The sequence below is a fragment of the Psychroserpens sp. S379A genome, assembly GCF_049800755.1.
Classification (GTDB): Bacteria; Bacteroidota; Bacteroidia; order Flavobacteriales; family Flavobacteriaceae; genus Psychroserpens.
This window is the reverse complement of record NZ_JBNAFQ010000002.1, coordinates 403,700-461,370: the sequence shown is the minus strand read 5'-3', so window position 1 is coordinate 461,370 and position 57,671 is coordinate 403,700. Positions and strand designations below refer to the sequence as shown.

57 protein-coding genes (2 of these 57 running past the window's edge) are annotated in these 57,671 nt (G+C 31.0%); 10 read left to right on the top strand and 47 right to left on the bottom strand.

The window, feature by feature from the left end:
- The 5 genes from ACP15M_RS06850 to ACP15M_RS06830 form a co-directional block, all read right to left on the bottom strand.
- A protein-coding gene (locus ACP15M_RS06850) for a tetratricopeptide repeat protein (protein WP_425076444.1) crosses the window boundary here: on the bottom strand, positions 1-1,133 show its beginning. Its footprint begins 1,417 nt before the window's first position; the window shows 1,133 of its 2,550 coding nt (coding positions 1-1,133); the start codon lies at positions 1,131-1,133; its stop codon lies beyond the left edge, outside the window.
- Positions 1,134-1,255: 122 nt separating this feature from the next.
- A complete protein-coding gene (locus tag ACP15M_RS06845) occupies positions 1,256-1,963 on the bottom strand; it encodes an ABC transporter ATP-binding protein (RefSeq protein ID WP_425076443.1) in 708 nt (235 codons plus the stop codon).
- Positions 1,964-1,988: 25 nt separating this feature from the next.
- A complete protein-coding gene (locus ACP15M_RS06840) occupies positions 1,989-3,461 on the bottom strand; it encodes a DUF5687 family protein (RefSeq protein WP_425076442.1) in 1,473 nt (490 codons plus the stop codon).
- Positions 3,462-3,534: 73 nt separating this feature from the next.
- A complete protein-coding gene (locus tag ACP15M_RS06835; RefSeq protein ID WP_425076441.1) occupies positions 3,535-4,191 on the bottom strand; it encodes a hypothetical protein in 657 nt (218 codons plus the stop codon).
- Positions 4,191-4,529: a PadR family transcriptional regulator gene (locus ACP15M_RS06830; RefSeq protein ID WP_425076440.1), complete on the bottom strand. Its 339-nt coding sequence runs from the start codon at positions 4,527-4,529 to the stop codon at positions 4,191-4,193. The genes ACP15M_RS06835 and ACP15M_RS06830 overlap by 1 nt, the downstream gene beginning before the upstream one ends.
- A 152-nt stretch (positions 4,530-4,681) precedes the next feature.
- On the opposite strand from ACP15M_RS06830, the gene ACP15M_RS06825 reads away from it, so the two are divergent.
- Positions 4,682-5,737 (top strand): 2Fe-2S iron-sulfur cluster-binding protein, encoded by a 1,056-nt coding sequence (locus tag ACP15M_RS06825; protein WP_425076439.1) that lies wholly within the window; start codon positions 4,682-4,684, stop codon positions 5,735-5,737.
- Positions 5,738-5,940: 203 nt separating this feature from the next.
- On the opposite strand, the gene ACP15M_RS06820 is transcribed toward ACP15M_RS06825, so the two are convergent.
- The gene (locus ACP15M_RS06820; protein ID WP_425076438.1) at positions 5,941-6,963 is read right to left on the bottom strand and encodes a glycosyltransferase family 9 protein; all 1,023 of its coding nucleotides are present in this window, start codon (positions 6,961-6,963) and stop codon (positions 5,941-5,943) included.
- 99 nt (positions 6,964-7,062) lie between these two features.
- Entirely contained in the window at positions 7,063-7,671 is a 609-nt protein-coding gene (locus ACP15M_RS06815; protein ID WP_425076437.1) for a DUF4254 domain-containing protein, read from the bottom strand.
- A gap of 69 nt (positions 7,672-7,740) precedes the next feature.
- On the opposite strand from ACP15M_RS06815, the gene upp reads away from it, so the two are divergent.
- Positions 7,741-8,400: a uracil phosphoribosyltransferase gene (gene upp / locus ACP15M_RS06810; RefSeq protein ID WP_425076436.1), complete on the top strand. Its 660-nt coding sequence runs from the start codon at positions 7,741-7,743 to the stop codon at positions 8,398-8,400.
- On the opposite strand, the gene ACP15M_RS06805 is transcribed toward upp, so the two are convergent.
- Positions 8,389-9,312, bottom strand: coding sequence for a DUF6427 family protein (locus ACP15M_RS06805; protein ID WP_425076435.1), 924 nt, complete (start codon positions 9,310-9,312; stop codon positions 8,389-8,391). The two genes, upp and ACP15M_RS06805, sit on opposite strands and share 12 nt — an antisense overlap.
- Before the next feature lie 125 nt (positions 9,313-9,437).
- Here ACP15M_RS06805 and ACP15M_RS06800 point away from each other — a divergent pair, with 125 nt between their 5' ends.
- Positions 9,438-9,665 (top strand): DUF6341 family protein, encoded by a 228-nt coding sequence (locus ACP15M_RS06800; protein ID WP_425076434.1) that lies wholly within the window; start codon positions 9,438-9,440, stop codon positions 9,663-9,665.
- Here the strand turns inward: ACP15M_RS06800 and purD are convergent.
- On the bottom strand, positions 9,660-10,931 hold the full coding sequence (gene purD, locus ACP15M_RS06795) for a phosphoribosylamine--glycine ligase (RefSeq protein ID WP_425076433.1): 1,272 nt from the start codon (positions 10,929-10,931) through the stop codon (positions 9,660-9,662). The two genes, ACP15M_RS06800 and purD, sit on opposite strands and share 6 nt — an antisense overlap.
- A gap of 111 nt (positions 10,932-11,042) precedes the next feature.
- Between purD and ACP15M_RS06790 the strand changes: the two genes are divergently transcribed.
- Positions 11,043-12,335, top strand: a complete 1,293-nt coding sequence (locus tag ACP15M_RS06790; protein WP_425076432.1) for a phenylacetate--CoA ligase family protein — start codon at positions 11,043-11,045, stop codon at positions 12,333-12,335.
- Positions 12,335-13,495: a glycosyltransferase family 4 protein gene (locus ACP15M_RS06785; protein ID WP_425076431.1), complete on the top strand. Its 1,161-nt coding sequence runs from the start codon at positions 12,335-12,337 to the stop codon at positions 13,493-13,495. The genes ACP15M_RS06790 and ACP15M_RS06785 overlap by 1 nt, the downstream gene beginning before the upstream one ends.
- On the opposite strand, the gene ACP15M_RS06780 is transcribed toward ACP15M_RS06785, so the two are convergent.
- From ACP15M_RS06780 to ACP15M_RS06750, 7 genes are read right to left on the bottom strand one after another with little or no spacing between them, the layout of a single operon-like run.
- Positions 13,492-14,850, bottom strand: coding sequence for an undecaprenyl-phosphate glucose phosphotransferase (locus ACP15M_RS06780; protein ID WP_425076430.1), 1,359 nt, complete (start codon positions 14,848-14,850; stop codon positions 13,492-13,494). The genes ACP15M_RS06785 and ACP15M_RS06780 overlap by 4 nt on opposite strands.
- A 1-nt stretch (position 14,851) precedes the next feature.
- A complete protein-coding gene (locus ACP15M_RS06775; protein ID WP_425076429.1) occupies positions 14,852-15,841 on the bottom strand; it encodes a UDP-glucuronic acid decarboxylase family protein in 990 nt (329 codons plus the stop codon).
- 2 nt (positions 15,842-15,843) lie between these two features.
- On the bottom strand, positions 15,844-17,151 hold the full coding sequence (locus ACP15M_RS06770) for a UDP-glucose dehydrogenase family protein (RefSeq protein WP_425076428.1): 1,308 nt from the start codon (positions 17,149-17,151) through the stop codon (positions 15,844-15,846).
- 20 nt (positions 17,152-17,171) lie between these two features.
- Positions 17,172-18,419: an O-antigen ligase family protein gene (locus ACP15M_RS06765; RefSeq protein WP_425076427.1), complete on the bottom strand. Its 1,248-nt coding sequence runs from the start codon at positions 18,417-18,419 to the stop codon at positions 17,172-17,174.
- A complete protein-coding gene (locus ACP15M_RS06760; RefSeq protein WP_425076426.1) occupies positions 18,403-19,509 on the bottom strand; it encodes a DUF1972 domain-containing protein in 1,107 nt (368 codons plus the stop codon). The genes ACP15M_RS06765 and ACP15M_RS06760 overlap by 17 nt, the downstream gene beginning before the upstream one ends.
- Positions 19,496-20,623: a glycosyltransferase family 4 protein gene (locus tag ACP15M_RS06755; protein WP_425076425.1), complete on the bottom strand. Its 1,128-nt coding sequence runs from the start codon at positions 20,621-20,623 to the stop codon at positions 19,496-19,498. The genes ACP15M_RS06760 and ACP15M_RS06755 overlap by 14 nt, the downstream gene beginning before the upstream one ends.
- Before the next feature lie 15 nt (positions 20,624-20,638).
- On the bottom strand, positions 20,639-21,883 hold the full coding sequence (locus ACP15M_RS06750; RefSeq protein ID WP_425076424.1) for a hypothetical protein: 1,245 nt from the start codon (positions 21,881-21,883) through the stop codon (positions 20,639-20,641).
- A 57-nt stretch (positions 21,884-21,940) separates the two neighbouring features.
- Between ACP15M_RS06750 and ACP15M_RS06745 the strand changes: the two genes are divergently transcribed.
- Entirely contained in the window at positions 21,941-22,582 is a 642-nt protein-coding gene (locus tag ACP15M_RS06745; RefSeq protein ID WP_425076423.1) for a sulfotransferase family 2 domain-containing protein, read from the top strand.
- A gap of 4 nt (positions 22,583-22,586) precedes the next feature.
- Here the strand turns inward: ACP15M_RS06745 and ACP15M_RS06740 are convergent, their stop codons facing one another.
- Genes ACP15M_RS06740 through ACP15M_RS06650 form a run of 19 tightly spaced genes read right to left on the bottom strand, consistent with a single transcriptional unit; the run spans position 22,587 to position 41,340 of the window.
- A complete protein-coding gene (locus ACP15M_RS06740; RefSeq protein ID WP_425076422.1) occupies positions 22,587-23,504 on the bottom strand; it encodes a sulfotransferase domain-containing protein in 918 nt (305 codons plus the stop codon).
- Between the two features lie 11 nt (positions 23,505-23,515).
- Positions 23,516-24,829 (bottom strand): flippase, encoded by a 1,314-nt coding sequence (locus tag ACP15M_RS06735; RefSeq protein ID WP_425076421.1) that lies wholly within the window; start codon positions 24,827-24,829, stop codon positions 23,516-23,518.
- 51 nt (positions 24,830-24,880) lie between these two features.
- Entirely contained in the window at positions 24,881-25,411 is a 531-nt protein-coding gene (locus tag ACP15M_RS06730) for a hypothetical protein (protein WP_425076420.1), read from the bottom strand.
- 11 nt (positions 25,412-25,422) lie between these two features.
- Positions 25,423-26,676 (bottom strand): sulfate adenylyltransferase subunit CysN, encoded by a 1,254-nt coding sequence (gene cysN / locus ACP15M_RS06725; RefSeq protein WP_425076419.1) that lies wholly within the window; start codon positions 26,674-26,676, stop codon positions 25,423-25,425.
- Positions 26,677-26,719: 43 nt separating this feature from the next.
- Positions 26,720-27,280 (bottom strand): hypothetical protein, encoded by a 561-nt coding sequence (locus ACP15M_RS06720; RefSeq protein ID WP_425076418.1) that lies wholly within the window; start codon positions 27,278-27,280, stop codon positions 26,720-26,722.
- The gene (locus ACP15M_RS06715) at positions 27,277-29,118 is read right to left on the bottom strand and encodes a glycosyltransferase family 39 protein (RefSeq protein ID WP_425076417.1); all 1,842 of its coding nucleotides are present in this window, start codon (positions 29,116-29,118) and stop codon (positions 27,277-27,279) included. Before ACP15M_RS06715 ends, ACP15M_RS06720 begins: the two co-directional genes overlap by 4 nt.
- Positions 29,111-30,055, bottom strand: a complete 945-nt coding sequence (locus ACP15M_RS06710; protein WP_425076416.1) for a glycosyltransferase — start codon at positions 30,053-30,055, stop codon at positions 29,111-29,113. Before ACP15M_RS06710 ends, ACP15M_RS06715 begins: the two co-directional genes overlap by 8 nt.
- Positions 30,056-30,068: 13 nt before the next feature.
- Positions 30,069-30,974: a sulfate adenylyltransferase subunit CysD gene (gene cysD / locus ACP15M_RS06705; protein ID WP_425076415.1), complete on the bottom strand. Its 906-nt coding sequence runs from the start codon at positions 30,972-30,974 to the stop codon at positions 30,069-30,071.
- A complete protein-coding gene (cysC, locus tag ACP15M_RS06700) occupies positions 30,974-31,570 on the bottom strand; it encodes an adenylyl-sulfate kinase (RefSeq protein ID WP_425076414.1) in 597 nt (198 codons plus the stop codon). The genes cysD and cysC overlap by 1 nt, the downstream gene beginning before the upstream one ends.
- Position 31,571: 1 nt before the next feature.
- Positions 31,572-32,027 (bottom strand): DUF2061 domain-containing protein, encoded by a 456-nt coding sequence (locus ACP15M_RS06695; RefSeq protein ID WP_425076413.1) that lies wholly within the window; start codon positions 32,025-32,027, stop codon positions 31,572-31,574.
- Positions 32,027-32,842 carry a 3'(2'),5'-bisphosphate nucleotidase CysQ gene (cysQ, locus tag ACP15M_RS06690; RefSeq protein ID WP_425076412.1) on the bottom strand — a complete coding sequence of 272 codons (816 nt, stop codon included), beginning with the start codon at positions 32,840-32,842 and terminating at the stop codon, positions 32,027-32,029. Before cysQ ends, ACP15M_RS06695 begins: the two co-directional genes overlap by 1 nt.
- A gap of 37 nt (positions 32,843-32,879) precedes the next feature.
- Positions 32,880-33,728: a dTDP-4-dehydrorhamnose reductase gene (gene rfbD / locus ACP15M_RS06685; RefSeq protein WP_425076411.1), complete on the bottom strand. Its 849-nt coding sequence runs from the start codon at positions 33,726-33,728 to the stop codon at positions 32,880-32,882.
- On the bottom strand, positions 33,725-34,270 hold the full coding sequence (rfbC, locus tag ACP15M_RS06680) for a dTDP-4-dehydrorhamnose 3,5-epimerase (RefSeq protein ID WP_425076410.1): 546 nt from the start codon (positions 34,268-34,270) through the stop codon (positions 33,725-33,727). Before rfbC ends, rfbD begins: the two co-directional genes overlap by 4 nt.
- Positions 34,267-35,136 carry a glucose-1-phosphate thymidylyltransferase RfbA gene (gene rfbA, locus ACP15M_RS06675; protein WP_425076409.1) on the bottom strand — a complete coding sequence of 290 codons (870 nt, stop codon included), beginning with the start codon at positions 35,134-35,136 and terminating at the stop codon, positions 34,267-34,269. Before rfbA ends, rfbC begins: the two co-directional genes overlap by 4 nt.
- Before the next feature lie 2 nt (positions 35,137-35,138).
- On the bottom strand, positions 35,139-36,194 hold the full coding sequence (rfbB, locus tag ACP15M_RS06670; RefSeq protein ID WP_425076408.1) for a dTDP-glucose 4,6-dehydratase: 1,056 nt from the start codon (positions 36,192-36,194) through the stop codon (positions 35,139-35,141).
- Positions 36,184-37,239 carry a hypothetical protein gene (locus ACP15M_RS06665; protein WP_425076407.1) on the bottom strand — a complete coding sequence of 352 codons (1,056 nt, stop codon included), beginning with the start codon at positions 37,237-37,239 and terminating at the stop codon, positions 36,184-36,186. The genes rfbB and ACP15M_RS06665 overlap by 11 nt, the downstream gene beginning before the upstream one ends.
- A 15-nt stretch (positions 37,240-37,254) precedes the next feature.
- Positions 37,255-38,943: a DUF6909 family protein gene (locus tag ACP15M_RS06660; protein WP_425076406.1), complete on the bottom strand. Its 1,689-nt coding sequence runs from the start codon at positions 38,941-38,943 to the stop codon at positions 37,255-37,257.
- A gap of 28 nt (positions 38,944-38,971) precedes the next feature.
- The gene (locus ACP15M_RS06655) at positions 38,972-40,474 is read right to left on the bottom strand and encodes a GH3 auxin-responsive promoter family protein (RefSeq protein ID WP_425076405.1); all 1,503 of its coding nucleotides are present in this window, start codon (positions 40,472-40,474) and stop codon (positions 38,972-38,974) included.
- Complete coding sequence (locus ACP15M_RS06650; RefSeq protein ID WP_425076404.1) at positions 40,474-41,340, bottom strand: M23 family metallopeptidase; 867 nt, start codon at positions 41,338-41,340, stop codon at positions 40,474-40,476. The genes ACP15M_RS06655 and ACP15M_RS06650 overlap by 1 nt, the downstream gene beginning before the upstream one ends.
- Positions 41,341-41,457: 117 nt before the next feature.
- On the opposite strand from ACP15M_RS06650, the gene ACP15M_RS06645 reads away from it, so the two are divergent.
- Positions 41,458-41,652, top strand: coding sequence for a twin-arginine translocase TatA/TatE family subunit (locus tag ACP15M_RS06645; RefSeq protein ID WP_425076403.1), 195 nt, complete (start codon positions 41,458-41,460; stop codon positions 41,650-41,652).
- Positions 41,653-41,704: 52 nt separating this feature from the next.
- Here ACP15M_RS06645 and ACP15M_RS06640 read toward each other — a convergent pair whose 3' ends face one another.
- The 3 genes from ACP15M_RS06640 to ACP15M_RS06630 form a co-directional block, all read right to left on the bottom strand.
- Positions 41,705-42,682: a DUF4837 family protein gene (locus ACP15M_RS06640; protein WP_425076402.1), complete on the bottom strand. Its 978-nt coding sequence runs from the start codon at positions 42,680-42,682 to the stop codon at positions 41,705-41,707.
- A gap of 19 nt (positions 42,683-42,701) precedes the next feature.
- The gene (locus ACP15M_RS06635; RefSeq protein ID WP_425076401.1) at positions 42,702-44,291 is read right to left on the bottom strand and encodes a LysM peptidoglycan-binding domain-containing protein; all 1,590 of its coding nucleotides are present in this window, start codon (positions 44,289-44,291) and stop codon (positions 42,702-42,704) included.
- Positions 44,292-44,412: 121 nt separating this feature from the next.
- On the bottom strand, positions 44,413-45,600 hold the full coding sequence (locus ACP15M_RS06630; protein WP_425076400.1) for a phosphoglycerate kinase: 1,188 nt from the start codon (positions 45,598-45,600) through the stop codon (positions 44,413-44,415).
- A 117-nt stretch (positions 45,601-45,717) separates the two neighbouring features.
- On the opposite strand from ACP15M_RS06630, the gene ACP15M_RS06625 reads away from it, so the two are divergent.
- The 3 genes from ACP15M_RS06625 (at position 45,718) to ACP15M_RS06615 (ending at position 48,634) form a co-directional block, all read left to right on the top strand.
- Positions 45,718-46,866 (top strand): ATP-binding protein, encoded by a 1,149-nt coding sequence (locus tag ACP15M_RS06625; protein ID WP_425076399.1) that lies wholly within the window; start codon positions 45,718-45,720, stop codon positions 46,864-46,866.
- Positions 46,867-46,916: 50 nt separating this feature from the next.
- Positions 46,917-47,606 (top strand): helix-turn-helix transcriptional regulator, encoded by a 690-nt coding sequence (locus ACP15M_RS06620; protein ID WP_425076398.1) that lies wholly within the window; start codon positions 46,917-46,919, stop codon positions 47,604-47,606.
- Between the two features lie 86 nt (positions 47,607-47,692).
- Positions 47,693-48,634, top strand: coding sequence for an alpha/beta fold hydrolase (locus ACP15M_RS06615; protein WP_425076397.1), 942 nt, complete (start codon positions 47,693-47,695; stop codon positions 48,632-48,634).
- 58 nt (positions 48,635-48,692) lie between these two features.
- Here the strand turns inward: ACP15M_RS06615 and ACP15M_RS06610 are convergent, their stop codons facing one another.
- The 9 genes from ACP15M_RS06610 to mnmG form a co-directional block, all read right to left on the bottom strand.
- Positions 48,693-49,364, bottom strand: coding sequence for a hypothetical protein (locus ACP15M_RS06610; RefSeq protein ID WP_425076396.1), 672 nt, complete (start codon positions 49,362-49,364; stop codon positions 48,693-48,695).
- Between the two features lie 14 nt (positions 49,365-49,378).
- Entirely contained in the window at positions 49,379-50,470 is a 1,092-nt protein-coding gene (locus ACP15M_RS06605) for a hypothetical protein (RefSeq protein WP_425076395.1), read from the bottom strand.
- Complete coding sequence (locus tag ACP15M_RS06600) at positions 50,448-50,996, bottom strand: hypothetical protein (protein ID WP_425076394.1); 549 nt, start codon at positions 50,994-50,996, stop codon at positions 50,448-50,450. The genes ACP15M_RS06605 and ACP15M_RS06600 overlap by 23 nt, the downstream gene beginning before the upstream one ends.
- 2 nt (positions 50,997-50,998) lie before the next feature.
- Positions 50,999-51,532: an RNA polymerase sigma factor gene (locus ACP15M_RS06595; RefSeq protein ID WP_425076393.1), complete on the bottom strand. Its 534-nt coding sequence runs from the start codon at positions 51,530-51,532 to the stop codon at positions 50,999-51,001.
- Between the two features lie 206 nt (positions 51,533-51,738).
- Positions 51,739-52,590 (bottom strand): DUF4249 domain-containing protein, encoded by an 852-nt coding sequence (locus tag ACP15M_RS06590; RefSeq protein WP_425076392.1) that lies wholly within the window; start codon positions 52,588-52,590, stop codon positions 51,739-51,741.
- A 4-nt stretch (positions 52,591-52,594) separates the two neighbouring features.
- Positions 52,595-54,970 (bottom strand): TonB-dependent receptor, encoded by a 2,376-nt coding sequence (locus tag ACP15M_RS06585; protein WP_425076391.1) that lies wholly within the window; start codon positions 54,968-54,970, stop codon positions 52,595-52,597.
- Between the two features lie 179 nt (positions 54,971-55,149).
- A complete protein-coding gene (locus ACP15M_RS06580) occupies positions 55,150-55,659 on the bottom strand; it encodes an OmpH family outer membrane protein (RefSeq protein ID WP_425076390.1) in 510 nt (169 codons plus the stop codon).
- A 216-nt stretch (positions 55,660-55,875) separates the two neighbouring features.
- On the bottom strand, positions 55,876-56,727 hold the full coding sequence (locus ACP15M_RS06575; protein ID WP_425076389.1) for a class I SAM-dependent methyltransferase: 852 nt from the start codon (positions 56,725-56,727) through the stop codon (positions 55,876-55,878).
- 93 nt (positions 56,728-56,820) lie between these two features.
- On the bottom strand, positions 56,821-57,671 hold the 3' portion of the coding sequence (gene mnmG / locus ACP15M_RS06570; protein ID WP_425076388.1) for a tRNA uridine-5-carboxymethylaminomethyl(34) synthesis enzyme MnmG. Its footprint extends 1,021 nt past the window's final position; the window shows 851 of its 1,872 coding nt (coding positions 1,022-1,872); its start codon lies beyond the right edge, outside the window; the stop codon is at positions 56,821-56,823.

Here is a 57,671-nt window from a genome sequence, read left to right as displayed (position 1 = left end):
AATTTTTGATTGGTCATTGTACTATCATAATAAGCACCTGCAATCCTATAATTAGCATTGTCAAAATTCATATCACCAAGTGTTGCGTAATCAAGCGCTCTTAATTGCTTGTCTCCTGTATTGGTTCGCAATGACTTGTTGTAGTAGGCCATTGCTAATGAATCTGAAGTATTAGCTCTGTGATATTCTGCAATACGATAGTAAATTTTATCAAGGTATGGACGATTTTCACGATTCTCTTCAAGGTCTGTTAAATACTCCTCAAACTCAAGTTTATCGCCATTTTCCATATCAAAATTTGCGGCTTTCGCAAGATGTGCATTCACATAAAATGGTCTTGGAATTTTGCGATGCATGTCGATAATTTTATCGAACACTAAGTTGGCACTATCTTTATGCCCAAACTCATTATATAACTGACCAATAATAAAATTATATCGTGCTTCTTCTCGTTTTCTTTTTGTGAATTCGGCTGCTACTTTTAATTGTGTCAAAGCACTGTCTTTTGCTTTAATGTTGATATAAGCTTGTGCCATCATAGCTGTTGCATCAGCTAAATCTTGGTCTTCTAATTCTTCTTGGTCTAAAAGACGTTTTAAGTTTTTAAGTGCTAGTTCGTTGTTTTCTAAGCGAATGTTTGTTTTCTCTCTCCAAACTTTAGCCGTATTAATTTTATCGCTTGCAGGATATTTGTATAAAATATAATTGAAGGCTTCTAAAGCTGGAATAAATCGTTGATCAAAATAACGTGCTTCTCCTAAAAGTAAATACGCTTCATCAATTTGCGGATTATACTCTTTGCCCTTAATATTCATACCATGCTTTTGAACAGCTTTGATTGCTTTTTCTTCAGCACGTTCAAAATCTTGGTTTCTAGCTTGGCCTGGAAAAAAAACATCTTCAGAGACTTGCATACGTTCTACAGGAAGTAGTTCCCAAAAATTATCGGTTGCAGCATTATCTACTGTTTCTCGACCTTTTTCGAGTGCGATATAACCGTTGTAAAGAATGTTGTATTTAGTTCCTAAAGCGTGGAAATTTCTATTTATAATAGTGTTGTTTTTTCGCGAACAACTCGTTACGAAAAGCACTGCAAAACAGATAGATATTATAATTTTAAACGATGTATTCAACGTGGTTGTATTTGGTTAAGTATAACTAAAAACGACTACAAATATTATGTAATGCTGTAAAAATAAGCATCTTTTTGAATTATCGTCTAAAAATACATGCTTTTTAGATGATGCGTTTTGGCTTAAACTAGCTCAGAACCTGCAAAATGTGCTTCTAATTCTTTTAAAGTAGCTGCACTTGTTGCCAAATCTTTTACTACTTGTCCTTTTTCTAAAACCACAATACGTTCGCAAACATCTGTAACATGAAGCAAATCATGACTAGAAATCAATATTGTAACACCTTGCTTTTCGGCTAAGTTCTTTATAATAGCTTTAAGTCTAATTTGAGTTGTTGGATCTAAGTTAGCAAAGGGTTCGTCTAAAATAATAACTTCAGGATTACCAATAAGTGCAGCTACAATTCCTGCCTTTTTTTGATTTCCTTTACTTAAATCGCGTAAGTACTTTTTCTGATTTAAAATTTCACCATGGAAAAAATCTGAAAACTGAGCGACTAAGGCATCAACATCTGCTTTATTTTGTCCGCGAAGTTCACCAATAAAATAAAAATATTCTTCAGCAGTAAGGTAACCTATTAAAAAACTCTCATCAATAAAAGACGAGGTAAATGGCTTCCAATCTTCACTTTCATGAACCAAAACATTATTGTTTTTAATATGTCCTGTTGTTGGTTGGATTAGATCTAATAATAAACTAAAATATGTCGTTTTTCCTGCGCCATTATTACCTACTAAACCGAAGCTTTGACCTTTGGGAATATCTAGGTTTTCTATATTTAGTACAGTAATGTCGTTATATGCTTTTGAAAGGTTAGATGTTGTGATCATGATGATTGTAATGGTTAAATTTTAATTAAGGTTTTTCGGCAAAAGCTGCAATGGTTTTGTACTTCCCTTTTTGGTAGATGCTTTCGATATAGCTGAAAATTTGATTTTTAAATACGATTCCTAAAACACCACTTAAAGCAATGGCAATTAAACCTGCTTCAAAATTAATGAGCTTATAAGGAACATAAAATAATAGCATTGGCAACAAAATTTTAGGCATTGCAATTAGCATTTGTGTTGGATTAAATCCGTTGGTATTACTAAAGGCTTTTGCTTTTACGTTCAATTCAATTGGAACGCGATTTAGTGCACCTCCAAACAAGGTGATAAATGAATTTAGTCCAACATTAAATAAAGCTCCAGCAGCAATCATTCCGAAGATATCCCAACCAAAATACAAATATGGAATACTTAATATAAATGAAAGTATAACTGCAAATACCATAAGATACCATTTAGATTCTAAATATTGTCTGTAAGGAATGTTTTGACTCATTAGTAATTTATAATATTCGCTATCCCAAGATGGCACTAATTGACCAAAACTCATTAAAAAACCACCTGTTACAAACATAGATGCAAAAGCTAAAAATGCAGGCATGTCTTTATAAGCATCTTGTGTGTAAAAAATCAAGCCATAAAACAAGAATAAAAACGACATCATCAATACTTGTTTTGGTCTCGCGTTTCGCCAAATGAGTTTGATGTCATTTTTTAAGAAAGGTGCAACACTTCCAAAGCGATCCATCCAAGATAAATCGGTTGCATTCACTTCTTTTATTTTTTTAGAAACCGCATCATCTAAATAGAACCCTTTTCTAATGTAAATAAAGTTGGCATAATACAATCCAACAACTAACAACAAAGGAATAATCATTAAATAAGGTTGATTATACAATGCATTAAAAGCAATCCCAATTGGTTTTGAAATAGCAAAAATGCCATAGTATTCTAATCCTATAAATCCGAAAAGCAAAGTGGTAATGATGTAAAAAATCGTATTGTTCTTATTGATTAAAAAATTGAGATAATTTACCGATAGTGTTAAAAACACGATAGATAAAAACCAACACAATACATTAACAACAGCATAACCTTTCACCAAAAGCACAATACAAAATGGCAAAAAGAGAAAAATGGCTAAGAAATTAAAAAACGAAAGGCTTGTTTTTCCTAGTAAATAATGAATCACTGTGTTTCGTTTGATAGGAATGGTCATTAAAGGCTTCACATTCATTACAGGTAATTGCTGCATAAAAAACCTAAAGACCATTTCAAACAAAAACCAATAAATAATAAAGTTGTTTACAGTTTCAATAGGATCTACTTCAGGAATAGCCTTTTTAGCAATAAAAAATAAGCCTACGCCAAGCATAAGAGCTGCACCTCCAAAATATAGAGCTGCAAGAACTAATAAGATTTTAATGGCTATTCCTTTTTGAAAATACGACGCTCTAAAAAATTGTTTCCACTCTAAGCGAATAAAATGTTTAATCATGGTAATGGTTAATTTGATAGATTAGTATTCTAAAATTTCATTTTGTTACACATTATGTTTCTACTGCTTAGTATTAGGCCAAGCGTTTATACTGTTTTCTGTAGTCGTTTATGATATGAAAAGTTAATTGCAATAACACCACAGAAACTGTAATTATAGTCGCTACCAAAACTATAATAACCCAATAATTTGTATGATCAGATTCTAGCTGACTTTTAAATATTGTTCTTGTCAAGTTTAACATCTGAAAAACTATCATATAAACAAACGCTATACGTTCTATACCAGAAAATCTAGAGATTTTAAATGCTCTAAGTGAACCAAAATAAACAACCAAAAATGGAACTATAGAAAACAAAGGAAACCAAGAACCAATAACAAGTAATTGTTGACGATCAATTGAAGGAAAGAATTGATAGCCTAAAACAAGTAATATTATAAAAAGCATTATATTTTGAGGTTTTAAAAGAAGCTTAACCAAACGTTTAAAAATAGATTTATCTACGTCTCTTATAAATTTTTTATTATTCTCTAATAAGTTGGCTTTATTTTTAACCATGTAGTTTTTAAAAATAGTATAGAAATCATTCGTGTTTTCATGTTTCATTTTTGCTTCAATAGCTGAAGCCACATGATCTGTCATTTCCATTCTAATGTCTGCATAATACACATCTGAATGTTCTAAATAATTTTCAATAAACTGAATTTGTTCTTTAGTGAGTTTTTCCATTATTCAAAACGAGGCTTTAGGTTAACTAATGCTTGCATTGTTTTAATATAGTCTTGGAGTTCAATTAATTTATGAGTTGTTTCTTTTTGTCCTTCATCGGTAAGTTTGTAATACTTACGCAAACGGTTATCAACTCGTTTAAGTTCGACATCAAGAAACCCTTCAGCTTCCAATTTATGTAAAGCAGGATACAAAGCGCCTTCGGTAATATTCAATTCGCCCTTTGTGAGTTCTTTTACTTTTTGAGTGATTTCATAACCATACATTTTATCACGCTCTTGCAAAAGCTTCAATATTATTGTAGTCAAACTACCTTTATAAAGTTTTGTATTTGCCATATTTCAAATATACATAATATTCTTATGCATATATTTTTTAGGTATTAAATTTTATAAAATGTTTAGTCTTATCCATTCACTGTTCTTATTTTTGAAGTCCTATTAATAAGCTGTTATAAATAGGTTATAATTTTTAATTTGATAACATAACTATGTCACAATTTCATTCCTTAGCCATAAAACATATCGATCGAATTACAGACAAATCTGTAGCCATTAGTTTCGATGTTCCAGAACATTTAAAATCTGCTTTTTCTTTTAAAGCTGGACAATACATTACCTTAAAAACAACAGTTAATGGTAATGAAGTTAGACGTGATTACTCCTTGTGTTCGTCTCCAAAAAGTGGCGAACTTAAAGTGGCTATTAAAGAAGTTAAGGATGGTACTTTTTCATCTTATGCAAACCAACAACTTAAGGTTGGTGACATTTTAGAGGTTGCTACACCAAATGGTCGTTTTATTTTTGAACCAAACGACTCTAAAACCAAACACATTGCTGCCTTTGCTGCTGGAAGCGGAATTACTCCTGTGTTAAGTATTGTAAAATGTGCTTTAGAAGAAGAAGTGCAAAGTCATGTTGTCTTAGTCTATGGAAACAAAACCACAAAAGACACGATGTTTTTAGATGAGTTGTTACAATTACAACATCAATATAGTGACCGATTATCCATTCAGTTTGTGTTTAGCCAATCTCAAGAGAACGACGCTGTTTTTGGTAGAATTGAAAAAAGCACTGTGAATCTAGTGGTAAAAAATAAATACAAACATCTTGACATTGATGCTTTCTACCTTTGCGGACCAGAAGGCATGATTCATACCGTTAAAGATGTTTTAGAAGAACACAATATTGATAACAATACTATTTTTTATGAATTGTTTAAAGCCTCAAAACCTGAAGCCATTCCAACGGCTAATATTGCTAGTGGTTTTACCGAAGTGACTGTACTTTTAGACGATGAGACCACAACTTTTGAAATGCCGCAAAAACAAACCATTTTGGAAGCTGCATTAGATAAAGATATTGATGCGCCTTATTCTTGTCAAGGTGGAATTTGCAGCAGTTGTATAGCTAGAGTTACAGAAGGAGAAGCAACTATGCGACAAAATAATATTTTAACAGATGGCGAATTGGCTGAAGGCTTAATTTTAACCTGTCAGGCACAACCAACTACTGAAAAAATCACGGTAGATTATGATGATGTGTAAAGCTTAAAAAGTGATTTTCGTCTGATAAATTTACTTTTAAACCCAAATACCTGACGCTTTGTCGAATAATTAAAAGTTATTCCTACAATAATTTGATGCTAAAATTTAAACAAAATACATTAGCAATCAATTAAGATGCTATTTTCATTTGGGATTATCTAACGGCTCTTAATTAGAGCCTTACTCTTTTGAGTGAGGCTTTTTTATTTCAGAATTGTTTTGGCTTTATCGATAATAAGTTCTGGAGAAATAGAACGAAACACCTCATCATATCCTTCTGGAAATGAATTGCCATACACCGAAGTTGGTATTTTTGGAAATTTACTTCTGTCTGCTAAAACCGCATTATTTTCATCTTGATGAAACGGATAAAATCCTGCAAAAGGATGTGTAACTCCCCAAACTGTTAGTACCTTTACGCCTTGCATAGCAGCCAAATGCGCATTACCAGAATCCATAGAAATCATTAGTTTTAAATTAGAAATAACATCTAATTCATCATCAAGACTTAATTTACCTGAAAGATTAATGACCTGATTATTTTTTGATGCAATGTTTTCTAACTGATTTGCTTCGTTTCCACGAGCTCCAAACAAAAGGATGGTATAATCTTTTGAAAGGGCTTCAATAACAACTTCCATTTGTGACAATGGATACATTTTTCCTTTAAATGCTGCAAAAGGAGCAATACCAATCATTGGTGTTGCTTCTGATTTTAAAAAATGTAACGGTTTTTGACTTAAAGTCGCTGGTTTCAAAAATACAGGATTAGACAAATTAACAGGACAACCTAATGCTTCAAAAACATCTGCATAACGTTGATGTGTAGATTTTAAGGGTTCAAATTTTTCACCAGAAACCAAGGCTTTTTTTTCAGCTCGTCCTTTATCAATTTGAACGACTTTTTTTCCGAAGAAAAAGAACTTCAGTATCTTAGTTCTTAAGACATTGTGTAAATCTGCAACACAATCAAAATTTGTTTTTTTAAGCAATGTCGATAATGCATACAATCCGAAAATTCCTTTATGCTTTCCTTTTAAGTCTGCTCCAATAACTGAAGCATTGGTCACATCTCTAAATAAAGGTTTAAAAGCTGCTTTTGTAACTATTGTAAGTTTAATATTTGGATATTGCTCAGTAAACGCTCTTAACACAGGAACAGTCATAGCAACATCTCCCATTGCAGAGAAACGAATGACTAGGATATGTGTTAATGGTTTTGACATAATGAATTATCATGTCATCTTGAGCGCAGTCGAAATATCTTTAAAGTGAGATTCTTCAACTCCAACACGTGTTGGAATGTTCAGAATGACAATCTGAGTTTATTTTTGAGAACGCAACACTGGGTTCAGTTCGTCGTCGTTGTACATTTTCATTTGCTTGTATACTTTCATATACTTATCACCTTTACTAATATCATCTAAAAGTGTATCAATAGCAGTTGATAAATCGACACGTTGTTCAAGCAAAACATCTAGTTTTTTCTGACAAGCAGCACGATGAGCATCTGAAGCGTCTGTTCGAGTAGCTTCTTCATTCATGTGATAGATTTTAAGTGCTAAAATTGATAGTCTGTCAATTCCCCAAGCAGGACTTTCGGTATTAATTGTAGCATCTGGTTTTGCAGTGACATCTTTATATTTATCCAAAAAATAACTATCAATAAACTCAACCATATCTGTTCGATCTTGGTTAGAAGCATCGATTTGACGTTTCAACTTTAAGGCAGCAACAGGATCAATTTGCGGATCACGAATTATATCTTCATAATGCCATTGCACAGTATCTATCCAACATTTTCTGTATAATAAATGCTCCAATAAATTCGAGTCTTTATCATATACGTTAGTAAACGGTTGATCTACAGTGTTAATGATGTGATATTTTTCAATAACATCTTGAAATATTTTATTAGCCTTTTCTGAAAACATAATGTGTAAATTTAAAGTGCAAATATAGAAGTTATTATTAACTTTATCTTCTTTAAAACACGACATACTATGCACATTCATAATCTAACTAAAAACAATTCAATTTTAAATTCTTTTATGGCTGAAATTAGAGATACTAACATTCAGCAAGACCGAATGCGTTTTAGAAGAAATATTGAACGTATTGGTGAAGTTTTAGGTTATGAAATGAGTAAAACTTTAGAGTTTAAATCTAAACTCATTCAAACTCCTTTAGGTGAAAAAGTCAGTCATATCTATCAAAATGATATTGTGTTGTGTTCTATTTTAAGAGCTGGTGTGCCATTGCATAACGGATTATTAAATTATTTTGATGATGCTGAAAACGCGTTTATTTCGGCATATAGACATCACAAGCATAATCCTGAAACTTTTGAAATTGTGGTTGAATATTTGGCTTGTCCAGATTTAAATGGAAAAACACTTATTCTTGCAGATCCTATGCTCGCCACAGGACAATCGATGGTTGCTACTTTTGAAGCCTTAAAACCTTTTGGAACTCCTAAAGACATTCATCTCATTAGTGTTATTGGTGCTCAAGCTGGTGTTGATTTTGTAAACTCGCATTTTGATAGCGATTCGCATTTATGGATTGCAGCTGTAGATGAACAATTAAACGACAAAGGTTATATTATTCCTGGTTTGGGAGATGCAGGCGATTTGGCATTTGGAAAAAAACTACAACAATAAAGTAATAATTGGTGTTAAAATTAATACCCAAAGTAAACTTTCTTTAAACCATTTTTCTGAAACGACCTCTAAATAATTCGTCATTATTATTGCTAATGGTGCAAAAAGAAAAATAAATTCACTTCCACTTTTATTAGGAGATACGATTATTATTGCTAAACTAAGGACTGCTGCAATTACTATTAAAGAAAATGAAGGTCGAGAACTCTTGGTTTTTGATTTAAGATTTTTGATATAATAAAAAAGCGACCAAGCTCCAAAGGATAATAAAACTGTAGCGCCTATAATAATTCGTTTAGAATTCAATGAACTAAAATCAAAACTTAGGTCTATGAGTTTATCAAAAAAATCATAAATCTCAATATTTGTAATAATCATATAAGAAACTGCAATAATGGCAACGGTTGCAATTCCTATAATTGGAATAACCCAATTCTTTATATCAGTAATAATAAATACAATTAGAGCAGCTACAATCAATATGTAAAATAATATAGCCCAAAAGTATAGCAAAGACGCAATGGTTATCCAAAATGCTGCGTCAAAGAGTTTCTTTTTTATATCCTTTTTGGACCTAAGACTAATAATGCGTCTTAAAGCTAAAAGAATAAATAAATTAGCAAGAAGTATTTTAGAATTCAGAAGTACTTCGGGTAAAACAGCAATAAAAAGAACATATAATAAAATTTTGTAGCTGTTATTTTTAGTAAGGTTGTTTTTATTTACAAGAAAGTCAAATACAAAAATCGAAAACAAGCAAATCCCAAACAGGAGAACTTGTTTGACAATTAAAAGTGTATCACTTTGAGTGTCAAGTGCCATATACTTAGTGATAGCAAAAATGATAAGAAGAAATACACTTACTGCTACAAAGTTTATGGGTTTAGACTGGCTAAAAAAATTAGATATCATTAATTAAGCTAAAACGTAAAAAGTAAACACTATTGTTCGGGTTTATTTCAATTTTAAGTTGAAAAAATGTAATTTTGCACTGTAAATATATAATTTAAACCTACAACAGTATAAATTTTAGACTCATGAAAGATTTTTTTTACGCTATACAGGATTTGTTTGTAAACATATTATTTGCTCCATTTGATGCTTTAAGAGTACTTGAACTTGAAGATTGGTGGACTGCAAATTTCATCTCATGGTTATTTATTGTTATAGGTTTTGTAGCCTTTACGTATTGGATGCTTGAGTTGAAAAAATACAATGCTAAAGGAGAAGAAGATAAGAGTATTACATCACACTCTTACTTATAAATCGAAACCAATATCCTTGCGATAATACATCTTATCAAAATGTAATTCATTTATATTTTGATAAGATTTTTTTATGGCTTCTTCATAAGTATTCCCATAAGATGTCATTGCCATAACTCGACCTCCAGACGTAACAACCTTGTCATTTTTTAAGGTTGCACCTGCGTGAAACACCAATGAATCTTTTACAGCATCTAAACCAGAAATTTCTTTCCCTTTTTCGTAAGCTTCAGGATAGCCACCAGATACTAACATGACTGTTGTAGCAGCTCTTTGGTCTATTTCTAAATCGATCTCATGAAGTCGTTCTTCAGAAATTGCTTTAAAAATCTCAACTAAATCTGTTTTAAGTCTTGGCAATACAACTTCGGTTTCTGGATCTCCCATTCTTACATTATACTCTATTACTTTGGGCTCATCTCCTACTTTAATCAAACCAATAAATACAAATCCTTTATAAGGCAAATTGTCTTTTTGTAATCCGTTAATTGTAGGTTTAACAATACGTTCTTCAATTTTATTTAAAAATGTTTCCGTAGCAAAAGGTACAGGAGATATTGCTCCCATTCCTCCTGTATTTAAACCTGTATCACCTTCACCAATTCGTTTGTAATCTTTTGCTGTTGGAAGTATTTTATAACTTTTCCCATCGGTTAGCACAAAGCAACTCAACTCAATACCATCTAAAAATTCTTCAATCACAACTTTAGAACTTGCTGTGCCAAATTTAGCATCAAGTAGCATGTTTTTTAGTTCAGATTTTGCTTCGTTTAAATCATTCAAAATTAAAACACCTTTACCTGCTGCTAGTCCATCGGCTTTTAAAACATAAGGAGGGTTTAAGGTTTCTAAAAACGCATAGCCTTCTTCAACGTTTGAAGCATTAAAACTTTGATAAGCAGCTGTAGGAATATTATGTCTATATAAAAACTCTTTAGCAAACTCTTTACTACCTTCTAATTCAGCAGCAGCTTTTTGCGGACCAATTACAGCCACATCTTTAAGTTGGTCATCATTAATAAAGAAATCATGAATGCCTTGTACTAAAGGATCTTCTGGTCCTACTACAATCATTTCTATTTGATGCTCTATAACTGCAGATTTAATAGTTTCAAAATCTGTAACTTTAATCTCTAAATTTTTAGCAACCTCAAGAGTTCCCGAGTTTCCAGGAGCTACGTAAAGTGAGTTACACAAAGGGCTTTGAGCAATTTTCCAAGCGAAAGTATGCTCTCTTCCGCCAGAACCAAGAATTAAAATGTTCATGTAATGAATTGTTTGCACAAAAATAATTGGTTTTGACTTGAAAAAACAATTATTTTACACAAACCTTAATTGTATTTAAAAATCTTGCGATTATTTGATTTAACTCTAAAAATGAATGGCTTTCCAATTGATAAGGCTAAACTTGCTTTGTCAAAAATTCAAGGCAAATCTGAGACAGATTTTGAGAGTTATATAAAAGATCAAAGAACAAACATTGTTAAGCATCATTTACAACATTCGTCGTTTTACAAATCACATGGTTCTGCCATACAATTAGGAGATTGGGACACTGTGCCAATTATGACTAAATCTCATTTACAACAACCACTCGAGCTTCGTTTATCTGATGGCTACACAACATCTAATGTATATGTTAATAAAACCTCTGGCTCGTCTGGTGATCCTTTTATTTTTGCTAAAGATAAATTTTGTCATGCTTTAACTTGGGCTGTTATTCAAGATCGATTTCATTGGTTTAATTTAGATTTTAATCACTCAAAACAAGCGCGTTTTTATGGGATTCCGTTAGATAAAAAAGGCTATTATAAAGAGCGCTTTAAAGATGTTTTGAGTAATCGTTTGCGGTTTTCTGTATTTGATTTAAGTGATACTGCATTTGAAAAACTACTTATAAAATTTAAAACCACTTCGTTTGATTACATTAATGGTTACACAAGTGCTATTGTTCAGTTTGCTAAATTTTTACAACGGAAAGATATTGTTTTAAAAGAAGTTTGCTCGTCTTTAAATGCGTGTATTGTTACTTCAGAAATGCTATTTGACGATGATAAAGCATTGCTTGAAAAACAATTAGGAGTTGCAGTAATAAATGAATATGGAGCTTCAGAGCTTGATCTCATTGCGTTTCAAAACAAGAGAGGTGAATGGCAAGTAAATAGTGAGACTTTATTTGTTGAAATTTTAGACCAAAACAACAAACCCTTACCTTATGGAGAAGAAGGTCGTGTTATCGTAACGTCTTTATACAATAAAGCGCATCCCTTTATTCGTTATGATATTGGTGATATTGGAATGCTTTCAAAAGCTAGTACAAGTAAAACACCTGTTCTTGAAAAACTAATCGGTAGAACGAATGATATTGCGATCTTACCAAGCGGAAAAAAAGCAGCTGGCTTAACCTTTTATTACATTACTAAAACACTTATTGAAGATGATGGCAACGTTAAAGAGTTTATTATCGAGCAATTAAAACAAGACACATTTAAAATCATTTATTCTAGTGATGATGAATTGTCAAAAGAAAAGGTTTCTCTTATTACCAAAGAAATGGAGCGCTATTTAGAATCTGGAATTGAAATCATTTTTCAAAGAGAAAAAGAATTGCAACGCTCAAAAAGTGGAAAACTAAAACAGTTTACATCAAAGGTTAAACAAAATTCTTAATGAAAGACGTTCTTATTATAACAAGTTATTTTCCTCCTGAAACTGGAGCAGCTTCTAATAGAATTTTTCATTTAGCTGAAGGTCTTAAATCACATGATTTTAATGTTTCGGTATTAACACCTTTACCAAATTATCCTACTGGAGAAATCTTTAAAGATTACAAAGGTAAATTTAAACACAGCTCATTAGAAAACGGCGTTTTAGTACATAGACTTTGGATCTATGCGAGCAATTCAAAAAACAAACTATTACGATTAATAGCGATGTTATCTTATAGTTTTAGCCTGGCTTGGTTTTTTATATGGCATAAAATCCCAAAAACAGTAATCGTACAATCGCCACCTTTACTTGTTGCTTTTACATGTATGTTGTGTCTTAAATCTAAAAAGCGTCACCTTATTTTAAATGTGAGTGACCTTTGGCCAATAGCTGGTTTAGAATTAGGTGCTTTTAAAAAAGGATTTAGTTATAAAATGTTAGAACGCATAGAACATTTTAATTATAAACGAGCTAATTTAGTATTAGGACAAAGTGAAGAAATATTAACACATATAACATCTATTTATCCAAACAAAAGCACTTTTTTATATCGTAATTATCCTGAATTTGAAAGTCCAGAATTGAATTACAAACCCTCTGAAGGGAAGTTAAAAATCGTTTATGCAGGATTGCTTGGTATTGCTCAAGGCATTTACAAATTGTGTCAAGAATTAAACTACGAAAACATTGAGTTTCATATTTATGGTTCTGGAGCCGAACAATCAAAAATTGAAGCATATCTCTCAAGTCATCCTGAATTACCTATCATATATCATGGTCAAGTATCTAGAAATGAGCTGCACAATGTTCTTTTACAATATGACATCACTATTATACCTTTATTGAAACGTGTTTATGGTTCTGTGCCTTCTAAAATTTTTGAGTATGCTAAACTTGGATTGCCTATGTTATATTTTGGAGGAGGAGAAGGAGAACATGTGATAAACACATACGAGCTTGGTTGGATTGCTGAAGCTGGAAATTACAGTGAGCTTAATACGGTTATTGCTTCAATAACACCTAAAATGATAGATCTAAAAAAACGTCAAGAGATTATGAAAAAAGGCCAAATAGAATTTGACTTCAAATCACAATTAACACAGTTAAAAGAACAACTCTAGTAGGCTTTATCTTCACCTTTAATTGCGTTTACAAATGTTTTTGTGATAATCTTAAGATCTAAGAGTAAAGACCAGTTTTCGATATAAAAAATATCATATTTTACACGTCCAATAATATCTTTATCAGTTTCTACTTCGCCTCTAAAACCACTAATTTGGGCTAATCCAGTAATGCCAGGTTTAACAAAGTGCCTTACCATAAATTTATCTATTTTTTTAGCATACATGTCTGTATGACTTACCATATGTGGACGTGGACCAACCACAGACATATCTCCAAAAAGCACATTGAAAAATTGAGGCAACTCATCTATACTTGTTTTTCTAATAAAACGACCTATTTTAGTTACTCTTTGGTCTCCTCTAGTCGCTTGGTACAAGTGAGCATCTTTATTAGGAGTCATCGATCTAAATTTATAACAGTCAAATTCCTTGTAATTAAACCCATTTCTAGACTGTTTGAAAAACACAGGTCCTTTAGATTCTAGTTTAATTAAAATTGCTATTAAAGGAGTTAGCCATGACAATAAAAAAATAATTACTAAACTTGAAAAGACAATATCAAAAACTCGCTTTATAACTGTATTAAGCGGTTCTTCTAAAGGAATATCTCTTAACGTTAAAATTGGTATATAATCATAATACTCATATTTTAATTTCTTAGAATATATCTCTTTATTATCTGGTAAGAATTTTAATATTTTTAAGTTGTTATCGGCAAAATCTGCAATATCATTAATTTGACTGTTAGAAAGTTCAGAGATTGAACAGTAAATCTCATCTATAGCTTCATCTTTTATATATTGAAAACATTTTTCTAAATCTGTCTTTTTGCGATCTTTAAAATCGAATGTTTTTTTATGAATATATCCATATTCTGGATTTTGAGTAAAAAAGTTTTCTAAAGCTAACGTTTTTTTATTTGCACCAAAAATGACAGTTTTTCTATAATTTCCACCCAAAGACATTCTATACTTTTGAAGTAGATAATACAATGCAAATTTGAATGAAATAATTAGTAAAAAACTAATTAAAACATATTTAAAAACTGTTATTGGATAGATACTTAAATTGTGATAAAAACCAACAAACGCAAAAATTATTAAGGTAAAAAGTACCATTTGTCTTAGCGATAAGGCAAAAATAGTAACTTCTCTTGTGTATCTATACACTTCATAAAACCTTGAAGAGATAGACAAAACAATCCAAGATACAGATACAAAAACAATAAAGGTTTTAGGCTCTATATCTACAAAAAAATATAAGATTGCCAGTCCATTAATAATACTTAAATCAATTAAGTACGAAATTGGTCTTAAATACCCTGAATATCTTCCTTGTTTAAATAAGCTCAACTTATATTTTTATATGTTTAGAAAAATCTCTATGCTCACTTCTGTATAACTCTTCATGCGAAAGCCCTTTAAAATAATCGAAGGTTTTTTTCATTCCTTCTGCTCTTTGAACTTTAGGTTCCCATTGTAATAATTGTCTTGCCAAACTAATATCAGGTTGTCTTTGCATTGGGTCATTAACTGGTAAATCTTTGTATATAACTTTTTGATTTGTTTGAGTTAGTTTAATAATTTCCTCAGCAAAATCTCTTATTGAAATTTCATTTGGGTTACCAATATTAACTGGATATACATAGTCGCTAAACAGTAATTTAAAAATTCCTTCGACCTGATCATCAATGTAACAAAAAGAACGTGTTTGAGAACCATCTCCAAATACAGTAAGGTCTTCTCCTCTTAAGGCTTGTCCCATAAATGCTGGAATAACTCTTCCGTCGTTTAGTCGCATTCGTGGACCATAGGTATTAAAAATACGTACTATTCTTGTTTCAATACCATGAAATCTATGATAAGCCATGGTAATTGACTCTTGAAATCGTTTGGCTTCATCATAAACTCCTCTTGGACCAATAGTATTAACATTACCATAATAGTCTTCTGTTTGAGGATGCACTAATGGATCTCCATAAACTTCAGAGGTTGATGCAATGAGCAATCTTGAATTTTTAGCTTTCGCTAATCCTAACAAATTATGTGTTCCTAAAGATCCCACTTTTAGAGTTTGTATAGGTATTTTTAAGTAATCTATTGGACTTGCAGGTGAAGCAAAATGTAAGATGTAGTCTAACTCACCTTCAATAGTTATGTGCTTTGTAACATCATGCTCTATGAAATCAAAACTAGAATTGTTCTCTAAATGCTTGATGTTTTTTGAATCTCCAGTTATAAAATTATCCATTCCAATAACATGAAAACCTTCAGCCAAAAAACGATCACATAAGTGTGAGCCTAAAAAACCAGCAGCTCCAGATATAAGTACTTTCTTTTTCATTTTTAAACACTTTTTCTTCCTATAGATGTGTAATTAAACCCTTCGTTTTCAATGTCTTTAATATCATATAAATTTCTTCCATCAAAAATTACAGGCTCAAGCATAAGCTTTTTTAACTCAGAAAAGTTTGGTGTTCTAAATATACTCCATTCTGTACAAATAATCAATGCATCTACACCGTTAACTGTGTCGTACATATTTGAAGAATAGTTTAATTGATCTCCATATTTCTTTTTAACGTTAGGCATGGCTTCAGGATCAAAAACATTGAGCTTTGCTCCTAGCTCAAGTAACTTGTCAATCATATACAATGCAGGTGCTTCTCTAATATCGTCAGTTTCTGGTTTGAAAGCCAATCCCCAAATTGCAAATGTTTTGCCTTTTAAATCATTATTGAAATACGATGTGATTTTAGGAATTAAAATTGTTTTTTGATTACTGTTAACCTTTATTACAGAACTTAAAATCTCAAAATCATGGTTGTGTTCTTTTCCAGATTTGCGAAGTGCTTTGACATCTTTAGGAAAGCATGAACCACCATAACCAATACCAGGAAATAAGAACCGTTTTCCAATTCTAGAATCTGTTCCCATGCCAATTCTAACTTTATCGACGTCTGCTCCTACTTTTTCACAAAAATTTGCAATTTCATTCATAAACGTAATTTTTGCTGCTAAAAAGGAATTTGCTGCGTATTTTGTAAGTTCAGCCGAACGTTCATCCATAATTAAAATTGGGTTTCCAGATCTTACAAATGGTTTGTATAGTTTATTCATAAGCTTGGTTGCTCTCTCTGAACTTGAGCCAATAACAATACGCTCTGGCTTTAAAAAATCGTCAACAGCAAAGCCTTCGCGTAAAAACTCTGGATTTGATACGACATCAAATTCAACATTGGTTTCACTTGAAATTGTAGCCTTTACTTTATCTGAAGTTCCAACAGGAACCGTACTTTTATCGACTATTACTTTATATTCTTTTATGTGCTTTCCTATCTCTTTTGCGACTCCCAAAACATAAGACAAGTCAGCTGAGCCATCATCATCTTCAGGTGTTGGTAACGCTAAAAATATAATTTCTCCATGATCTAAGCCTTCATTTAAAGATGTAGAAAACTTGAGCCTGTTGGCTTTAATATTTCTTTCAAATAACACATCTAAATGTGGTTCATAGATTGGTACAATGCCTGATTTCATTTGCTCTACTTTAGCTTCGTCGATATCAACGCATATAACTTCGTTTCCTGTTTCTGCTAAACAAGTTCCTGTAACTAAACCAACATAACCTGTTCCTATTACTGATATTTTCATGTTTTTTATACTATTATATTTTATTCTTTAGCTCGTATTTTATTCTTTTGAAAATCTGTTCTATAAAATATGCAACTCATAATCACAAACAAAAACACACCTCTGTGTACCCATAAAAAAGACTCTGTAAAAAAAGTCATTATCATTAAAAAGTAAAACATGAGCATAAAAAAAGACTTTGCTTTAAAAGACTTTTTTAATCCTGTGCCTAAGATTACTAATAGAGTTAACAATCCAAATATGCCTAATTCTGCAAGAATTTGAGCATACATATTATGATAATTATAACCATAATAGCCATGATAGGTGTTAAACGCAAGATGTCTTTCTCTTAAATTTTCTCTAGATGCAAATAAACCAAATCCTTTCCAAAAAACATTATTTTCTTCAATTTGTTCTTTTAAATTTCTTAGTTGCAATAATCTAATAGATGTTCCTGTCCATGGATAAATCTTATTGAATTTTTCTCTATTTAGAACTTCTTCAAAATTAGTCGTAGTTTCAACCAATACTCGCTTTACGACTTCTCGTGAAGTGAATGTGATAATTACGATTGATACTAAAACGATTCCAATTGCTTTAGGAGATTTTAAGGTGCTTCTCTTTTTATAAAAAACAAAATATAGGATATTCCCAAGAAGAAAAGTAGCAATTATAGTTTTTGATGACAGTAGTAAAATAAAAATAAGCAACAACAAAAGACCAATATAGTCTATGCGTTTTTTGATTTTTTTAGATAATATAAAAAAGTAGCTTAGCGAATAAAACACAGAAACATAAATTGCATTTAGGTCTAAAATCTCAACAAAATCATGATATGTAAAAACTGAAGAGTTGTTAAACTTAATATAGTTTACAACTGCTACAATTAAGAAAAATATACCTAATAAAATATTAGAAACAGTAAAGCCATTCAATATTACTTGAAAGGATTTAAAAGTAAGTTTAGGAATGGTAGTAAACACTATTGGAACCAACAAAAAAACAGATAGCCTTCCTATTCCTTTTATGGTTAATGCTTGATCAACTGTCCAAAAATAAGATACACAGCAAAGTATATAAAGTATGCACGAAAGAAGCAAAAATAAATTTGGTTTGAATGTAATTTTGTTAATAATCGCATTTCTTATAGCAAACAAACAAAATACCACTAAGGCAATACTACTAGGTGCATAACCTATAAGAATTGTAGATAATGTTAACATTAATAAATAATGCAAAAAACTATCATGATTAATAATGGATTCTATTTTACTTTTTACATTCATAGAAAAAGTTTAAATACGCATTATTAATTATGTTCCAGCTAAAATATTTCTCAATATCATTAAAACAGTTTTCAACTTTATCTAAATGTTCTTTCTTATCGATATTGTCTAAGCAATCTTTAACATGTTGTGGTGTTTTAAAGTAAAGCGCATTGTTATTTAAAATCGATTTGTTAAACTGATTGTCATTAGCAATAATGAATGCTTTTGAAGACATTGCCTCTAACAATGACGGATTTGTTCCACCAACTGAGTGACCATGAAAATATAAATTTGAATAATATCTTAAGTTGTTAAGCGCATTTAAATCATAAATCCCTCCAACAAAACGAATATTTTTATGGTTTTTGAACTTGTTTTTTAAGTGTTTTCCAAAGGCATTTACATCATGCTTTCCAACCACTAAAAATGGTGATTTACTAGTTGCTAAAGCAACACCATCTAAAATGGTTTCTATATTGTTTTCTGGCTCTAAACGAGCAATAAGCATGTTATATGAATATGGTTGTACATTATATTCTGAAAGCGCTTTAGAATTTGGGGTTTTAAACTGTTCTGCTCCATAAGCTATATATTTTGAATTTACGCCATAAGTCTCTTTTAAATAATTTTGAATTCCAATAGAATCAGCAACCAAAAAGTCACTCGATTTGACACCTAAACGCTCAGCGTATTTTAAAAACTTTTGCACTTTTTTTGAATATTTAGAACGCTTCCATTCTAAACCATCCATATTTGTAATAATAATTGGTTTTTTTGGTAATAATTTATACCAAATTGTACTGCTTGTATAGCCTAATTGAAGTAAAATGTCGAAGTTTCTTTTTCGCGAATCTAAGATGCAGTTTAGATCATAAATAAATTGACCTGGTGTTCCTATCTTATCTTCAGGATCGTAACAATGAATAATATTTACGCCTTTAAAAGTTTTTTCTTGAAACGGATGCTTGTTTGAATTGTACACATAAACCTCATGGTTTTGTTGAGCTAGGTATACTGAAAAGAATTCAGCAAACTGTTCAAATCCTCCATGATAATTTGGTATGCCTCTAGTGCCTAAAATTCCGATCTTCAATTTATCCTTTATCATCTAAAATTAAACTTTTTAGCTTTTGAGCTGTTATGCTCCAATTATATGTTTTTTTAATACAGTTCGCAATTTTTATTAACTCATTTTCTTGATGATTTTTACTTAAATACTCTTCAATTTTTGTTTTTATTGCTTCTTTAGAATTGGCATCAAAAAATCTATCTTCAAAAAAGAAAAAGTCCTTCATGGCAGTTGAATGAGAACAAATTGTGGAAGTTTTAAGAACTGCACTTTCTATTGGTGGGATTCCAAACCCTTCGCAAAGAGAAGGAAAAACAGCTAAAGTAGCTGCATTATAAAACTTAATCAAATCTACATTAGGAATGTCATTAAGCTTTAATAGTTTGCCTTTTGATAGTTGTGAAACCTCATCGATTAACTTAAAAAGTTCTTCATCTTTAAAGCTTTCCTTGCCTATAAGGACTAAACTAATTCCTTGTTCCCAAAGCTTTAGTTCTTGATATGCTTGAATTAGTTTTTCGTGATTTTTTCTTGGTTCTATTCGGCTAACATATACAATAAAGCTATCTAAACCATATTTTTTCTTTAGATAGTTTTTGTCGTCTAATTTATCGTGATTATCAATGTATTTACTGTTAACTGCATTTGGAAGCACTTCAATTTTTTTATCAGCAATATTAAAATTTTCCTTAATTCTTCTAGCCGAATAGTTAGAAACTGTTGTGACAATATTTGCTTTAACAGCAGAACGCTTAAATAAAAACGTATTAATAAGTTTATATTTTAAAGGGAAATATTGAGGGAAATCGATAAATAACACATCATGAATAGTAACGATGTAATTGCATTTTTTATTTAAAAAAAGAGGTAAGTAATAATTAAAATGAGCAAAATCAAACTTGTTCTTCTTAATTATTTTAGGTATTTCATATCCTAATCGTATGTATTTGTTTCTAGACTTTAACTCAATAAACTTAAAATTGGGTTGGTTACTAAATTCTGTCTTTAAATTCTCAACATCATTTGCTGCTAAAAATATTTGTAGTTCAGAAGGTGTAACATCTATTGTTTCATAGATTCCTTTCATGAACGTTCTTATTCCTTGATGGCATTCATCAAAGGTGTGTGCGTCAACAAATAGTGTTTTAGTCATTAAAAAGTATCATTTTTAGTGAACGATTTCGAAGTTTTCTTGACGACTTCGAGTTTTATATTTTGAAGCTACTAAAATACCATATAGAAAAATAGAAAACTCTCCTGGTCTATAAAAACCTGTTATTACAAGGCTATTAAATAACATGTAAACACTTGTAGCAACAATCAATTTATTAAACAAAATGTTTTTATTACCTGTTTTAAATTGTTGGTGAGATATAAAAATATAAATAATACATATGCAGTAGCAGAGCAATCCTAAGATTCCTGTTTTAAAAATAACATTTACAAAACCGTTATGTATTGATGGAACTTCATTAAAAAAATTACCATCAAGTTTAACTGTTGTTTCAAGATCTATTTTAGATCCAAAGCCCAATCCTATTAACCAAGCTTTAGTTCCATTTTTGTTCATTTGTTCAACCGCTTTTGCTGCTTCATAAGCTCTCCAATGTTCCCATAACCCTCTTCTATCTCGAACAATAGCTTTAGTATCTATAGGTTCAAGTAATTCGGTAAAACTATTTTGTGTTTTATAAATAAAAGCTTTAATACCTGTCGAATTTCTATTGGTTTCAATATTAGATAGTATTGCTACAAGAATCGTTGAAAAAATAGTCAAAAACAAAAACCCTCTTATCAATTTTCTATTTAAAAATAAATACCCTTTATAGCCTAAAAAAAACAAAAACAATACAATAAACATTGTTCTTGATAAATACAATAAAAATGAAAATGAAATTATAAAGACTGTTAACTTTTTATATTTTTTGAAAGCAGAATGATATGGTGTAAAAAATAAAAAAACCAGAGCCACTATTTCTATATGATTTTGCTTGCCTCCAAGGCTTCTTAAATACACATAAGAATCTATGTTTGTAATATTAATCAATACATTAAATAAATGTTTAATTGCAAAAACAAGAGCTACAAAAATAACTGTATTAAACACAAACGTCTTTGACTTAATACGTTTTACTACTAAATAGCTAGCCAGTAATATTGTAATTGGTCTTATAAAATAAATAATGTCTTTTAAAGTATCAAACGGTTGATATTTAAATCCGTAACTAGATAACACACCTATAATTGCTATAATACTTAAAAATATAGATGCTATTATTATGTTGAGTGAAATTTTATTAGAAATGGATATTACAAGCAAAAAAGCTGAAGCAATAAATGACAATTCTATAGAATATAACGACAAAAATAATACTAAAATAAATAAGCCTATCTTATAAACAATTTGAGGCATTTTTCTTCTTTTAATTAATATATTTGACCTCATAAAATTAACCTTTATCATTAATTAATGAGGATTTCTCACAAAAATAAGTTTATATTTTTTAGTAACCCTAAAACTGGTTCTGAAAGTTTACGAGAGATGCTAACACCTTACTCTGATGTTTTAGATATTCCTTATCGAAAAGTTACCAAAGAAATGCCTTTTTATTCTCATATTAGCCCTAAAGAAGTAAAGTGCATTTTTGAAGAAATGGGTTATGATTTTGATGATTACTATAAAATTGTTTGTATTAGGAATCCGTTTAACAGGTTGGTTTCATTATATGAAATGATTTTTAGAAAGTGGCCTGTAAAACCTCCTTTTGATTTATGGCTTAAATCTACCAAAACAAAAGGTAAAGGTGGTGGCGGAAAAAACCATGATCGATGGAGAATGTATGGTACTTATTCGTTAAAAAACTATGTTAGTGATGACGATGGTAATATATTGGTAGATAAAATTATTTGCCTTGAGAATTTTAATGAAGATATTCCAAAATTGTTTAAAACGCTTAATATTGAATTGCCTTCAGATTTTAAAGTGGTGAAAAAAAATGTAAGATCTAGAAAGAGGAAAATTGCCGATTATTATTCTGAAAAATCTAAAAAACTAGTATACAAACGGTATCAATGGGAAATAGAAAAATTTAACTATCAATTTCCCGAATAATTAACTACTGCTCCCATTTGGTTTTAAAATTAATCCCTGTTAAATCACTTAATTTTAAAATATCCTGTTTAAATTTTTTGCTTAACTCCTGTCTTAATTCGGGATCAATTTTTTCAATTTCTTTAGAGTCATCATTGAAAAAATAAGATTTTAAAGCATCTATTCTATCTTGGCTAATAACACTTTTTATAGCGCCTTTTATTTTGTTTTGCCTAAGCATATTTAAAAGTGCTTTTTTCTTTATGGGTTGTATTTTATTACTTTCTACTTCTTCACAAATAACATATTCTGTAACAGCAATACCTAAAAAATTATAAATACTAAGTATTTCATATTCAATATTTTTAGTCCAGTCTTCATACACTAGTATTTTAATTTGCTCTTTAGGAAACACATCGTAATACGCTTTTACTTGAGGATAATAAAAGCCCATTGCTAAATATTCATTACAACTGCCCCAAATTGAGCTTTTATCAGACTTTAAAGCTGCTTCAAACGAATCGTTTTTTTCGCTTCCAGTATAATAATTCATTATATAGTGGCTATATGCTCTATCAACAGGATGTCTTAAGCTAATGATTATTTTTGCTTTAGGATTGTGCCTGTATAGTTTTTTGGCAACATTTGTATCCCAAATGTATGAAGGAGATGTGTCTCCTTTTATTTGGTGATCTAAAGCATCAATATATAAGTCGCTATATATTTTAGTATCATTAATTATTTTGGCATGATAGGATACTCCTGGTTTTGGTGGCTTAAAATCTTCTGCTTTAGGTGAATCAACATCAGAGAAAAAATTTGGTTCTTTAACTCTTGGCAAAAAGATATTTTCACTGTTATTGAGGTAATTATATAAACTCGTTGTGCCACATCGAGCTGCTCCTACTAAAAAAAAATCTATAATAACAGTATCGCTTTTCATATAAATTCTTCCTAAAACGGATTATAATAAGATGTGATTTGTAACTTCGTTTTAAGATAAATTGCACATCCTAAATTCCAAAACATCATACTTATTACTGTAGCAGTTGCTGCTCCAATTCCACCATAAATAGGTGTTAGTATTACGGTTAATATTAGATTGATTAAAAGTGCAGAAATTACAAAGTTTTGATACACTTTTTGCTTTCCAATCATTTGTAAAATAATGCCTACAGATCCAGAAAATGAATTCACTATTTGACCTGCACACAGAATAAATAAAATGGTTTGACCTTTTATAAACTCTTCACCAAAAATAGATAATAATAGTTTATTAAAAACTAATATTCCTATTATTACCGCAGAACTAACTAAAAAATTAAGTTTGGTTGAAAAACGAATAAGCTTTTTATAATTAGTCTCATCATTTTCAGAATAACTCTTAGCAATTTTAGGAGCTAAAATAGAATTTATTGCTAGCAAAGTAAAGCTTGTAATTGTCGCAATTTTAATACATACATTATAAATTCCAACGTTGCTATCGGTTTCAAAAACACCCATTACAAAGGTATCCATCCAACCTAAAAAGATCAAAATAGAAGATGATAACATCATAGGTAAAGACTCTTTAATAAATACCCACGAATTCGTTTGAGATTTAAAAGAGACTGTTTTAAAGCCTTTAACAGTATGAATTACAGCAATAATTGAAGTGATTATAATTCCTAAGAAATGAGCTTTAGCTACAGTAATTGGTTCGTTAACAAAGCTTAATAAAATTAATAAGACTATAAAACTAAAAAGAAACCTACTAACTAAACTTATAAACGAAAACCATTTAATATTTTTTTGAGCTCTTGACACACTAGAACAAATTAAGGTGACAGACCAAAATGGTATGCTTAATAAAATCCAATTTAAATATGGTACAACTTCTGGTTTTGGAATTTTAAACAAGTCGTTAGCAATGTGAAACCTGAACAGATAAATTATAACACTGATAACTGCTGAAATAAAAAATGATTTTAAAAGTGTTTTATAAAACAAGCCTACATCATTTATATTGTTTTGTATTGAATAAAATTTAACCAAATGAATGTCTACTCCTAAGCGTCCTATGACACTAGCAATCATGAAAATAGAAATAGCAATTGAAAACAACCCAAAAACTGAAGCACCAAAGGTTGTAGTGACATAAACTGTAAAAGCATAGCTTATTACAATTCCAAAGCCTCTTATTAAAATATATGAAAGCCCTTTGCTTAATATTTCTTTAAAATCAGAATCTCCTAGAATATGTTTAAGTTTTGACGTATTAAAAGTCATTATGCGTTGAGATGTATTAGTCTGTAATTTAAGCTAAAATTAAATACTATGCTACTCGCTTTGTAATTGATTTATAAGACTGTTTTTAATTCTAAAGGTTGGATTAAGCTTACCATCTATTCGTTTAGTAGTAAGTGTATTGCTAGAAGAATCTCTAACTATAAATTTATTGAATAAAAGATTAGCATTAAAATCTTCTGGACTTTTTAAATTAAAATGCTTATCTCCATAAGAAATTAGAATGCTATTAATTGTTACTTCTTTTTCTACTTTATTGCCTAAAGAAATTACAACTTGTTTTGAAATATTATTAGGATCAAATTTAGCTACAATTTTATCTTCAATTGTTGATGGAATTACATTTTCAACTATCTGAATATTCTTTTTTTGAAACTCGTCAACCTTTATGTTATTCATCATTATTTTAAATTCATCTGCTTCAGAAGTTTTAAATTTAAAATCTATACTTAATGATTTTTCTTGAACCTTATTTACTTCTGTTTCTTGCAAAACATGAGTCTTTTGTTCATTACAACCAAAAATTATAACAACGAAAATAAGTACGTAGATTGCGTTCTTCATTAAAAATTCGTTTAAACTATCATTCCTGCAGCTACAGTTTCGTTTGTAGTATCATCTATTAAAATAATGCTTCCTGTTGTTCTATTTTCTCTATATGAGTCTATCATTAAAGGTTTTGTGGTTCTTATTTTAACTTTAGAAATGTCGTTCATACTTAATTCTTTGTCTTCGCTATTACGCTCTAAAGTATTTATATCATATTTGTAAACCACCTCTTTAATCATAGCTTTTTGCTCGTTTGAAGTGTGACGAATACTATATTTTGCTCGTGGTTTAGCCGAATTATTATGCAACCAACACAACATGACTTCAATATCTTGAGAAGCTTCAGGTGTATTATTTGATTTAACAATCATATCGCCTCGACTTATATCAATATCATCTTCTAATGTAATTGATACAGACATTGGTGCAAAAGCTTCATCAATTGACGCTTCAAGCGTGTCAATACTCTTGATTTTAGAATTAAATCCTGAAGGCATTACAGTAACTTCATCTCCTTTTCTCAATATGCCACTTGCAACTCTACCTGCATAACCTCTATAATCTCTGTGAGTTTCATTTTGAGGTCTTAACACTGTTTGAACAGGAAATCTAGCGTCAATTTTATTAATATCACTACTAATATGCATTGTTTCTAAAGTGTGTAGTAATGGAGCGCCTTGATACCAATCCATATTTTCAGAACGGTTTACTACGTTATCACCCAATAAAGCACTTATTGGAATGAATCGTACATCTTTAACCAACATCTTAGACGAAAATTCTTCGAATTGATTAATCACTTTAAGGTAAGCTTCTTCAGAAAAATCTACCAAATCCATTTTGTTAACACATACAATAACATGTGGAATTTGAAGTAGTGAAGCAATAAAAGAATGTCTTCTGGTTTGCTCAATAACACCATGACGAGCATCTACCAAAATAATAGCTGCATTAGCTGTCGATGCTCCAGTAACCATATTTCGAGTATACTGAATATGACCTGGAGTATCAGCTATAATAAACTTTCGTTTTGGCGTTGTAAAATACCTGTAGGCTACATCTATAGTAATCCCTTGCTCTCTCTCATCTCGCAAACCATCAGTAAACAAAGCCAAATCAACACCTTCATGACCTTTCTTTTTACTTGTGTTTTCTATGGCTTGTAATTGATCTTCAAAAATAGATTTCGAATCGTAAAGTAAACGACCAATTAGTGTGCTTTTTCCGTCATCTACACTTCCTGCGGTTGTAAATCGTAATAGTTGATTATTGTCTAACATGCTTTATTGTAATGTGTTTGTAAGTTATTGATTTTGTATGAAATTAATGGTTCTCATACCAATTTACAAGCTCTTGAGTTAACCTTTTGTTAGAAATAAGAGCTGGTAAATATTTTCTATTTGGTTTTTTTATTACTTTAAAATAATTATTAATACTGTCGTAAGAAAGACTTTTATTAAGAATTTCTACATAATTCAATAAAGAATCTTGATGAATTATTAAGCTATTCTTTGGGTTTTTTAATTTTATAGATTGAATCTTAAAAAACTCTTGCTTCTTATTTGAACCAAGATCTATTCTAAATTTTATTGGTTGTTTTTCTTTTGGAAAATAAAAGGTTATGTCTTGCACTTCATTTCTTCCTTTTACTTTTGACTTTATTGTGTTTTTTTCATTAAACCCTATTGAATCGTTTTCGGTGTAATACACTTTAAATACGTCATCTTTAATCACTAAAGTTTTTAAAATTAAAGTAAACCCTTTTTCTATTTCAACATCAGGATTTAACCATGTTCTAAATCTATCGTCATCAATATGAACCTCTTTTTTGCAAGAAAAAAAGCTTAGCACTAATAAGAGTAATATATTTATTTTTAATCTCACTTCTCTAATTTTTCAATAAACATTTTATTAATAATTAAATCCCTATCTCTCTTGTGATCAAAAACATCATTATCAAACGTTATCTGAAACTCAACCTCTTGTCCTTTATCTATATCAAATTCGAAAAGAGTTGTTTCAATTTTTTCGGAATTTGTAAAAAAACCTCCTAAGCGTTTACCATTTAACGATATGTTTACATGAGCATTTTCGTTATTAATAGGCTCTTCTGGCTTGCTTTTTGTTAATACAGCTAACCTATACGAGCCTTTCTTTAAAAACATTTTTTTAGATGATGCCGTTAAGTTGCTTCTAATTAAAAAACCGATTTTTCGTTTAATTAAACTTGGACTAAATTGATTAAGATTTATGCTGGTTACTTTTTTATGGTTTTTTGCTAGATAATATCTTGCCCAACAATCGTGATAATTTATGTCTTCTACTAAATAAAAATTCTTTTCTAAAAATTGACTATTTGCTTTGGTTACTTTAAATGGTCTTGAATGTGCTCCTATAGCCCAAAAGCTTTCGTATTTTTTATTTTGAATTTTAATCTTATCTAGATAATTATCTAATTTAGAGTTAATAAGTTCAGTGCTATCTGCAAAAAAATGCTCCATATGCCATGACTTTCTGTAGACAATTGGATCATTATTTTTATTTTTTATTTGCACTTCTTTAGTTACCTCTCTAAACTGAGTTTTAGTAACTGTGTTATAATAATCTTTTACTATAAATAAATCTACAAAAGAAGCAATAACAAACACACTACATATTATCAATTTAACTAGTTTAGACTTTATAAGACTAAAGCCAATCGCGACTATTAGTATCATAGCAGGTAAAACACTTATAAAATATCTATTGATAAGCATTGGAACACTTGCATGAGTTCTTATGTAAGGAATCATAAATGTTATAAAAACCCATATAATTAAAATAATAAAACTGTGTATTACTTTATTGGCAGAAATTCTATCCGATTTATTTTTTTCGTTTAAAACTCTTAAAAAATAAATTACAAGTAATAATTCGGCTATGTAAATAAGAAACTCTGAATTACCAAAGAAATTATAAAACATAGACTTGTAAAATATCTTTGATGGAGGTTTGATCCAAAAAGTATTGATATCAGATATTTTAAGTAAAATTGGTATTGATGGTGAAAACAATACCATCAATGCTACTCCTATAAGAACACATTTTTTTAAAAAAGCTATTCTATCTTTTTTAGGAATGATAACAAAAAGGTAAAGAATTAAAATTACTGCTTGAGATACTAATACAAATAATCCAAAAAAATGAGTGTTAATCATTAGTCCAGAAAACAATGCAAATAACATTCCTTGCTTTAAGCTTTGCTTATTTAAAAATTTTAATAAAAATAAAAATGAGAAAATCGTAAACAGCATTAACAAAGCATATGGTCTTGCTTCTTGCGAATAATAAATATGAAAATGATTAATGGCTAAAAACAACGATGCTATTAATCCAACTTTTCTTGAGTATATTTCTTTACCTAATAAAAAAGCTCCATAAACACTTAAAACACCAGCAATAACAGAAACACTTCTTACAACCACCACTAAGTCACCAAATAGAAAGCTAAAAAGACGAGCAATTAAATAATATAAGTGTGGCATTTGCTCTCGTCTAACAGTAATTTCATAAAACTCACTATAAGAAAGCAAAGAATTTACTTCTACCATTGTATGAATTTCATCAACCCATATACTTTGAAAGTCTAAATTATAAAACCTTAAAACTGTAGCTAAAGCTAATATTCCAAATAACGCTAGCTTATCTTTAAACTTTAGAATTTGATTAAAGAACTTATTCATGAATAAAACTTTTATACAATTCAGAATTTGGAGGTGTAATTGACTTTCTAAAACTTAATTGAAACAGTAAGATTATAAATGTTACTGAAAACAGTTGAACGACAATAGATAGAACTATTAAAATTAGACTTGAAGCCCAACCAGGAATTGCATTATCGGTGAACAACTTGCTATAAAGCACAAAACCAATAATTAAAGCAAAAAATACCAATAGGAAAAACGAAAATTTTAAAACTCTAAAACATAGCTTATCAAAATAAATAGATATTGAACTAAACCCATGTATTATTAAGTTCATAGTGTTCATTTTTGATTTTCCAGCGTATCGAGTACCTCTGTTTGTTGGGTAAACACCAATAGGTAATCTTGATTCGGAAATACTACTAGCATAGTGGTTCCATATATTTGGTAAAATAGCTATTTGACTAATTAAAGAAAATGGTATTGCACTAAAATTACCAAAACTTATTTTTTTACCTGTTAACAACTCAAATATTAATTTATAAAAAAAATAGCCTACTTTAAAACCTATACTTTCGCTTCTCTTAACACGTTGAGCAAAAATAACTTTGTCTTTGGCTTTTTTAACCATTTGAAGTACATCTGATGGCTTATCTTCTCCATCGCTATCTAATACTACGACATGTCCATCATGACTGTTAGAGTTTTTTATTTCATTAGCAACATATTGAATACCAATTGCAATAGCTCGCTGGTGCCCAACATTTGTTTTTAAGTTAACTATTTTAACATCTATTTTTTCATCAGAAAGGTCATAATGATTTTCTTCTGTAGAACCATCATTAATAGCAACAATATTGAACTCATAATCAGGATTTAAATCTGCTTGCTCTCTAATGTCTTTAATTAAAAAGGAAAAGCTTTCCCAGTCATTAAATACTGGAGTTAGACAAATAATTCTGTTTTGAGTGCTCATTTTTATTTAACAACTAGAAATATCCTTGACGCTTTCTGTCTTCCATTGCAGATTCTGAGCGCTTATCATCACTTCGATTTCCTCTTTCGGTTTGACGCATTCCAGATACTTCATCTGCAATTTTTTCTAAGGTATCTGCATCAGATTCAATACCTCCTGTGATTGTAATATCTCCAAGAGTTCTAAATCGAATTTTTTTGGTTACGATCTCTTCGTGGTCTTCTAATATTAAAAATTCAGAATTTGGAATCCAGCTATCCTGTCTCCAAACAACTTCACGCTCATGAGCAAAATATAACGAAGGAATGGCGATATTTTCTCGTTTAATATAGTTCCAAACATCCATTTCGGTCCAGTTACTTATTGGAAAGGCTCTAAAGTGTTCGCCTTCAAAATGTTTCCCGTTAAATATATTCCAAAGCTCTGGTCTTTGGTTTTTGGGATCCCATTGTCCAAAATCGTCTCTATGCGAAAAGAAACGCTCCTTTGCACGAGCTTTTTCTTCATCACGTCTTCCTCCACCAATAGCACAATCAATTTTATTAGCTTCAATCGCATCAAGTAAGGTTGTGATTTGAAGTGCATTTCTAGTAGCATTTTTTCCTTTTTCTTCAGCAACTCGTCCTTCATCAATAGATTCTTGAACAGAACCTACAATAAGTTCTACACCTAATTCATTAATAATATCGTCTCTAAATTGAATGGTTTCAGGGAAATTATGACCTGTATCAACGTGCATTAATGGGAAAGGAATCTTAGCTGGATGAAACGCTTTTTTTGCTAAATGTGTTACCAAAATAGAATCTTTACCTCCTGAAAACAAGATTACAGGATTATCAAATTGAGCCCAAACTTCACGTAATACAAATATGGCTTCGCTTTCTAATTCGTCTAAATAATTTAAATAATATTTACTCATTATTGTTTTGACAATTTTGGTGTTATGTAATCAACAATTCGATCTGCTGCTAATTCGACAGATTCATTTTCTGTTTTTATTTCAATATCTGGATGCTCTGGCGCCTCATAAGGAGCAGAAACACCTGTCATATTTTTAATTTCACCAGCTCGTGCTTTTTTGTATAATCCTTTTACATCTCTACGTTCGCACTCTTCTACACTAGTGTTAACAAAAATCTCGACAAAGTTAACATCTTTAACGATACTTTTAATATTCTCTCTGTCTTTTTTGTAAGGAGACACAAAAGCTGCTAAAACCACTAAACCTCCATCAATCATGAGATTAGCTATTTCAGCAATTCTTCTAATGTTTTCTGTTCTATCTTCAGGCGAAAAGGATAAGTCTTTGTTTATTCCTTTTCTAATATTATCACCATCTAATGTGTAGGTTTTTATCCCTTTCTGAAACAACTTTTGTTCAACAACATTAGCAATGGTAGATTTTCCAGATCCAGAAAGTCCTGTAAACCATAATAAAAATGAATTATGCTTATTTGAAGCTATCCTGTCTGTTTTAGAAATTTGATAGCTATGAGGTATAATGTTTTTTGACATGTCATCTTTTTTTTCCAAAGAAAAATTGTCTAATTCTACCTAAAGGAAGCTTTAGCCAAAGTCTTTCGTGCACATAGTATAGTGCGAATTTCGTAAATAATTCTGTAAGTGCAATATATAAAGCAATTTCATCAAAAGCATCTAACACTGATCCAGAAATCAAAAATGTCATCGTCGTTGCTATGATTCGCCATGAAATAGTTTTTTGAAGGGTCTCTTTTTTTGTAACCAATTTATCAACTAAAGCTCTTTGCCAAGCTCTTTCATGAGCATAGTAAGCTAAAAATTTTATTGCAAACTCTATAAAGCCTATTTTAATTGCGCTTTCTATACTACAGTTACCACTAAAGCATGTAATTAGTAAAACAACTAAAATAGTGTCAGTTGTAGCAACAACTCGCCATGAAATGCCTTTTATAAGGCTTCTAATATGTGATTCCTTTTTATAGGTTGACATTAGTTTTCAGACTTTGAAACCACAAACCAAGGATTTAAGAGGTTCTCTTTGTTATATAATAAAGGTGCTTTAGTGTCTTCGGAAATTACATCAACACCAACAGCATTACAAATAGCTTGACCTGCAGCAGTATCCCATTCCATTGTTGGAGCAAATCTAGGGTAAATATCGGCATTACCTTCAGCAACAAGACAAAACTTAAGCGAACTTCCTTTAGAAACAATTTCTACTTGTTGTCCTGTGGTTTTTAAAGCTTCAACAAAGTCTAAAGTCTCTTGGCTCATATGTGATCGACTACCAACAACTTTTGTGACTTCATTATCCTCTCTTGTTTGAAGTGGATTTGATAATTTTAATACTTCTGTAATTTCAACATCATGAGATGTCAACTCAGCTTTGAAAGCTTTTTGCTCTATAACATCTGCATAGTATAAGGTTTTAGAAACAGGAACATAAATAACGCCATGTTCAGGTTTTCCGTTATTTACAAATGCAATATTAACAGTGAACTCGCCATTTCTTTTAATGAATTCTTTGGTGCCATCAACTGGATCAACAATCCAGCAAGTATCCCAATTTTTTCTAATATCATAACCTGTCTGCTTATTTTCTTCACTTATAATAGGGATTTGAGTTGGCTTTAAAAATGAATTTATAACATCGTTTGCTTTTTTATCTGCTTCAGTTAAAGGTGATTTGTCGTCTTTAATTTCAACATTAAAAGCAGTATCATAAACTTGCATTATCACTTCTCCTGCTTTTAAAGCTGCTTTCATAGCAACTTGTAAATCTTTATTAATTTTTATTTCACTCATACATTTTACGGTTTCACAAACTTAAATCTCTAGATTGTTATAAATTTAATATTGCTTTTTTTAAACTATCCTTCCAACTGGGAACATCTACATTAAACGTTTTTTTAATTTTGGCTTTATCAAGCACACTGTATTTTGGTCGTTCAGCAGGTGTTGGAAAATCTTCTGTTGTAATTGGATTAATTTTTATTTTAATTTTATTTAAGTCAAAAATTGCTTTTGCAAAATCGTACCAACTAATAGCGCCTTCATTACTGTAATGAAACACTCCAAAAGCATTGTTGTTTACTTTAATAATTTTTAAAATAGTATTGGCTAAGTCCATCGCATAAGTTGGTGAGCCAAATTGATCTGAAACAACACCTATTTCATCTCTTGTTTTTGAAAGGCGAAGCATTGTTTTTAAAAAATTATTCCCAAACTCCGAATATAACCAAGAGGTTCTTATAATAAAATATGCGTCAAAATGATTTTGTATTCTTTGTTCACCTTCAAGTTTTGTTGCTCCATAAACATTAAGTGGACATGTGCTATCGGTTTCATTATATGGCTTATTTGATGAGCCATTGAAAACAAAATCTGTTGAAACATGTATTAATTTAGAATTAGAAATATTACATGCCTTTGCTAAATTTTCGGCTCCAATAACATTAACGTTATAAGCCTGTTCTTGATTGCTTTCGGCTTTATCAACAGCTGTGTAAGCTGCACAATTAATACAGTAATCTATTGTATTGTTTTTAAAAAAGCTAAATACAGCAGAGGCATTGGTTATATCTAATTCAGTGGCACTTTTATAAATAAAATTATACTGATTATAAAAATGTTCTAAAGCCTTAATACATGTTGCTAGTTGCCCATTTGCTCCAGTAATCAATATATTCATAATCTAGCATCTTTAAATAATGGGAGTTGGGTGTCTTTTTCTGAAATGGTTATTTCACTTGGATTTAATTTCCAATCTATATTTAAATCTGGATCATTATAAATAATTCCTGCTTCTGATTCTTTATTGTAAAAATTATCACACTTGTAAGAGAAAATTGCAGTTTCGCTAAGCACTATAAATCCGTGTGCAAATCCACGAGGAATAAACAGTTGCTTTTTATTTTTTGCCGTAAGTTCTACAGAAACATATTTGCCAAACGTTGGTGAGTTTTTTCGAATATCAACAGCGATATCTAAAACTGTTCCACTAATTACTCTTACTAGTTTAGCTTGCTGATATGCTCCTGTCTGATAATGAAGTCCTCTCAAAACACCTCTTGAAGAAAACGATTGGTTATCTTGCACAAAGTCAATCTTATAACCTAGTAACTCATCAAAAGCATTTTGGTTAAAGCTTTCAAAAAAGTAACCTCTTTCGTCTTCAAAAACCTTAGGTTCAATCACATAACAACCGTCAATTTTAGTGTCTTCTATATTCATGTTTTTTGTTTAAGAAGTCCTAGTAAATTTTTTCCATAACCACTTTTCATTAATGGCTGAGCTAAGGCTTTAAATTCTGGTTCTTTAATATATCCCATTTCAAAAGCAGCAGCTTCAATAGATCCAATTTTTAAGCCTTGGCGTTCTTCAATAGCTTCAACAAATTGAGATGCTTGCAATAAAGACTGAAACGTTCCTGTGTCGAGCCAAGCTGTTCCTCTATCAAGAATACTAACGTTAAGTTTGTTTTTACTTAAGTACGCTTTATTAACATCTGTAATTTCTAATTCTCCTCGATGACTTGGTTGAATGTTTTTTGCTATTTGAACAACCGAATTGTCGTAAAAATAAATACCAGGTACAGCAAAATTAGATTTAGGTTTCAAAGGCTTTTCTTCTATAGAAATGGCTTGACCTTCATCATTAAACTCAACGACTCCATAACGTTCTGGATCATGAACTCTATACGCATAAATGATTCCGCCTTCTGGATTGTTATTAGCTTGTAATAATTTTGACAAGCCTGAGCCATAAAAAATATTGTCTCCAAGAATAAGTGCTACCTTATCATTTCCAATAAACTTTTCTCCAATAATAAATGCTTCTGCTAAACCATTTGGAGCTTCTTGAATAGCGTAACTAAACTGACATCCATACTTGGTACCATCTCCAAGTAATTCTTCAAACAAAGGAAGATCTTTAGGAGTAGAAATAATTAATATTTCTCGAATGCCAGAATACATTAGAGTAGAAAGCGGATAGTATATCATTGGTTTATCATAAACAGGCATTAACTGCTTGCTTATTGATAAGGTTAATGGATGAAGTCTGGTTCCTGAGCCTCCTGCTAAAATTATTCCCTTCATTTTTAGCTATATTGCTTTTGGTAATACGACTTATAGGTTCCGCTCGTTACGTTATTTAACCAATTTTCGTTGTTTAAGTACCAATCAATTGTTTTTTCTAATCCTTCTTCAAAAGTTACTGAAGGCTTCCACCCTAATTCTTTATTTATTTTAGATGCATCAATGGCATATCTTAAATCATGACCAGGACGATCTTTTACAAAAGTGATTAGTTTTTCAGAAGCACCTAAATCTCTATTTAATTTTTTATCCATTTGTTGGCACAACAACTTTACTAAATCGATGTTTTTCCATTCATTAAAGCCTCCAATGTTATATGTTTCACTTTGTTTTCCTTCATGAAAAATCAAATCAATAGCATCTGCGTGATCTTTAACATACAACCAGTCTCTTGTATAATTTCCATCACCATAAACTGGTAAAGGTTTGTTGTTGATAATATTATTAATAAACAAAGGAATTAGTTTCTCTGGAAATTGATTTTGCCCATAATTATTAGAGCAATTTGATATCACGTAAGGTAAGTTATACGTTTCTCCATAGGCTCTCACAAAATGATCTGAACTTGCTTTTGAAGCCGAATAAGGAGAGTTTGGATCGTAAGATGTGCTTTCGGTAAATAATCCTGTTTCGCCTAAGGTTCCATAAACTTCATCAGTACTGATATGATAAAATAATTTTCCGTCAAAGTTATCTTTCCAACACGATTTAAAAGCATTCAATAAAACCATTGTACCAATAACATTGGTTTTAACAAAAGCTAGAGGATCTGTTATTGATCGGTCTACATGCGACTCTGCCGCTAAGTGAATGACACTATCAAACTTATGTGTGCTAAATAGCTCATTTATAAAATTTTCATCTGTAATATCTCCTTTTATAAATGTGTAATTTGGTGCATTCTCGATGTCGTTTAAGTTTTCAAGGTTTCCAGCATAAGTTAAAGCATCTAAGTTAAACACTTGATAGTTAGAATACTTTTGCACAAATAATCTTACCACGTGAGAGCCTATAAACCCTGCGCCTCCAGTAATTAAAATTTTTCTTTTAGTATTCATAGTTTTTAACAAATTTTATCGTGTTTTTAGTAACAAAGATTAGGAATAAAATAACAAAGGCTAGTACTGGAAAAACAATTGAGTATCTTTTTAAAATATCGTCTGAAGTGCTTCCAACTTCCTGAAAACCAGAAACGATATCAAAAAACACATCTTCTTCAACTTTTTTCTCTTCTAAAACTCTTAGTTCGTCTCTAAGTTTTAACTCTTTGTTTAACAATTCAAACTCTTTAGTTTTACTCTCTGGTGGTTCAATGGTAAATCCATCTCCAAGAGAAAGAGATTTGTTTTGCGATTTAGATTCTTCTTCTAAAACTCCTATATAAACTTTTTGTAAAGAATCTACAGATCTCAATGATGCTAATATGCTCTGCTTTTGAATGGAAATTAAAGAATCTCTTTTCTTCATTTTCTTTTCAGAATATGTGTTTTCAAATGAAGAATTTAAGCCTTGTTCTAACTTTCTGAAAATATTTTTGCTTTTTGACTCTACTTTAATTTCAAAGAAGTCTGAAGAATAAATATTTCGGTTTTCAATAAAATCATCAAAACTTATTTCTTGAGCTCTAATACTATCAATACTTGATAAAAACTCATCGTATTGTTTTATTTTATCGTTTTCACTTTCGGGACCAATGTTTATTTCAAAATCTATAATTTGTTGAGCTTCTTCCTTTGGTACATTAAATAGTTTTCCTAAGGCTTCGTAATCTTTATCTTCAATAAGCGCGTTAAAATAATCAATATTCTTTACCAGTTGATATTTAGAGTCAAAGTATGGCTTTACAAACATTTCAGAGCTATACACTTTTGACTTCATTTTCTCTAAAGCATATCCTAATGCTACTGATATAACCATTACAATAATAATCAGCTTAAAATTAGTTATAAACGCATTTAAGAGGAAGATTATAAATGATAGAATAGATTTAAAAATGCTACCAATAAATTTAAATAATCGGTCAAAGGCTTTACCTATCGCTTTTAATAATTGCCCTAAATCTATTTCTTCAGAAGTAGTGTTGTTCTCTAATTCTTTGCTCATGATGGCTTTTAGTTGTTAATTAAAAAGTTGTTGTAATATTTTTCTTGTTATCAAATATGTTGGTTTCACTCCTGATGCTCCTAAACCACCTGAAGCTAATGTACTTCCTGTCTCTAAAGGATTATCACTAGCATAATACGCATATCTTACTTTTACATTAGGGTTTATACTTCCTCTAACTTTAGAAGCCGCTTGAATGGCTTTTTGGTAATGTGCTCCTTCCATTTCAAGTCCAATGACATTCCATGTTGAATTGAAAAAGAATTTTAAAATCTCTTTATTTTGAAGAGAGGTTCCTAAAACAGTTATCATCGAACCTTCATAAACATCAACGCCTTGTCCTTCTAAATCAGATTTGCTAAGTTCATTTTTAAACGGATAATTATCTGCTGTGCCTTCAAAAATATGAGCTGAAGGAATCATAATATCTCCTTTTCCTCCTTCTAATATTCCTGCTTTTCCCATTATAGAAACCGATTCGATATTAAGGTGTACTTTCTCGCCATTGGCTTTAATAGGTTTAAAAAGCTCATCTATCGTTTCGTAGGCTTGCTCACCAAAAGCGTAATCCATCACAAAAATGACTGGTTTTTCATTAGAATTAAAGTCTTTTCCAACTTCAATATCAGTTTTAGAAAAATCTATCTTTTCAGTATCAAAAATTTGCACATCAATGTTGGTTCCAGAAGTGTCTTCAATGTATATCATTCCATTCTGCAACGCTTCTTTTGTTACTTTATTGCGTAACGTTTTATTTTCTTTTTGGCTTAAGGCTTCATAAACCTCAAATATGCTTTTTTTAGCGGTTAAATTCTTTAATGCAGATGGTGCAAAAATAGAATTCATAACACTATGCATATTAGCACTAATCACGTGTATAGGTCGCTTTAAAAGTCCGTGTTTATGCAGTACATCTTTAATGCGATCTGCCCAAATTTCTCCGTGAATATGATGTCCTAAACGCTCTCTTAAAACAGGACTAAAAGTTACTGTTCGTTTATTGTTATTTAAAACCTCTTCTATAGCTAATTTTCCTAACCAGTAGATAATTTGTAATAATCGATCTGGTTTAGCGCTCGATGTAAATTGCTTGTGAGCTTCGGTTAATTCGTTAAACGTTCTACCTAAAATATTTGCTGTATGAGTAATGGCAATCTCACGTTCTTTTTGTGTGAGTTTATCTTTAGACAACACAGCTTTTTCTAACTTAACCCAATCTCGAGTTGTGTTCCCTTTGTCATCTATTAATACACGTTTACTTATTTTATGAGATTCGACAAACAAGAACGTAAGGTGTGTTAATATATCGTAAATTTCTGAACGACCTCGAGTTATCTCAATATTCATCTGTTCGTCATCAATTCGATAACAGTTACGTCGTCTTTTTGGAGGAATAATGGGTTTAAAATGAGAGTTTCCATAACCTTCATCACTTGTAAGGTTAATAAATCGACATTCTTCAATACCTTCAGGAAGTCGGTCAATTACATAAAGTAAGCCTTCTAATTCTGCTTTTTCTTCAGCAATAGAACCATAAATTTCTGGTCTTAAAAGCAATAAAGCTTCTCTTAAAGTTTCTCCAGAAATTCCCATGGGCTTGTAAAATCCTCGATTAAACAAATGCCTCATGGTAATATACATTCTTTCAATGGCACTCGAACTCTCTTGAGCTCTTGTTCTTTCGTGATGTTTTTTCTTACTCATAAACAATGTTTAGCTAGCAAATATAACACTATTTAGTCAATTTTAGTGTGTATAATTGGTCTGCTATTTTTCGGTCGTTAGAAAGTCTTGGAAGCTTGTTTTGTCCACCTAATTTTCCAATGGATTTCATGTATTCTTGAAATCCGTTTTTTTGAATGATTTTGATTTTTAATGGCTGAAGAACTTTGCCTTCAATCAAATCAAAATAATAGGAATTTTGTTGTTGCATAGATTGATCAATCTTTTGCGCTAAAGCGGAAAGGTTTTCGGGTTCCTTTTCAAATTCTATAAACCATTCATGAAATGGCAAACCTGATTCTGGATTGATTTGTGGTGCGACTGTAAACTCTGAAACTTGAATGTTAGATTCTACGATTCCTTCTTTAAGCGCTTGCTCAACTTCTTTACCAATCACGTGTTCTCCAAATGCCGAAATAAAATGTTTTATACGACCTGAAACGATAACGCGATAAGGGTTTGTACTTGTAAACTGAACTGTGTCTCCAATATTATAAGCCCAAAGTCCTGCATTAGTCGAAATAATCATGACATAATTCACATCAACTTCAACATCTTTAATGGTTATACGTTTCGGGTTTTCATCAAAAAATTCATCAGCTTTAATAAACTCATAGAATATTCCTGAATTTAACTGAAGCAACATGCCTTTTTCACCTTGTTTATCTTGATAGGCAAAAAATCCTTCGCTTGCTGGATATAATTCAATACTATCTACTTTTCTTCCGATAAGCTTTTCAAACTTGGCGCGATAAGGTTCATAATTAACACCTCCAAAAATGAATAAATTAAAGTTTTTAAATACCTCACCAACCTTTTGGTTTGTACGCTCCAGTATTTTTTCAAAATACATTTGAACCCAAGATGGAATACCTGAAATAATAGTCATGTCTTCGGTTAAGGTTTCATCTACAATAGCTTCTACTTTGGTTTCCCAATCTTCAATACAATTGGTTTCCCAAGATGGCATTCTGTTTTTTTGAAGATATTTAGGAACATAATGTGCTACAATTCCAGATAATCGTCCGAGTTGAACTCCATTTTGTTCATTTAAAATCGGACTTCCTTGCAAGAAAATCATTTTACCATCAACAAATTTGCTCTTGCCAGTTTCTGCAATATACATCAAGATTGCGTTTCTGGCAGCTTCAACATGAGTTGGCATACTTTCTTTGGTAATCGGAATGTATTTTGCTCCAGAAGTTGTACCAGAAGTTTTTGCAAAATAGATTGGTTTACCTTTCCAAAGTATATTTTCTTCTCCTGCTACAACACGCTCAACATAAGGTTTTAAAGCTTCATAATCTCTTATTGGAACTCGGTTAACAAAATCGCTATGAGACGACATTTTATTAAACTCATGATCGATGCCAAATTGCGTGTTTGCTGCATCTTTTATAAGCTTTTGAAATACTTTTTCTTGAGTTTCAACTGGATGATTGGCCCATTTTAAAACCGACTTTCTTACAAGTTTGGCAAAAGGAATTGCTAGTAAAGATTTTATAGATTGCATTATTTAAAATCAATAAAATTAGTCGGATTAACAGGATAGCCTTTATTCCAAAGTTCAAAATGCAAATGAGGTCCTGTTGATAATACTCCAGAATTTCCTGCCAAAGCAATCACCTCTCCTGCTTTAACCAAATCACCTTGTTGCTTGGTTAATGATGCATTGTGTTTATAAACAGATATTAAATCGTTACTGTGTTCAATTATAGCTACATATCCTGTTTGGCTTGTCCACTCTGCAAAAATAACAGTTCCATCTGCTGTAGCTTTTACAGGTGTATCTTTAGCAACCACAACATCAACAGCATAGTGTTTTTCTTTTATATTATATGCTTCAGATATAGAGCCATTTACAGGTGGAAACAACACAAAGTTTGTCGTTGACAGTCCAGATTCAAAAACATTGAATTTATCCTCTTTATCTACAATATCTCTAAGAAGGGAATCTTCTTTTGAAGGCCTTAAATTAAGTTCTCGAGCATCAATAGTAGCAGCATCAATTATGGAATCTTTATTAAATTCAACAGTATCTACATCTCCTGTTAATACACGTTTAATTGAAGCATAATACTGTTCGTTTAAATTAATAACCTGTTGTAATGAATCGGTTTTATAATTGAGTTCTGTTGCTTTCTTTTTTAATGCTGTTGATGAGTATCCAGGAATAAACTCTTTTAAAGATGTAAATGCAATAAGAAAAATAGTTCCTGCTACTAATAAAATTGAAGAAATAGACACAATAACAAAAACGTTTAATCTTGTGAGTTTAATAGCAAAGCGCTCTTCAAAAGTATCTTCGTTTAAAACTACCAAACGATACTTGTGGAGTAACTTTTTAGCGATTCGTTTTTCTTTGTTTTTTTTTGTCATTAGACAGCAAAATTAAATAAAATTTACACGACAAAGACTTGTCATTTCTTAAAGTTTAGTTTAAAACGTTTATTCTTACAGTTTAATTATTAACTTTGCATTTCAAAATTAATCATTATGATATCTAATTCAATTTTTTTAGGAATGCCAGGATATGGTTCCATAATACTTATTGTTGTTGTAGTCTTATTATTGTTTGGAGGAAAGAAAATTCCTGAACTTATGAGAGGACTTGGAAGTGGTATTAAAGAATTTAAAGATGCCAGTAAACAAGAAGACGATAAACCAACAACTACTGATAAAAACGACTAACGTGTTATAAACCAATAAAAAAGCCAATATTTATAGATATTGGCTTTTTTTATTATTTAATTGCTACCGATTTTATAATGGCTTCAAGTTCAAACATATAATCGCGTTTAGCAACCGAAGGTGCAAACACATAACCTTCAACCATAACCATTCGGTTATTGACTTTGTCTTCAATAGCATAATTGATAAAAGGACCAGACATAAAGGCATTTTTAACATCCCAAAGTCCTTTAGTTTCAAACGCAGGTTTATTATCTATAATGGTTTCAGAAATAAATGGTGTGTACTTATCTTCGGTAGCCATATAAGAGCCTTCAAGAGGTCCTTCAATATGAATTTTACCTACAGAATCTCTTAATCTTACAACATCAACAACTGTACTGTCGCCTTTTCGTATTGAAGATAAAGGTGTTTCGTATAGCATGATGTCAACCGTTCCTGTTTCAATATCTCGTCTTAGCCAGAAAAAACCGTCTTCATTTTTAGCAATTCTGTACGCAGTAGGAAACTTTAAAGACAATCCCATTTGTGCTTGAATATCTTTATCATTAAACAATGATTTTTTAATTCGGCGTTGTTTTTCTTTAAGTTCTTCCTTTTTAAAAGCATCAATAATTTTTGCAGAATTTGTATTGATTTGATCAATGATTTCAGTATTGGTGTTACCAGAAATAACGACTACTGTTTGTGGTTTCGCAAATTCATCTGAAAGAAATAAAGTGCCTGCTGGTTTTCCTTTTTCAATTTTTAAAACGGTTCTGTTTTTTGTGGCAAAACCCGAAAACACTGAAGGTGGCATTTGTCGTAATCTAAATTGAGGTTCTTCAACAGATAAGCCTTCTACCGAAGCTGCTAAAGTATCTCTAATAACTTCGCCTACATTATTTTCCCAAAGTAAATTATCTACAACAACGGTAACATCATTCAAACTTCCCCCTGAAGATTTAGGAACAATTCGCTTTGCATTTTCATCCTTACATCCATAAATTAGTACAAAAGCTATTAATAATACTGAAAGTGTATTTCTCATCGAATTTTTGTGTTTTTGGTTAGTTAGACACTATGAGTGTCATACCTATTTTTAGCTTATTGCTGCGAATATCGTTCCAATCTTTGATATTTTGAACAGAAACTCCAGGAAATTTTTGTGAAATGCTCCAAAGTGAGTCGCCTTCTTTGACTTTATATACAGATTTTCCTTCGGTATTTATAACTTTTTTAGGTTTTGCTTTGCTCGCTAGTTTTGGTGACGATACAGGTTTTCTTGGATATATGGTTAATCGCTGACCAATTCTTAGGTTGTTGCTTCTTAAGCCATTCCATCGTTTTATCTGACTCACACGAACACCATACTTTCGTGCTATTTTTCCTAAATAATCTCCAGATCGCACACGATATCTAACTTTAGAGTCTGAATCAAAAAACTGAGGTAAAGGCTTTTCTCTTTTACTAAATTCTTCTTCGGCAAAAGCATAGATTTGATCTTCATTGGTGACGAATTTTCCAACAACATTTCGAGGTAAGCGTAAGGTATAATTTTCGCCTTTAATAAATGGAATGATATCTAATTTATAAGACGGATTTAAAAACTGTAACTCTTCAATAGGCACTTTAAGCAATTCTGACACCTGATCTAAAGTAATCATTTTCTTTACATGAATGGTATCTGTTTCAACGTAGTGGTAATTTGGACGTTGCTTTTTAAAACCATGTGCTTCTGCAAATTCAAAAATATACATCGTTGCCAAAAATGCAGGCAAATATCCTGCAGTTTCACGAGGTAAATGTGGCCTTATGTTCCAATAATTTTCATAGCCACCTGATCGTCTAATGGCTTTACTTACATTTCCTGGACCAGAATTGTAAGCTGCTAGAGCCAAATCCCAATCACCAAAAATTTTATAAAGCTTGGCTAAATATTGACTAGCTGCAACAGTAGATTTCACAGGATCACTACGTTCATCAACATAGCTACTTACATTTAAACCGTATTCTTTTCCTGTACCAAACATAAACTGCCACAAACCTGTAGCTCCAACTCTAGACTTTGCTCTGGGTTTAAGTGCAGATTCTACAATAGCAAGATATTTTACTTCTAAAGGAATATCATGGTTGTCTAAAGATTCTTCAAATAATGGAAAATAATAATCGCTTAAAGACATTAATTTTTCCATTGACTTCCTTCGGTGTTTTAAATAGGATTTTATAACACTCTCTAACGAAGGATTATACTCAATATTAAAAGGTGTTCGAGCATTTAATTCTTTAAGTCTTGCTTTTAAAGTATCTGTAGGTAATTCTGGATACTCAACTGGTTCATATTTTAATTCTGAAACTGTTTTGTATATGGTATCAAAAAGGTTATTGCTATACAATTCTTCAAGCCATTTTCTATCAATCTCAGCTGCATGTTGATGATCTTCTAAATGTCTTATAGCTGTTGAATCTAACTCAGCCTTTATTTTAGCCGTTATTACTTTCTTACCATCTATAAGAGAATCGACAGCAACAGTGGTGTTGTCTTCTGAAGGCTCTATTGGTAATTTTGTTTCTGTTGATTTTGGAATACTGTCTTGACCAAAGCCTAGTGTACAACTCAATAGAATACCAAAAGTTAAACGTTTAAGATTTAGGTTCATTGGTAGATTATTTAACTATCAAAACGATAGGTCAGCTAAAATCGTATTTTTTTAATAAAAATGAAAGTTTGACTAGACAATTTAACAAGACCTGTAAGATTCTTCCGAAAAACCTAAGGTGTTATTCTAATATAGCAGCAATTCCAGGCAATGTTTTCCCTTCAAGGCTTTCGAGCATTGCTCCTCCTCCTGTACTTACGTAACTCACTTTATTTTCAAAGCCAAATTGTTTAACTGCTGCAACAGAATCGCCTCCACCAACAAGTGAAAAAGCTCCATTTGCAGTGGCTTCAGCAATTGAGTTTCCTAAAGCTATGGTTCCGTTTGCAAAATTTTCCATTTCAAAAACACCTAATGGTCCATTCCATAAAATGGTTTTACATTGCATCACTACATTATGAAAGTTTTCTTTAGATTTTGGACCAACGTCTAAACCTTGCCAACCATTTGGTATTTTATCTACATCAACTATTTGAGTGTCTGCATCATTACTAAAAGCATTTGCGGCTATTACATCTATTGGTAAATGAATTTGAACATTTTTTGCTTTAGCTTGCTTTATAATTTCAAGAGCCAATTCTATCTTATCGTCTTCGCAAATAGAAGCTCCAATTTGTCCACCTTGAGCTTTTATAAAGGTAAAAGTCATTCCTCCTCCAACAATTAAATGGTCAACCTTGTCCAAAATATTTTCAATAATTGTGATTTTTGAAGACACTTTTGCGCCACCAAGAACTGCTAAAACAGGTTTTTCTCCTGTTTCCATAACTTTTTTAATACTTTCAATTTCTTGAGCTAAAAGATGTCCGAAACATTTGTACTCTGGAAAAAATTGAGCTATAATAGTCGTTGAAGCATGCGCTCTGTGTGCTGTTCCAAAGGCATCATTAACATAAATGTCTCCCAATTTAGATAGTGCTTCGGCAAAGGCCAAATCACCTTGTTTCTCTTCGTCATGGAAACGTAAGTTCTCTAACAATAAAATTTCACCTGGATTTAAATTCTCGGCTGCTGCTTCAGCTTCAGCACCAATACAATGCTCAACAAATTTTACTTCAACTCCTAAAACATCTTCAACTTTACTAATAATATGACGTAATGAAAATTCGTCTTGAACACCTTTTGGTCGTCCTAGATGCGACATTAAAATACAGCTTCCACCATCTTCAAGAATCTTTATAATTGTAGGTTTTGCTGATACAATTCTGGTGGCATCGGTTACTTCGAAGCTATCGCTTAAAGGCACATTGAAATCGACACGTATTAATGCTTTTTTCTTATCAAAATTGAAATCATTTAAGGTTTTCATAAATCTGTTTTTAGAGAATTGTTCCGCAAATGTAACCAATAAAAAAGTTTGACAAAAGATGTTTTATTGTGAAAATGTTTGCGCAAATTAATATGATAAAAAAAGTATCTTTACGCCATGCTATTTGAAGACATTTTAGGACAAGAACATATTAAAAATCATCTAACAAAAAGTGCAGATCGTGGTCGAGTACCTCACGCACAATTATTTGTTGGTCCTGAAGGTTCTGGAACATTACCAATGGCTATTGCTTATGCACAGTATTTGTTATGTAAAAATACTGATGGCAAAAACACTAATGGCAATGAGGCATGCAATTTAAAGTTTAAAAACTTATCTCATCCTGATTTACATTTTGCATTTCCTGTAGCAACTACAGATAAGGTAAAAAGTCATCCTGTTTCAAAACACTTTATGGAAGAATGGCGACAGCTTATTGATAGACAGCCTTATGGAAATTTATTTGATTGGTATCGCATTTTAGGAATTGATAATAAACAAGGACAAATTGGTGTTGACGAATCTCAAGATATCGTTAAAACTTTATCGTTAAAAGCTTATGAAGGTGGTTACAAAGTGATGCTAATTTGGAGGGCTGAAAAAATGAATGTTTCGGCTTCAAACAAATTGTTGAAACTTATTGAAGAACCACCAAACAATACCATTTTTATTCTTATTGCTGAAGATGAAGAACAAATTATAAACACCATTCGCTCACGTTGTCAAGTGTTACATTTTCCGCCTTTAGCCGAAGATGTAATTAAAGGTGCTTTGATTAAAAATTATCAAATTCCCGAAACAGATGCTATCAAAATTGCGCATCAAGCTAATGGAAATTACAATAAAGCATGTGATTTAGTTTATAATGATAGTGAAGACACACAATTTGAAGACTGGTTTGTGTTTTGGATTCGCTCTGCCTTTAAAGCCAAAGGCAATAAAAGCGCAATTCATGATTTAATCTCTTGGAGCGAAACCATCGCTAAAACAGGTAGAGAAACTCAAAAGCAATTTCTAAATTTTTGTCTCGATTTCTTCAGACAAGCTTTGCTTCTAAATTACAAGGCTGAAGCATTAGTGTTTATAGAGCCAAAAACATCTTTTAAGCTTGAAAAATTTGCACCATTTGTTCATGGAAATAACATCATGGAAATTTCTGAAGAGCTTCAAGACGCCATCTATCATATAGAACGAAACGGAAACTCAAAAATTATTTTAACTGATTTGTCTATAAAACTCACTCGATTATTGCATAAAAAAACCTGAGTATAAAACTGTTACAAGCCATTTAAAAAAACCAGTATCTACATTTTAAAATGGATTATTCTGAAACAAATAGATTATCAAGACTAACAGCAATTTTAATTCAATTACAGACTAAACGAATTGTAACTGCCTCGGAATTAGCTGCTAAATTTAATGTTAGTAAAAGAACTATCTACAGAGATATAAAAGCATTAGAGCAATCTGGTGTTCCTGTATTTGCAGAAGAAGGAAAGGGTTATACTTTAATGGAAGGATACAAAATTCCACCTGTAATGTTTACCGAAAAACAAGCAAATGCTTTAATTCTTGCTGAACAGTTAGTACTAAATAGTAAAGATGCTTCTTTTGTAAAAGACTATTTGGAAGCAATGGATAAAATTAAATCCGTTTTAAAATATACAACAAAAGAAAGAGCTAATATACTGCTTGATCGTACGCGTTATGACCAAAACATAAATCGAGAAAGAAATAGTAATAATTTATCCGATTTACAAAATGCCTTAACCAATTACAACCTTGTTAGAATAGAATATATCAATAAAGAGAACACTACTTCTACTAGAGTAATAGAGCCTTTCGCAATATTAAATTCTGAAAATTGGTATTTAGTTGCATGGTGTCGCTTGCGTAACGAGTTTAGATTTTTTAGACCAGACCGAATTCAAAAAATGGAAATTCTAACAGAAAAATTCGAACCTCATAAAATGACTTTACAAGAATATTTTGATAAATATCATTAACTGTTTTTGACCCTTGCCATAAGGCTGTCATCGGCTGGATTTACTTTTGCATTACAATAGTTTACAAACAATAAATTACAAATGTAATGGACAAAAAAAATAATTCGGTTGACTTTCCTAATCCCACTATGATTTCAGTTAATGGTATAGAACTTGAAATATTTGAAGCTGGTAAACAGAATAAAGGAAAGCCAATTGTGCTCTGTCATGGTTTTCCAGAAAATGCATTTTCTTGGCGTTTTCAAGTTCCTAAACTTGTACAAGCTGGTTATCACATTATTATTCCAAATCAAAGAGGTTATGGAAAGTCATCTTGCCCAACCGAAATAACAGAGTACGATATTGAACATTTAACAGGAGATCTAATCGCTCTACTCGACCATTACGAATATGAAAAAGCCACTTTTATAGGTCATGATTGGGGAGCAAATATCGTATGGAGCCTTGCTTTATTACATCCTGAACGAGTAGAAAACATAATAAATTTAGCTTTACCTTATCAAGTACGAGGAGAAAAGCCTTGGATTGAATGGATGGAGGAAATATTTGGAGCAGATAACTATTTTGTTCACTTTAATAGACAAGTAGGAGTAGCAGATGCTATATTGAATGAAAATAAATTTCAGTTTCTTAATAATTTATTCCGAAAAAATGTACCTCCTGCAATCCCTGAACCAGGAATGCTAATGATTAACCTTGCAAGAGCAGAACAACCACTTGGTGAACCAATAATGAGTGACAATGAATTAGCTGTTTATGTTTCTGCTTTCGAAATATCAGGATTTACTGGAGGCATAAATTGGTACAGAAACCTTGACCGAAATTGGCATCTTCTAACAGATATAAACCCAATCATTCAACATCCTACGCTTATGATATATGGTGAACAGGATATGATTCCTAAGTTAGAAAATCTAAAAGATTTCGTACCTAATGTAGAAATTATTAGTTTAGATTGTGGCCATTGTATTCAACAAGAAAAACCAGAAGAAACTAATCAGGCGATTTTAAAATGGTTACAACAATAGTAATGTCTAAAAGAGAAATAGAAACATATTACCCTAAAAATCGAGCTGTTTGGTAAATTTAGTTAAAATCATCTTTAATTTTTTTCTTTCTTCCCAAATTAAAGACACCTACTTTAAGTCCAATCATTATTGAGTAACCGTTTAGGTTTCCTTTTTTTTCGAAAGGAGCAAGATCATATTCACTAGTAAATCGATATCTAATTCCTGTTTCAAGTTGTGTATATCGAGAAAAATTATATAAAATATTAATTCCTGGCTCAACTATAAAAAAACTATCAAAATCACCATCTTCAAATTCAATATCTTCATTTTCTACTGTGTCAATACCACTATATGATACTGCTCCACCACCTATTAACATTGGAAAAGATAAACTAATAAAACGTTCGCCAAATAAAATTGGTTCTAAGTGAAAACCACCATAACCTCCAAACATTGCAACTTCATCACCATCAAATAACTCTGGTTGTGTATTTGGTCTGGAATTGATGAAGCCTGTTGCGGCAAACCCAACTTCTAATCGACGATTAGCAACATATGCCAATTTGATAGTTGCAAAACCTGTATCTTCTCCATCCATTCTTCCGTAGTGCACACCTAATCCTAAATAAACTCCATGAACGACATTTTCTCTATCGTCGAACTCTACATAGCCTTTTGTTTCCTCTGTTTGTGCACACAATAGATTGGCACTAACAAAGGCTAACGCTAGAATAATTATTTTTTTCATTTGATTGATTGATTTTATAGTTCTTTTAAAATGATAACTCCCTTTATTCCTTTAAAATAGAACGCTCCTTCTCCTTGCTCTTTATATGATGCTGTAATATTTCTTATTTTGTTTTTTTCATCAATAACTTCACTTGAAATATTATGAAGAGATTTAGGAATGCGCAAAACACCTTGTTCTAATCTAGCATCAAATTTAAAGTTCGTTTCAGAGATATTTACATATACTTCAGAAGACCTCTGATTAATGGTTAATTTAGGATATGCTGTGTTAAACTTAAGCAACCTTAACTCGGCCAAACTTAAATCTAAATTTACATTACTAGAAACGTTATTAAACACTAGTGTAGAGTATTTAACAGTTCCGAAAACTTTATGTATTTGATTGGCTTCAAACTCATCTTTGTTTGAAATTAATTCTAAGCTTTCTACAGTACCTAAAGTTATTTCTGATCCATCGGAATCTAACTTTAGTTGCTTAGAATTACTAATTGAAATTGAAGCCTCTTTTGCTGTTACTTTTGATTCTAAAAGCGTATTGGCTCTAAGTTTTCCGTAATCTATTGATACATCTGAATTGGTAATAGTATCTAAAATTCTAATGTCTCCATGTTCTACATTTGTTTTTAGCTCTCCATTCCAATCAGAAATCACCAAATCTCCATATCTATTGAGTATTTCAATTTTAGCATATTTTGGTAATGATATTGTATAGTTTATTACTGTATTTGCTTTTTCGTTATTAAACGGATCTATTTTATTAAGGTATTTAGTAAAAAAGCCTGTGTTTTTATTTGATATTTCTGATTTAACAACAACAAGTTTGTTTGACGCTTCAATATTGCTATGAATTAAACTTAAAAGCTCTTGTGCTTTTTCGGTGTTTTTTCCGTTAGCCTCAATATTTACAACTATTTCAATTTGGTCTTTATCCCAACCACTTATAACGACATCTCCATACTTATTCTCTAAATATAAAGCTCCATTATTTGTTAAAGGATATGTTTTCTTTATTTGCTTTGATAGCTTGTTTTGTCCTTGTACTTTATATGAAAGCAGCACTAAAACACTACAAATAACTATTTTATAAAATAAGTTCGCCTTCATCAATATTAGTTTTTGTTTGGTAGGATCTCTCTAGTAGATTCTCCATTAATTGTATTTTTTTTCTATAATTCTCAATAATTGCTTCAATAACCTTTTGATCGTTAATTCTTTCCTTAAGCTCCTGCTTTAGTGTATTATACTCTGAATCTAAATCGTCTATTAAAAGCAAGAAGTCTTCTTGATCTTCAATTGATAAGGTTTGACTATTTTTAATGAGTTGTATTTGGTTGTTTACTAGTGACTTGTAATAATTATCAATTTCATTAAGTTCTAGATTTACAATATCATTCTCAGACTCATTGCCGCTTAATCTATAAAATGAAAAAGTAAAACCTAATACTATGATAATGCTTGCGGCAATCTTGAATACTGGTTGTTTCCATATAGGAATAACTTTCTGAGGTTGTTTGTCTTGTAGATTTTCATTAATGTTATCCCAAAGTTTTAACTTATGTACCTCGTCAAGTTTGTAATCGTCAAACTCTCTTTTATTTTCTACTATATACTTTTCTAATTCGTCCTTCATAATCAACTAATTAATTCAACCAACTTCTTTTTTGCTCTATGATATTGAGACTTAGAGGTTGACACACTAATTTCTAATATATCGCCAATCTCGTTATGATCATAACCTTCAATTAAATAGAGATTTATTATGGTTTGATAGCCATGAGGTAGCTTATTAATAGCGTCTTTTATTTTACTAATGTCTAGCGGATTATCTTCAATTTCTTCTGGTTCGGAAATCCAATAATCATGCTCTTCGATTGCAGTTAAAGGTATTCGCTTTACTTTTAAGTAGTTTATGCTTTTATTAACTACAATACGTTTTAGCCACGATCCAAAAGTGCTTTGATATTTAAATGTTTCTAAATGCCTAAATGCATCTGTAAAACTATCTTGTATGATGTCTTCTGCATCTTCTTTTATCTTAACAATTCTTATACTAACATTAAACATTGCGTCAACGTAAAGTGAATACAGCTTGTATTGCATTTTACGGTCACCCAATTTGCTCTTCTCTATGAGTTCTTTATGTGTAAATAGTATAGAATTATTCACTATTTCTTATAATACATGCAATATTTTAATCCTCTACATTATTAATAGACAATTAAAGTTATTAAAGGTTGCATTTTATTTTAAAAAAATGATTATCTGTTTCTTTAAGACAAATTTATGTAAAAAAGCTGCCTTTACAGGCAGCCAAAAAACGCTAAACAATCAATCTTAACATTAGAGTTTTTATAATTGAACTCATTGAGTTACTATTGAAATGTATAATTTACAGTATCATATTCGGTAAGTCTAAAGTATCCAAATGCATAATTTTCTGGGTTAGATGGATTAATACAGTTTCCTCTAATTTCAGCTGGAATAGAACTGAAAGGGTCTCCATTACTATCATATTGCTCAATTAATAATTGAAGGTAATTGTAAAACTGTTCGGAAACACCATACAATGAAATCTCAACTTCGTCACCTGGAATAAATTCTTGTAAATGTGGTTCATCTTCATCATCTCCATCTTTTTCAAAAAATTCATCCATTTCATTTCCATTTGTAAATTCATCTGATACGTCTTCAAGGGTTACGAACAAATCTCCTTCTTCTATAAAACTTATGAAATAGTAATTTTCTTCATCGATAGGGTCGTTCCAAAAAATGCTTACATCTAAAATCTCATCATCAAAACCTCCTTCTAAAGACTGTTCTACTCGTGTTATTGCAGGAACAGACATTAACGTTTCTGATGCTGTATATGTTTCGTTATTATAAACAACTTCAAGTGTATAAGAATTATTAATTATTGGAACAAAATTATTGATAGTATACGTACCATCATTTTGGTCTATAAAAACAAACTCATCTCCAGAGTTAGAGTTAGTTACTTTAACTGATGCGCCTGTAACAGCTGTATTGCTAGTAGTATCAAAAAAAGGTGTTGATAAACTTAATTTAATAGTTTGATTATTTCCTGTGGTTCCTTTTTGCCAATCTAAAGAGGCTTCAATTACCAAACGCTGAGGTGCTGTTGGTACATCTACATCTATAACATCTTCACAAGACGTGAAAATGATTAGAACTAATACTAAAACTGACTTTATATATATTTTCATGATATTAAAATTTAAAGTTGTACGTGATTGATGGTATGATTCCAAAAATTGAAATTCGAGTAGCTTCGTTTTGGCCAGTCTCTTCATTTTGTCCAAAAGAAATTGAAGCTGCATTTTTTCTATTATAAGCATTATAAACACCAAATACCCACTCTCCTTTCCAACGTCTATCTGGTTTTCTGTTAGGTTTATATGTGGCAGATATATCTAATCTATGGTAAGCTGGCAAACGGTTTTCATTTCTACCAGAAAAGCTTGCTATAGATAAGCCTTCGTATTCGTATTGTCCATTTGGATAAGTTACAGGTCTTCCTGTTTGAAAAACTAAATTGCCACTAAAACTCCACTTATCATTAAGTTTATACATTCCTGTTAATGAGATATCGTGAGTCCTGTCGTAAGGAGTATTGTACCAGTTTCCTTTGTTAATTCCTGGTCCACCAGCTTTACCTCCTAACGTTTTTTGCTCAGATTTTGATAATGTATAAGCTAACCATCCTGTAAACTTACCTTTGTTTTTTCTGAGTAATATTTCTAAACCATAGGCTCTGGCTTTACCATTTAGTATTTCGGTCTCTATTGTATTTGTGCCAATTAAATTAGAACCATCTACATAATCTATTCTGTTTTTAATTTTTTTATAATAGCCTTCTACCTCTAAAGAATATGTATTGTCTTTAAAGTTTTTATAATAACCTATGGCATATTGATTAGATAATTGAGGTTTAATATACTTACCACTTGGTGTCCAAACATCTAATGGTGTTACAGCTGTAGTGTTTGATAATAGGTGTAAATATTGAGAAGATTTGGTATAACTAGCTTTTACAGAAGAAGATTCGTTTAGTTGATAAGACAATCCTAGTCTAGGTTCAAAATTGTTGAATGTTTTGATGCTTTCACTTTTTTTATAAAACGTTTCGCTTGTTTCCTCTCCTTCTTCATAGATACCTAATTGACTATTATATACAACCGGTTGATCATTGACATAATTAGTTAAATTTTGACCACCAAGTCTAGAAAATCTACTATAACGCAATCCATATTGAGCTGTTAATTTATTTGTGATTTTATGCTCTGCGCTAATATACAATCCGCTTTCAAAAGCCCGTTTCTGTTCTAGCTTGAGGTAGTTAATTGGAGAATTTTCATCTGTTGGTTTTACTTCACCTGGATTAAGGTTATATAGTATTCCGCTCAATCCAAAATCTAATTTAATTTTTTCATTTAAATAATATTTAAAATCATATTTAAGGTTGTAGTTTTTGATATCAGCGATCCAATCTAATTGAACAAAATCTAAAATAACTTGATAATCATACTTACTATAAATTAAGGATAGATTAGAAAACAGTTTGTCATTGAATATATGGTTCCATCTTAAATTACCAGACATATTACCATATCTGTTTTTTACAATGTTTGATAAGTCAAAAATATCTCTTCCAAAGTAACCAGATAAGTAGATACGGTTATTTTCATTTATCTCATAATTGGTTTTTAAATTTAGATCATAAAAAGAGATTTTATCGTCTTTAACTTCTTCAATAGCTGGCATAAACAAATGAGCATAAGAGGTTCGGCCTGCTACTAAAAACGATCCCTTGTCTTTAAAAACAGGAGCTTCAGCTGTTAATCTGCTAGATATTAATCCAACACCTCCTGTTAATGCAAAGTCTTTACTATTCCCATCTTTTTGCCTTACATCTAAAACTGAAGAAACTCTACCACCAAATTTAGCTGGAATATCTCCTTTATACAATTTTATGTCTTTGATAGCATCGTTATTAAAGACTGAGAAGAAACCAAAAAAGTGTGAAGTATTGTATATTATTGCTTCATCAAGAAGCACTAAGTTTTGATCTGCTGCACCTCCTCTTACGTTAAAACCTCCTGTTCCTTCACCATTATTTGTTACACCTGGAAGCATTTGTATTGATTTTATTACATCTACTTCTCCTAATACTGCTGGCATTTGTTTTATTGTTGCTGCATTAAGTTTTGTAACACTCATTTGAGGTTTTCTAATATTAACCCTTTCCGGTTCGTCTGCGACGATAACGACTTCGTCTAACTGCGTTGAAAGTTCTTTGATCTCAAAGTTTAATGTTTGGTCAACATCAAGAATTATTTCTCTTGTGATCTCTTCGTATCCTAAATAAGACACTACAAGTGTGTACGTTCCTTTTGGAGCTGTTATTGAGAAAAAACCATATTCATTTGACATAGAGCCATTGGTGGTTCCCTTTAAAAAAACAGAAGCTCCTAACAAGGTTTCACCATTTTTGGTGTCCTTAATTATTCCCCTAACTGTGTAGGTTTCTTGGGCAAATAAAATAGCACTAAAGGCAAGGCAAATGCCTAAAAAAATGTGTTTCATAATTAATGTATTCGTTTTTTGATTGATTTTATAATACCATAGACAACGCAAAAAAATAAGGGTTGCATATAAAAACAACTAAATTTAAATTTATGCGTTGCTATAAAACATATCATGCTAAAAAAAAAGAGACTATAAAAGCCTCTTTAAACGTAATTGTATCATATTATGCTTTAATTTTATTTGCTATCTGCGTTAAGAGCATCTATTATTACTTGAGTAATATCGCTAGAATCTTCACCATACATTACACTTCCAGCATCATTTGCTCCAAGAATAAAAGCATATTTATTTTTCTTTCCGTAATCTTTTACAAATGCCTTAACTTCTTTTATAAGTGTGTCTATTTGCTTTTGACCTTCAGCTTGCAATGTTTGCTCTTCGGCTTTTAGCTGATAATCTTGCATCTGCTTTTTCTGAATTAAAACTTGATACTCAGTCTCAGCCTTTTTCTTTGACATAGCTGCTGCTTTGGTTTGAAACAATTGCGCTTCCATTTGAATAGCCTTATCTAGGCTATCTGCTTTTTTATTAAAGGCATCAATTTTTACTTGAAACTTCTTTTCGAAATCTACTTTCTTTTGAAATTCATTTACAACTTTGGCATTATCGATATATGCAATTTTTTGTTGTTCTTGACAAGATGCGAAAACAAGTGTTATAGACAACACTGCTAATAATTTTTTCATTTTAAGTTTTTTAAATTTTTGCAAATGTATGAAAGTGGTTGTACTAATTCTTTAAAATTTAGAATTATAAATAATATCAATGCATACAGAAAATAGCATTGCTAATGCCTATTAAAAAACAACACCTGTAGACGCTTTAATTTGATGTTTATAAAACAGCAATGGAATAATATACTATTAAGCACAAACCTTTCTTAAATCGTCTAAAATTAATTTTTAGGTCTTCTTAATGATATAAATCAATGAGGAATATTCACTAGATCGTTTTCCTTTAAGATTAGATCGCCAACCAATCCAAAATGCTTTAAAAGGATTCATAAAGCCATTTTTATATTTTTCAGATAGTAATGACACATAATACGAATCAAACGACATTGGTTTTATTTTTACTAATTGCATCCCTTGCTGTTGAACCAATTTAGAAATAGATTGCTGTGAAAAGTGCCATAAGTGTCTTGGTGCATCAAAAGCTGCCCAATATTTTTTATAGTACAAAGCATCAAAACTTTTATAATTTGGAACAGCAATAATTAATCGACCATTGGGTTTTAAAAGGGATTCAAAAATTGAAATATGATTTTCTAATTTTGGTAAATGCTCTAACACATGCCAAAGTGTAATCACATCAAAACTTTGTGGTTTAAATTTTAATAATTGATCACTATCAAACACAAAATTACCTGTTTTACCATTAGCTATTTTTCTCGCATTTGAATTAGGTTCAATTCCTGAAACCTGCCAATTATTTTCTTTGGCGATTTTTAAAAAATCTCCTGTTCCGCAGCCTACATCTAAAAGTCGTTTATCTGAAAAACTAAAAGAATTAATTAGATTTAGTTTCCGTTTTAAAGCTATAGATTTAACAAACTGGTACGCCTTTTCAAACCAATTACGCTTAGCGTCTGTGTGAGAAATATAATCTTCACTTTGATAATATTTTGGCAACTGTTCTTCTGAAGGTCGAGGATGCGTTTCTAGCATATCTAATGCTTCATTATAGAGCAGTTCAAAATCCTCTCCAGAAACTGAGTGGTCTTTAACTTTTAGATAGATGTGTTTTTTGCTCATATTTTGGTTACTTCAAGAGCCTCAGCAACCGATTGAGTTTTGGTGATTGAGGCTCTCGAAATCACCAAATGTTCCACGTGAAACATCTGCTACTTATCGACCTAAATACACTAATAAGACTGAAACATCTGCTGGTGATACTCCAGAAATTCTTGAGGCTTGTGAAATGGTTACAGGTTGAATTTTAGATAATTTTTGCTTAGCCTCTGTACTCATTGATTTGAGTTGTTCATAATCAAAATTACGAGGTATTTTTACATTTTCAAGTCGATTTAATTTATCAGCATTATTGCGTTCTTTCTCAATATAACCAGAGTATTTAACTTGAATTTCTGTTTGTTCAATCACTTCTCGATCTAATTCATGTTCTTGAATATACTGTTCAACTGCTTTAAATTGACGCATATCTTCAATAGCAATATTAGGACGAGCAAACAACTTAAACATCTTATCAGACTGCTTTACCAAAGATGACTTTTTTGCTTCTAAAACCGGATTTGCTTCTTCAGGCTTCACGCTAGTTGTTCTAAAAAAATCTACAAAATCTTTAGACTGCTTATGTTTTTCTTCCATACGACGCAAACGATTTTCACTAGCTAAACCTAAATCAAATCCTTTTGGAGTTAATCTAAAATCTGCATTATCTTGTCGTAACAAGGTTCTATATTCTGCTCTAGAGGTAAACATACGATAAGGCTCTTCAGTTCCTTTAGTTATTAAATCGTCTATTAAAACACCAATATATGCTTCATTACGTTTTAATATAAATTCCTCCTTTTCTTGAACCTTTAACGCTGCATTTATTCCTGCCATCAAACCTTGTGACGCAGCTTCTTCATAACCTGTAGTTCCATTAATTTGACCAGCAAAAAACAGTCCGTCAACTAATTTTGTTTCTAGAGTATGTTTCAATTGTGTTGGCGGAAAATAATCGTATTCAATTG

Bases quoted from the DNA above. Each gene is read 5' to 3' on its own strand.
- ACP15M_RS06830 (WP_425076440.1), bottom strand. From the start codon at position 4,529: ATGGCAAATACAAAACTTTATAAAGGTAGTTTGACTACAATAATATTG.
- ACP15M_RS06735 (WP_425076421.1), bottom strand. From the start codon at position 24,829: ATGACTTTTAATACGTCAAAACTTAAACATATTCTAGGAGATTCTGAT.
- ACP15M_RS06710 (WP_425076416.1), bottom strand. From the start codon at position 30,055: ATGAGCACTCAAAACAGAATTATTTGTCTAACTCCAGTATTTAATGAC.
- ACP15M_RS06650 (WP_425076404.1), bottom strand. From the start codon at position 41,340: ATGACAAAAAAAAACAAAGAAAAACGAATCGCTAAAAAGTTACTCCAC.
- ACP15M_RS06730 (WP_425076420.1), bottom strand. From the start codon at position 25,411: ATGAAGAACGCAATCTACGTACTTATTTTCGTTGTTATAATTTTTGGT.
- ACP15M_RS06575 (WP_425076389.1), bottom strand. From the start codon at position 56,727: ATGAGCAAAAAACACATCTATCTAAAAGTTAAAGACCACTCAGTTTCT.
- ACP15M_RS06745 (WP_425076423.1), top strand. From the start codon at position 21,941: ATGAGGATTTCTCACAAAAATAAGTTTATATTTTTTAGTAACCCTAAA.
- ACP15M_RS06640 (WP_425076402.1), bottom strand. From the start codon at position 42,682: ATGAGAAATACACTTTCAGTATTATTAATAGCTTTTGTACTAATTTAT.
- ACP15M_RS06775 (WP_425076429.1), bottom strand. From the start codon at position 15,841: ATGAAAAAGAAAGTACTTATATCTGGAGCTGCTGGTTTTTTAGGCTCA.
- ACP15M_RS06805 (WP_425076435.1), bottom strand. From the start codon at position 9,312: ATGATATCTAATTTTTTTAGCCAGTCTAAACCCATAAACTTTGTAGCA.
- ACP15M_RS06660 (WP_425076406.1), bottom strand. From the start codon at position 38,943: ATGAGTAAGAAAAAACATCACGAAAGAACAAGAGCTCAAGAGAGTTCG.
- ACP15M_RS06695 (WP_425076413.1), bottom strand. From the start codon at position 32,027: ATGTCAACCTATAAAAAGGAATCACATATTAGAAGCCTTATAAAAGGC.
- ACP15M_RS06610 (WP_425076396.1), bottom strand. From the start codon at position 49,364: ATGAAAAAAATAATTATTCTAGCGTTAGCCTTTGTTAGTGCCAATCTA.
- ACP15M_RS06615 (WP_425076397.1), top strand. From the start codon at position 47,693: ATGGACAAAAAAAATAATTCGGTTGACTTTCCTAATCCCACTATGATT.
- ACP15M_RS06605 (WP_425076395.1), bottom strand. From the start codon at position 50,470: ATGAAGGCGAACTTATTTTATAAAATAGTTATTTGTAGTGTTTTAGTG.
- ACP15M_RS06625 (WP_425076399.1), top strand. From the start codon at position 45,718: ATGCTATTTGAAGACATTTTAGGACAAGAACATATTAAAAATCATCTA.
- purD (WP_425076433.1), bottom strand. From the start codon at position 10,931: ATGAACATTTTAATTCTTGGTTCTGGCGGAAGAGAGCATACTTTCGCT.
- ACP15M_RS06655 (WP_425076405.1), bottom strand. From the start codon at position 40,474: ATGCAATCTATAAAATCTTTACTAGCAATTCCTTTTGCCAAACTTGTA.
- ACP15M_RS06630 (WP_425076400.1), bottom strand. From the start codon at position 45,600: ATGAAAACCTTAAATGATTTCAATTTTGATAAGAAAAAAGCATTAATA.
- ACP15M_RS06825 (WP_425076439.1), top strand. From the start codon at position 4,682: ATGTCACAATTTCATTCCTTAGCCATAAAACATATCGATCGAATTACA.
- cysD (WP_425076415.1), bottom strand. From the start codon at position 30,974: ATGAGTAAATATTATTTAAATTATTTAGACGAATTAGAAAGCGAAGCC.
- ACP15M_RS06820 (WP_425076438.1), bottom strand. From the start codon at position 6,963: ATGTCAAAACCATTAACACATATCCTAGTCATTCGTTTCTCTGCAATG.
- rfbA (WP_425076409.1), bottom strand. From the start codon at position 35,136: ATGAAGGGAATAATTTTAGCAGGAGGCTCAGGAACCAGACTTCATCCA.
- ACP15M_RS06665 (WP_425076407.1), bottom strand. From the start codon at position 37,239: ATGAGCAAAGAATTAGAGAACAACACTACTTCTGAAGAAATAGATTTA.
- ACP15M_RS06635 (WP_425076401.1), bottom strand. From the start codon at position 44,291: ATGAACCTAAATCTTAAACGTTTAACTTTTGGTATTCTATTGAGTTGT.
- ACP15M_RS06585 (WP_425076391.1), bottom strand. From the start codon at position 54,970: ATGAAACACATTTTTTTAGGCATTTGCCTTGCCTTTAGTGCTATTTTA.
- rfbD (WP_425076411.1), bottom strand. From the start codon at position 33,728: ATGAATATATTGATTACTGGAGCAAATGGGCAACTAGCAACATGTATT.
- ACP15M_RS06755 (WP_425076425.1), bottom strand. From the start codon at position 20,623: ATGACTAAAACACTATTTGTTGACGCACACACCTTTGATGAATGCCAT.
- ACP15M_RS06785 (WP_425076431.1), top strand. From the start codon at position 12,335: ATGAAAGACGTTCTTATTATAACAAGTTATTTTCCTCCTGAAACTGGA.
- ACP15M_RS06590 (WP_425076392.1), bottom strand. From the start codon at position 52,590: ATGAAAATATATATAAAGTCAGTTTTAGTATTAGTTCTAATCATTTTC.
- upp (WP_425076436.1), top strand. From the start codon at position 7,741: ATGCACATTCATAATCTAACTAAAAACAATTCAATTTTAAATTCTTTT.
- cysQ (WP_425076412.1), bottom strand. From the start codon at position 32,842: ATGAGTGAAATAAAAATTAATAAAGATTTACAAGTTGCTATGAAAGCA.
- ACP15M_RS06840 (WP_425076442.1), bottom strand. From the start codon at position 3,461: ATGATTAAACATTTTATTCGCTTAGAGTGGAAACAATTTTTTAGAGCG.
- ACP15M_RS06760 (WP_425076426.1), bottom strand. From the start codon at position 19,509: ATGATAAAGGATAAATTGAAGATCGGAATTTTAGGCACTAGAGGCATA.
- ACP15M_RS06800 (WP_425076434.1), top strand. From the start codon at position 9,438: ATGAAAGATTTTTTTTACGCTATACAGGATTTGTTTGTAAACATATTA.
- ACP15M_RS06835 (WP_425076441.1), bottom strand. From the start codon at position 4,191: ATGGAAAAACTCACTAAAGAACAAATTCAGTTTATTGAAAATTATTTA.
- ACP15M_RS06620 (WP_425076398.1), top strand. From the start codon at position 46,917: ATGGATTATTCTGAAACAAATAGATTATCAAGACTAACAGCAATTTTA.
- ACP15M_RS06750 (WP_425076424.1), bottom strand. From the start codon at position 21,883: ATGCCTCAAATTGTTTATAAGATAGGCTTATTTATTTTAGTATTATTT.
- ACP15M_RS06740 (WP_425076422.1), bottom strand. From the start codon at position 23,504: ATGAAAAGCGATACTGTTATTATAGATTTTTTTTTAGTAGGAGCAGCT.
- ACP15M_RS06790 (WP_425076432.1), top strand. From the start codon at position 11,043: ATGAATGGCTTTCCAATTGATAAGGCTAAACTTGCTTTGTCAAAAATT.
- rfbB (WP_425076408.1), bottom strand. From the start codon at position 36,194: ATGAATACTAAAAGAAAAATTTTAATTACTGGAGGCGCAGGGTTTATA.
- ACP15M_RS06715 (WP_425076417.1), bottom strand. From the start codon at position 29,118: ATGAATAAGTTCTTTAATCAAATTCTAAAGTTTAAAGATAAGCTAGCG.
- cysC (WP_425076414.1), bottom strand. From the start codon at position 31,570: ATGTCAAAAAACATTATACCTCATAGCTATCAAATTTCTAAAACAGAC.
- ACP15M_RS06645 (WP_425076403.1), top strand. From the start codon at position 41,458: ATGATATCTAATTCAATTTTTTTAGGAATGCCAGGATATGGTTCCATA.
- ACP15M_RS06845 (WP_425076443.1), bottom strand. From the start codon at position 1,963: ATGATCACAACATCTAACCTTTCAAAAGCATATAACGACATTACTGTA.
- ACP15M_RS06765 (WP_425076427.1), bottom strand. From the start codon at position 18,419: ATGAATGTAAAAAGTAAAATAGAATCCATTATTAATCATGATAGTTTT.
- cysN (WP_425076419.1), bottom strand. From the start codon at position 26,676: ATGTTAGACAATAATCAACTATTACGATTTACAACCGCAGGAAGTGTA.
- ACP15M_RS06600 (WP_425076394.1), bottom strand. From the start codon at position 50,996: ATGAAGGACGAATTAGAAAAGTATATAGTAGAAAATAAAAGAGAGTTT.
- rfbC (WP_425076410.1), bottom strand. From the start codon at position 34,270: ATGAATATAGAAGACACTAAAATTGACGGTTGTTATGTGATTGAACCT.
- ACP15M_RS06580 (WP_425076390.1), bottom strand. From the start codon at position 55,659: ATGAAAAAATTATTAGCAGTGTTGTCTATAACACTTGTTTTCGCATCT.
- ACP15M_RS06770 (WP_425076428.1), bottom strand. From the start codon at position 17,151: ATGAAAATATCAGTAATAGGAACAGGTTATGTTGGTTTAGTTACAGGA.
- ACP15M_RS06815 (WP_425076437.1), bottom strand. From the start codon at position 7,671: ATGTTTTCAGAAAAGGCTAATAAAATATTTCAAGATGTTATTGAAAAA.